The organism is Oceanobacillus sp. B139/18 (assembly GCF_055524595.1).
Genome location: NZ_JBVFXI010000002.1, coordinates 1 through 57,671, shown reverse-complemented (window position 1 = coordinate 57,671; position 57,671 = coordinate 1). Strand labels below are relative to the sequence as shown.

Sequence of the window (57,671 nt, the reverse complement as noted above, 5' to 3'; positions counted from 1 at the left end):
CTGCTGGCAGAACTGCCTGATTCGGGCGCCTCTGCTTTTTCCTCTGTTGTATCCTCTTGTGTTGCATCAAGGAACAGCTGCTGCACTTCATCCGGAGTAGATGCTTCTTTCAGTTTTGCTACAAAGACAGGTTCCATCAACAGTTTGGAAAGAGCAGCCAGTGTTTGTAAGTGCGTATCGTTTCCGCCTTCAGGGACAGCAATCATAAAGAAAAGGTGTGCAGGCTGTCCGTCTAAGGAATTATAATCTACTCCAATTTTACTTTTAGCAAATAGAACAGTAGGTTCGGTTACTGCTTTTGTCTTTGCATGCGGCATTGCAATACCGTCGCCTAACCCGGTAGAGGACTGTTCTTCACGAGCCAATATAGCTTCTTTAAAAGATGCCTGCTCTGTTAAAACATTATGCTTATAAAGGTTTGCAATCATTTCATCTATTGCTGCTTCTTTGGATGAAGCTTGAAGGTCTAAGAGCATGACGTCTTTTTTCAATAGGTCGGTGACATTCATCTCTTCGTTTTTATCTTCCGCTGCTTCATCTTCCGGAGCATCGTTTTCTTCGGTTGCTTCTGCAAAAAGCGCTTGTACTTCATCTGGAGTGCCTGCTTCTTTTAATTTACCTGTAAAATCCGGTTCCATTAAAAGACGGGATAGCGCTGCGATGGTTTGCAGATGCGTATCACTTCCATCATCAGGAACAGCAATCATAAAGAAGAGGTGTGCAGGCTGTCCATCTAAGGAATCATAATCGATTCCTGCTTCACTTTTAGCGAATAAGACAGTAGGTTCAGTTACAGCTGCTGTTTTCGCATGTGGCATGGCGATTCCGTCACCGAGGCCGGTGGAGGATTGGTCTTCGCGAGCCAGGATAGCTTCTTTAAATGATGCTTGTTCTGTTATAATGCCATTTTTATAAAGACTTGAAATCATTTCATCAATGACAGCTTCTTTCGATGTGCCTTGAAGGTTTAAAATCATAACATCTTTTTTTAATAAATCGGTTACCTGCATGTTTCTCATCCTTTCTATTTAAAAATTAAATGGTTTCTACTTGGATTTGGGAACGCAGCTTTTCAATGGCTTCTGCAGTAGCCAGGTCTTCTGAAAAAGCAGTAGCGCTGCCAGAAGCAACTGCTGTTTTAAATGATTCGGCCGGATCTCCCGATTTTAAGAAGGAGCTGATAAATCCTGCAACCATGGAGTCGCCGGCACCTACGGAGTTAATCAGCTTTCCTTTTGGTGCTTTTGCTTTATAGTTTCCCTGTTTCGTGATAAGTAATGCACCATCTCCACCCATGGAAATAATCACGTGTTTTGCCCCTCTTTCTAAGAGCTTTTTCCCGTAAGCGATGACTTCTTCATCTGTTTGCAGCTTCACATCAAATAATGCTTCCAGCTCATGAATATTCGGCTTCACTAATAACGGCTGGTAGCTCAAGGATGCTTCAAGGGCAGCACCTGTTGTATCAATCGCAAACGCAGCACCTTGATCGGTTGCTCTTTGGATTAATTGCTCATAGAAGTTGTCTGGAAGGGAGGGGGGCTTGCTTCCGGATAAAATTACCGTATCTCCATCCTTCACTTCTTCAAATTGCTTCAGGAACCTTGCCACTTCTTCATCCGATAAAGCAGGACCGCGTCCATTTATTTCGGTTTCCTGATCAGCTTTCAGCTTAATATTGATGCGGGTATCTTCCTGGATATTAACAAAGTTTGTCCGAACATCTAATTCATCTAAAGCATCTTCAATAAATTTTCCGGTAAAGCCTCCGACAAATCCAAGAGCAACAGCGTCTGCCCTGAGTGCCTTTAAAATTCGTGATACATTGATGCCTTTTCCGCCGGGGAGCTTATAATCATTATTCATATAACTCAGCCCGCCTAAATCCAATTTGTCGACCGGAACAATATAGTCAATCGATGGATTTAAAGTGATTGTATAGATCATCTAATCTACCTCCAAAATAGTTGTGTGATTTAAATAGGGTTGGTGAATCGTTGATATTTTATCCGTAATAAACGTTACATCCGAGAAATTACATATTTTTGCGAAACTGACTTTGTTCCATTTGCTGTCATCTGCAAGAAAATATGTGTCTGAAGCTCTTTCAATAGCAAGCTGTTTCATTGTTGCTTCCTCCGGATCCGGCGTGGTACAGCCATATGTCATATCAATGCTGTCTACGCCGAGAAAGGCTTTAGTGAATTGATAATTCATTAAAGAATGTTGACTTGGCGCGCCCACCATTGCTTTTGTGGAATGCTTTAATTTACCGCCTACGAGATAGGCTTCAATTTGTCTGTCTGCAAGCATCGAAGCATGGGCAATACCGTTTGTTACAACGGTAATCGACAAATTAGCAAGATGCGGTATCATCTCCAGTGTTGTCGTCCCTGCATCTAAATAAATCACATCATTCTCTTCTAAAAGGGAGGCAGCATGCCTTCCTATATTTTTCTTTTGTTGACTGTTTTTGACTGTTTTCTCCTGATAGGTCAATTCCGCTCCAAATGTAGCGTTCAATTTTGCTCCGCCGTGGATGCGGAGCAGGAGCCCTTTTTCTTCTAGATGAGCAAGATCCCTACGTATAGTGGACTCAGAGCAGTTAAGTCTCTCGATTAAATCTACAGACTTAACTACACCGCTTTCATTTAGACGATGTAAAATAAATTGATGGCGTTCATCTGTCAGCATTACTTTCACCTCTTAATGATAGAATATCATTAAATTCAGTCGGAAACAACCAAAAACGTTCATTTTCATCGAAAAGATAAACATTCAGAAAAAAATAATTATTGACGCAAAAAAGAAATGGGTTTATGATAAATAGCACTTTCTGTTTAGAATTAAATAACATTTCCCACTAATTTAAAGAAAAGGAATTTAAGTGAATTATTAGGAGGTACGAAAAGTGAAAGAGTCAACAAAGAAATACATAATTGATCGAATGTACAAAGCATCACAAGGATTGGCGAACGCCGTCTTAGTGACGCTTGGTATCGGATTGTTGATTGAAACAATCGGAACATTTACAGGGTGGGAAGGTTTTCTATTGATTGGTAATGCAGCTCAGCTGATGCTGGCGCCGGCGATTGGAGCTGGAATAGCCTATCAGCTTGGGGGAAATACATTAGTTATTTTTGGAGCGATGGCTTCCAGTACGGTTGGCGCGAATGCTTTATCTATGACGGCTGACGGAAGCTGGACGCTTATTACAGGACAGCCTATCAGCGCAGTACTGGCTGCTGTTATTGCTACCTGGGTCGGAAAGCGTGTAACAGGGAAAACATCGCTTGATATGATGGCAATTCCGTTTTGTTCTATTTTTGTAGGGGGAGTTGCAGGTGTTGGTTTAGCGGCCGTGACAACCCCATTACTTGAGAAAATCAGTGCAATCATCGCAAGCTCTACTACAGGGTCTCCGTTTATTTCAGCGATTGTTATTTCATTAATTTGGAGTATCTTTTTAATGTCGCCGGCATCTTCCGCGGCTATAGCCATTGCACTACAGCTTGATCCCGTATCAAGTGCTGCGGCATTGATTGGTTGCACAGCTCAATTTGTAGGGTTCACTGCCATGTCGGTCAAACAAAACAATTTAGGTGCAAATATTGCACAATTCTTCTTAACGCCGAAAGTGCAGGTCCCAAATATTGTGAAGAATCCGCGCTTAGTTATCGGACCGTTTGCATCATCGATTATCTGTGCACCCATTGCTATTTTAATATTTGATTTTGAAGTACCCTATGAGCTAGCCGGTTTAGGATTAAACTCGTTTATTGCGCCATTAAATATTTTAGCCAACCAAGGTGCGGGCGTTTTAGTCATGTATATTGTAGTTGGTGTGATTACGCCGGCAATTATTTCTGTAATGACTTACAAGGCACTGCAGATGAAAGGCTGGGCAAAAACAGGCGATCTGCACATGGAAGTTCAATAAAGCTATCCAGGTTATATTGGTTTGGAAATAAAATTCAGAAAAATAGTATATATTTGCATTTAATCATAAAAGGCGAGCATTTCCGAAAAATGCTCGCCTTTTGTATGGGGAAAAAACACTTTATCACGGAGAACCGTCCGTAAAACTCCCGCCTCAAAATAAAGCGTAAAAATAAATTTATTTAGGCGGGAGATAACGGACGCTAACTCCCTGAATCACTCAGCTAACACTCAGTGGGAGAATTAAGGAAGCAGACTAAGTTCGCGACGTCCTGGGGTTGCGATTACTCACCCCACCGAAAACATTTGTCGCAACATCTGCACTAGCACATCCTGGGACTGGGACTGCGATTACTCGTCCCATCGAAGTGCTTTTGCGATTACTCGCCCCATCGGAAACATTTGTGCGTCGAAAGACTCCCACTGAGTGAAGTTTCGTTTTATCAAATTGCTTTCAGTAATAAACGCTTGAGCAGCGGAGTGAAATGCTCTGGCAGGGCGCTCACATCTGGAACCATGATGCGTTCTTTCCCGTAAATATTTTGCATCATTGTATCATCGTTTTCTTCAATCTGACCGTTTGCGAGAAACATTCCAACTACATCAATCTGATGCTTGCGGGCATCGGCTACAGCCTGATACGTATCCACAATGCCATTCTGGTCATAGCCGGAAGCTGCCGGCTGTCCGTCGGAAAAAATCAGCAGAAATTTATTTTTCTCGCTGCGGGGAATTAATTTTTTAGTGACATGACGAATACTGAAGCCATCTCGATTGTCTTCTTGTGCTTCCAGCTGCATAATTTTAGCTCCTTGCTCTTTATACAAAGAATCCTCCACAGTCTGGATATATTGCAGATAATTCGGCTGGTAGCTGTCACTCGCTTTATTGGCATCCTCCCAGAAACCGATGATTTCATGCGGAATGCGCAGCTCTTTTAACACTTCATGAAACAGGGTCACACCGCGTTTTGTTTCTTCCATCTTGTTCTCCATCGAGGCAGAGCAATCAATCAATAGGGTGAAGACCGCATCGAATTCTTTTGATTCCTGTTCCTTTTTATAAAATACACGTGGAGAATCCTCTAAAAAGATAGGAAGCAGTTTTTTAGAGAGCCTGCCAAATAATAAATCTGTTCTCGGTGTATCCTGTTTATGCTCTAACGTTAATTGAATGGTTTTGGCAAGTTTTCTTTTAAAGGGATCAATTTCCTCTACAAACTGCCGGTATTGTAATTGTTCATCCTCTGTAGGAGTCTCTGCATACTCTGTAAACATCTGTGCATGTTCATTTTCTTTCCCAAAGCTTGATTCACTACTGTTTTCAGAAGTGTTTTCTTCTTTGGTCAGCGTTTCCTTATCGGAATAGTCATTTTGTTTACTCTGACCGGAAGTTCCTTGAATCGCAGCCATTGCTTGATCGCCGTCTTCTGTTTCCCGGGCACCGCCGCCAAGCATCGAGGTTTTTGTGCCTTGCTCCAACTCAAATTGCAGAAAGTTTTGCTTGCGGTCATCATTTTTATTTTCACGATGCCAGGTAGAGAAGGTTTCATCGAAGTATTCATTTTCTTCATTTGTTTCTTCCTGCTGGTCGTCATTCACTAACGGATCGGTACGTGTTAATTCATCAAACAGCGTATTTTTTTCATACGATTCGACATGCCCGATTGGCAGGATGAAGTATTCGTGAATTGAATCTGTATAGCCTGCTTGCTGCATTTTTCGCATGATTTGTTCGGTCAACGCCACATTATCACGTGTATGCTTTGTCTCAAAGACGCTGTACAGATGCCCTTTTATACTGTCGAGCATCTCCAGCTGTGCTTTCTCCACACGAGGAAACCCCGGGTCTGGCTGATTGGCAAAAAGCAATAAATAAATCATACAAAATATTTCATCGGTTGCATAGCTGCGTGTGACATTGGACTGCAGCTGGGTCGTGAAATAGTGATGGAAATACGCTCGCCTGTAAGAAAAGTTTCGCTTCGTGCCCGGACGTTCTTTCCGGATTGCGTCCTCTAAACGAATGTCTTCTAATAATGTCATCAGCTGAATTGCGAATTTGGGAAGAAGGGAATCTTCCCAATCCTTTTTGAATTGCTGCAGGATTTTTACATCGGTCTGATGCAGGGTGCCTAATGTGCGCAGGATGACATCTGATTTCGCGCCCGCTTCCTGCATTTCAGCCGGGAGACGGTCCCAAAAACGGCCAGCGGTTACTTTGTTTTCTGTTATATCAATAAAGGAACCAAAGCTGGACTCGAATTGCAATTGTTCATTCTTCGCCAAAACAGTCGTTAAATCCTGCAATTGCATAAATAAATGGGTGTCAACCTTTGTTTGGTGAAATCGGTACATATCAAAGTTACTCCTCTTTAATTAAAATAACGTGTCTGCCAAATTCCCCACAAACGCTTTCTCACGATCTTCTTCGAGCTTATCCACAATACTGCGTAAAATAGCGCGTTTAGGCGGAAGATAGGTTGAGAGGTCGCAAGCATCCAGCAGGGCGCGGATAGAAGCAGCATCCTCTGACAATTTTCCTTGACTTACCGCTGTGATCAAATCATTGGATAGTGTCACAAAACGCCCAATCAGCTGTTTGTCTGTCAGTTTGGTCGATTCAGTAATTAATTGTTCCAGCTGTTCTCCTTGAATATAAGGTACGTCAATGACAATGAAACGGTTTTTTAATGCTTCGTTTAAAGGAACTGTTCCAATATAGCCTTCGTTGATCGCCGCGATAACGCCAAACCCGTCTGCAGCAGTCACAATCTCGTTGGTGAAAGGGTTCGTAATCGTTCGGCGATAATCTAAAACACCATTAATCAACGGCAAGGTTTCCGGCTTAGCCATATTAATTTCATCAATATAAAGAAATGTTCCCTGCTTCATTGCATTGGTAACTGGCCCCGGAACAAATTCAATTGTCTGTTTTTCTTCTTCATAAGCAAGCGTTTTGAACCCCATCAAGCTTTCTGCATCTAAGTCAACGGAACAGTTTACACTGTACATCGGCCGCTGAAAAAGAGAGGAGAGGGTTTCCGCAAATTTTGTTTTCCCAGCGCCGGTCGGTCCTTTTAATAATATATTTTTACCCATACTTAATGCGACAATGGCATCAATCAATAAATCATCGCTTGGCGGGAGGTATCCGCCGGAACGAATCAATTCCTCGCGATCCGTTACTTCTTTTTTATTATTTTCAAGCAGCTCTTGGACTGCCTCAGGTAATTGAATAGCATTCATTATTGTTTCTCCTTTCGAAATCCATTGCTGTGATTCCGTTTTATCAATGTCTTTAAATAGATATAGGCTCCGTTCACAATTGTATTACTTGTTCTCGAAAAATACAAAGAATGCGCAGTCGTTGCGATATGGCTGAGCAATTGCTAAGATAATGATAAGAATATAGAGACAGGTACCATCGATGTTTATGAGAATGGTGTCGGATAGGAGGATATATGGCAAAAAGGACGATGGCAATTCATTTAAATCTGGAGGATACGTATGTAGAAGAAATAAAAAAGGCTGCTCCAGACTGGGAAATCCATACAGGCAAAGAACTTTCTGATGATATTCTGAAGCAAGCAGAAATCCTTGTTAATTGGCGCAAGGATAAAGAAAGTACCTATCTGGAAAGCAATCAGCTGAAATGGGTACAATCCTGGAGTGCAGGGGTCGATTCGTTAAACTTAGATAAAATTGTGGAAAAGAACATTCAATTAACAAGCGCAAACGGGGTGCACAGCTATCCGATTTCCGAAACAATTTTTGCGTATATTCTAGGATTTACACGGTTAATTCATACTTATGTCAGACAGCAGCAGGAAAAAGTATGGCACCACGCAAAACTTCGCGGGGAAATCCATAACAAGACAATGGCAGTGCTTGGCACAGGGAAAATAGGACAGGAAACAGCTAAAATAGCAAAAGCCTTTGGGATGAAGGTGCTTGGAGTCCGTCATTCAGGGAAAGCTGCAGAAAATGTGGATGAAATGTATCAGCCGCATCAATTAGATAAAGTACTTCCGCAAAGTGATTATGTAGTTGTTACTTTGCCATTAACAGAGGATACCCATCGTCTGATTGGCGCAGAGCAATTTAAACAGATGAAAAACGATGCTTTCTTTGTCAATATCGGACGAGGGTCAATTGTTGATGAGAAAGCGCTGATTGAGGCGTTAGAGAATAATGAAATTGCCGGTGCCGGGCTGGATGTATTTGAAAAGGAACCGTTAGAAGCATCTAATCCGCTTTGGGAGATGGAAAATGTTATTTTGACACCGCATACCGCAGGAGCAACGGAGTTTTATAATCAGCGTGTGATTGAAGATATTTTTATTCCGAATTTAAAGAACTATTTAGATGGGAAAGCGCCGTCGATTAATCTATACCAGCATGAACGTGGTTATTAATAAATAATTCAAAAAAAAGAATATGGATAATGGTAAGGATGTAAGAAATGAAAAAGCTGTTTATTCTGTTCGCGTCGCTGTTTGTTTTAACAGGATGCGAGCTGCTGGATTTTTTAGAAGACAATGAACCGGCAGAAGGAAGAGAATTAGTCACTGTGGAACGGGTCGTTGATGGTGATACTGTGATTGTTCATCTGGAAGATGGAACAAGAGAGCGGGTCCGCTTACTCTTGATTGATACCCCAGAAAGTGTGAAGCCTGATACGGAAGTACAGCCATTTGGCGAGGAAGCAAGTGATTTTGCCAAAGAACTGATGCCGGAAGGGGAAACGGTCGAGTTAGAAAGAGGAAATCCTGAAAGAGACGATTACGACCGGATGCTTGCCTATATCTGGGCAGATGGTGATAATGTTAACCAGTTATTAGTCGAAGAAGGGTATGCAAGGGTCGGCTTTGTGTATGAGCCGAATACAAAGTACTTAGAAGAGCTGGAGCAAGCGCAGGAAGAGGCAAAAGAACATGGAGAAAATATCTGGTCAATTCCCGGCTATGCAGAAAGCAGGTTTCACGAATATTAAAAAGCATGAAGGCTAAAAGCAGGCGATGTATCTTTTAAATGCATCGCCTGCTTTTTTTAGAGGTTTGCCCACGCTTCTCTGTCTATTCCATAGAGCAGCCATGGAGAATCTAATTCAAATGGATGAGCATTAGGCAGCTGGTCGATAATGGCTGCGGGAATATCAATCCATACATGGACTTTCTTATCTGGATGCTGTATTTGTAACGCATGCTGCGCTTTCGCAATAGTATTCCATAACCCTCTGCGCTGAAATAAATCTTTATATGGGTAAATAGCGTGAAGATACACCTCTTTTTTTATATTTTTCTTTGTAATTAATGGAGGATGGCCATTCTCTTGAAAGAATCGCCAGCTCTTTATTTGATCTTCTTGAAAAAGCTTAGGCGAGCTTGGAAAAGGATAATAGCATTCAAGCGGAAAAAACGTATTTTCATGAACATGGTATGTATTTAATAATTTCAGTTTTTCATCTGTCTGCGTTATTTCCCGCCAAGTTTCCTCTGCACCTGATATGCCATCCAATGTTTTTGCTGTACATCCATAAAATTCGGTCTGCTTTTCCAAATCGATACGGTTCAATACCTTTTGTGCCGGAGCGTTATGAGCTTGTGTGTTTGCACCTGCCCATTCCACGTCTTTGTTTTGGAATGCCTGATCCAGCACGTATTTAGTTATCCGATTGGAATACCCATTTCCTTGATAACGAATATCGCTTCTTAATCTGCCTAGCATGGCATAGGCGGATGCGAAAACAGAATAGCCGGCTGTGCTGACTAATTGATTATTATAAAAAAGTCCAAAAAGTACGTGGTTTCCAGTACATAAAATCTCAAAAATGCGTATAATATAATCATCTTCTATTTCTGTCTGCATATTTTCCATTAATATTTTATCGGATGGTAATAATTGTCGGATATAAGTATTCAAAAAATCACCTCATGTTCATTGTAGAAAGAAGTATCTGGTTTCGTCCAGCAATCTATTTTAAAAAAAGAGTTTAATTTCTTAATATTTAAAACGCTTACAAAAATAATGTCTTGAGACCAGAAACTTGAAAGAGTATAATGAAAGAAATGTAGATATTTAGGAGGGCTAACATGGCTACCATTCATAAAGGAGAAACAAAATTTTACGTTGGGGAGGATATCAAGGATCCGGAAGCAGAAATTACTTTTGTACAATCAGGATCGAACCGTTTAGTTATTGATCATACGTATGTGGCAAAAGAACTCCGAAGCCAGGGGATTGCTCAACAGCTGCTGGAGCAAGTTGTTCTATATGCACGAGAAAACGACAAATATATTATCCCTTTATGCCCGTTTGCAAAAAAACAAATGCAGAAAAATGAAGCGTATCATGACGTCCTTCAAAAGCAATTTATTTAAATGTATCTAACAATCAAAGAAACAGCAGCGTATTTATCAATAGATGAATCCATTGTGCGTACTTATGTTTTACAAGGGAAGATACGTGCGATTTATGATGGGGAAAACTATTTAATCAATAAAGAACAATTTACAACATATTTCGAACAGGTCGAGAAGTATAGGAAGGTCATTCAAGCATACTTAGATGAACCAATCCCAGAGGATATTGATGTGAAGGACGAGGATTAGCTTCTATTTCCAAGGGTGTATATAATGAAAAAGGTTTGTAAAAAATGAAATTCTATACGGTGTGTAAGAACAAAGGAGATTTAAGATGAAAAACAAAAAACGTCCCCGATCGAAAAAAGCTGCCCCTTTTTTGACTTACGAAGTGACGGAGCCGGGAGAACTATTTTCTTTTCTGAGAGGGGTTTTAGCGAACCGCAGCCGTAATTCCGTAAAGTCTATTTTAACCAGAGGACAGGTTTCTGTGAATGATCGCATTCAAACGCAGCATAATTACATGCTGGAAAAGGGACAGGTTGTTAAAATATTAAAGAATAAAGAAGCGGTGAAGCAGGAAGTCTTTATTGGCATGTCAATCGTTTATGAGGATGAAGATATTATTGTCATCGATAAAGAAGCAGGATTGCTTTCAATTGCGACGAAGGAAGAGAGAAGACAAACTGCTTTTCATCAGCTGATGGATTATGTAAAACAGGAGGATCCTGCCAACCGTATCTTTGTCGTCCATCGACTGGACAAGGAAACGTCTGGAGTAATGGTTTTTGCAAAAAGTGAAAAAGTGAAACGGAAACTCCAGGATAATTGGAAGGATATCGTGAAAGAAAGAACCTATGTTGTTTTAGTGGAAGGAAAGGTCGCCAAAGAAAAAGGGTATATCGTTTCCTGGTTAAAAGAAAGCCCGACACATAAAATGTATTCCAGCCGAGTTAAAAATGATGGGCAGCGGGCCGCGACGCGTTATCGGGTTATTCAATCCAATCAACAATTTTCATTGCTGGAGGTAGAGCTGGAAACGGGCAGAAAGAATCAAATCCGGGTCCATATGCAGGAGCTCGGCCATCCGGTAGTAGGCGATAAGAAATATGGCGGTGGAAATCGCCGTATACTTGGCCGGCTGGGTCTGCACGCAAAAGCGCTGGCACTTTACCATCCGAAAACAAATACACTGATGTTTTTCCGTTCAGATGTTCCTAAATCTTTCTATCATAAATCGAAATAGTAATCATAAAAGCCATTATCCAATTGTGCATGGATAATGGCTTTTTTTTCATATAGGAAGAAGAAATACAGCCCAATAAAAAGAATTCTTAAATCGGTGCCCTTTCCAATGTTCTCCCTCCGCGTCCCACAGTTGTTTCTGCCTGCTGTAAGGAACGGTAAATGGCTTCTTCAATCACTTCTGCAACACCCTGGAAAAATTGGTTCATGATTGGATGATCGTCTCGAATCATTGTCATAGGCTCAATTATCTGATTGGCATGATGCTCAATTTTTGCGGCTGTGGAAAAGGCGATAGCGATATCTCCGCTTCCATTATCTATCGTGCTCCCTGTTCTCCCCAGCCCAACTGCACAACGCTTGGCAAGCCGTTTAAGCTGGCGGTCGGAAAATGGAGCGTCTGTAGCAAGAATCATCATAATCGATCCGTCAGGTGTATCCGGATTTTCTGTAGAATTCACAGGAAATAAAGCCTGTTCACGTCTGCCAAAATTACTTACAACTAGTGTGCCAAGCGTATATTTTTTGTTTTCAGCAGAGATGATTCTGGAAGAAGTGCCAATGCCTCCTTTATATCCTAAACACTGCATGCCGGTTCCGGCACCCACTGCTCCTTCCAGACTGCTTTCGGATGTTGCGTTTTGAATAGCATTTCCAGCATGCTCCGGTTTGACAGCTTGTAAGCGGATGCTGTTCAAGTACCCGTCATTGCATTCCCCCACAACTAAATTGATTGTGCCTGCTGTATCACCGATTTCTTCTGTCTCCTCCAGCATATAAGCTAAGGTTCCCTGCATCACTGCTCCGACACTTAGGGTATTTGTCAGCATAATAGGGGCTTCTAAAACACCAAGCTCGTCTATCTGCATTAACCCTGTTGTTTTCCCAAATCCATTAATAACAGCATTTCCAGCGATAACTTTTTTTCTGAATATATTTCCGGTATGAGGCAATATAGCTGTAACTCCCGTGCAAATCGTATCTGTTTCATTCAGGTGCTCATACAGCGTCACGTGACCTACTTGCACGTCGGGGACATCTGTAATACAGTTTTTTGTTCCTTTTGGTAATGTCATACACTTCAAAACCTTTCATTTTTAAGTAAATTATAACAAACGGGATAACGTTTGTATGGCATAGACGGTATCGGAGAAATTAAGACAGAGGTGATTAAATGAGGAGAAATAAAAAAATTAACATGTTAATGATTAGTTTGCTTCTTTTTTTACTAACAATACACCCTGCATATGCAGAGGGAGTGCAGGAGGGAACAGAGATTGGGGATAAAGCGCCGGATTTCACGCTGGAAACACTAGACGGGGAAACCCTGCAATTGTCTGACTTTCAAGGCGAGCGGGTCATGATTAATTTCTGGGCAACCTGGTGTCCGCCTTGCAAGCAGGAAATGCCGGATATGGAGCGGTTTTATCAGGGGCATGATCCAATCATTCTTTCCGTAAACTTAACGGATGAAGAAATGAGTACGGAGAAAGTGGGGCAATTTATCCAAGAACTTGAACTGACCTTTCCTGTTTTATTAGATAAAGAAGGTGAAGTCAGTAATTTGTATCGAATTCAGCCGATTCCCGTGACGTATATGGTTGATGCAGAAGGAATCATTCAATTTAAATCGATTGGCGCTTTAAGTTATGAGCAGATGATGAAGCAGTTTGAGCAGATGAAGAAAGAATAATTCGTAAAGATTTAAAAACAAGCATGAAATCTTTATCTATAAGCGGAAATACTTGTTTTATCACGGAGGACTGTCCGTAAAACTCCCACGGAGTGAAGTTTCGTTTTATGGCATTATAATAGAGGCTGCGTTTGAACATCGATAAGGAACAGGATTTTTAATTAAACATGAATAAATGAACGTCTCCTTTACGAAAAGATAATGAATATAGATAGAAAAATGCCTGCGTATGCGATAAAATATACGTTAGGCGTTTTTTTTATAGATAGTAAAATCAAGAATACATAGATAACCTAAACTTTAAGGAGGCGTTAGAAATGAAATTACTGCTTGGACAATTTGTGATTATTCTCATTGTGTGGGTTGGCCTGCTTACATTTTTTCAAGAGATGAGTCAAGCCAGTCAGCTTATTTTCTACTTGGTTACTTCATGGTTATTATTACTTATCGTTCTAATGATTAAGACGTGGATTAAGGAAAAGAAAGAGTCTGATAAATCATAATCATATTTTTATGAAGGAAGTGATGCGTGATGTTACGTATTGAAAATATCAGCAAGTCTTATGGAGATAAAAATCTGTTTACAAATATCCATGCGGCCATCGGTGAATTGGAGCGAATCGGTTTGATTGGCGTGAATGGAACAGGGAAGTCAAGCTTTTTAAAAGTCATTGCAGGAATAGATGATCCGGATCAAGGTGAAATAAAACACGCAAAGGATTATCAGATTGAATATATTGCACAGGAAATGGATCTTTATGAGGAATTAACGGTGATTGAGCAGATTTACTATGGAGAATCAGAGCAAATGAGACTGATGCGTGCTTATGAACAAGCCCTGTTAAATTTGGAGAAGGAACCGGAGAACGAGTCGTTTCAGGGGAAGCTGTTACAGCTGCAGCAAAAAATGGATCAGGCAGAGGCATGGGAGGCTAATGCTAATGCAAAAACAATTTTAACGAAGCTTGGGATTACAGCTTTTGACAAGAAGGTTCATGAGTTATCTGGCGGACAACGGAAAAGGGTTGCTATTGCTAAAGCGCTGATTCAGCCTGCTGATCTGCTTATTTTAGATGAGCCTACCAACCATCTTGATCACGAAACGGTCGAATGGCTGGAGAAATATTTACAGAGCTATCGCGGCTCGATTTTATTAGTGACGCATGACCGTTACTTTCTGAACCGGGTAACTAATCGTATTTTTGAACTGGATAAAGGAAATCTCTATGTTTATGAAGGGAATTATGAACTGTTTTTAGAGAAAAAAGCAGAACGAGAAGCGCAGGAAATAAGTGATGAGCAAAAGCATCGCAATACATTAAAGCGAGAACTTGCCTGGCTGAAACGAGGGGCTAAGGCGAGGTCGACGAAGCAGCGTGCCCGGGTCGAACGGGCAGAGGAAATGAAGGAAAAGAAATTTGATACGAAAAAAGAAAATCTTGCTATTCAAGCGGGCTCGAAGCGGCTTGGAAATGACGTTATTGACCTGACGGAAATCTCAAAGGATTTTGGCCGGCAGACACTGATTCATGATTTCTCCTATCAGATTATTCCTGGGGACAGAATTGGTATTATAGGTCCTAATGGTACAGGTAAAACAACCTTGCTCAATATGATGGCAGAGCGTATTTCGCCTGATAAGGGAGAGGTAAAGATCGGCGAGACAGTGCGAATCGGTTATTATACCCAGGATGACGAAGATTTGGATGGAGATTTGCGTATTATCGAGTATATTAAAGAAGTAGCCGAAGTCATGCATACTGCAGATGGTCAGGTAATTACCGCAGAGCAGCTGCTGGAGCAATTTCTATTTCCAAGAGAACAGCAATGGTCTTATATACGCACGTTATCAGGCGGTGAGAAACGGCGCCTTTATTTACTCAAAGTATTGATGCATGAACCAAATGTTTTGTTTTTAGATGAACCGACAAATGATCTAGATACGCAAACGCTGGCTGTTTTAGAAGAATATCTGGAGTCGTTTCCAGGAGTCGTAGTTACCGTTTCGCATGATCGTTATTTCCTGGACCGTATTGTAGACAAGCTTTTTGTATTCAAAGGGGAAGGGGAGGTTTCTGTTTATTATGGAAACTACAGCGAATTCCTGGAAACCAACGCGATTCAAAAGCAGACAAAGGCTTCAGTTCCGAAAGAATCAAAAGCGGCTGTATCTGTAAAAACGAAAAAGAAATTATCTTACATGGAACAGCGTGAGTGGGAAACAATAGAGGATGAAATTACTCAGCTCGAATCACGATTGACCGAAATTGAACAGGAAATTGCGGAAGCTGGAAGTGATATTGGCAAGGTACAGCCTTTATTTACAGAACAGCAAGAGGTAGAAGATAAATTAGAAGAAAAGATGCAACGCTGGGAAGAATTATCATTATTGAAAGAAAGCTTTGAATCAGGAAAATGATTTGGTGAAATTAATTTTGAAGTTATACAAAAACTGGGTAGCATTCGGTTGTTTCGCGTGTTATACTTACGTTGGAAAATCACCAGATAGGTTAAAAAAGTCTAGTGTGAAGGCGCTGAACGCACCTGTAACTAGCTAAAGCTTCTTTTATTGCGCATAGCAATATTAGTCCCTGATCCTCAATTAAAACAATCTATCACTTCTCAAATTGAAAAGAAAAGTTTTTACATGTTTCATTTTTACGAGTATAAGGGAATATAGAGAAGAAGAGCGTACCTTATTTTGGAATTGATTAATCAAGGAGGTCATTAAATGAAGCTTTTTCAAGTAAGAAAAGGTCAGTTTGTATTTTATGAAAATGAATTGCATAAGGTATATTCTGTCAAACCAATGTTCAAAAAATCTGTTCACATGTATCGGTTAAAGGATATGAAACAAGTATTAACAACCGCAAAAGATATTAATTTTTACCGTCCTAAACATAATGATACATTTATTTTTTATGGTAAAAGATATACGATTGATCAATATGCAAAACCAAAAGCTGGTGATTATATTTTGATTGTGAAGCCTACTCCGGACTTTTTAGATCATTATTCATTAAATGAAATCGAGAAGGTAGAGCGGGTAGAAGACGGAAATGTAATTACAACACGCGATAATGGTGTTAAACATAGTGAATATGTTGTGATGGTTCCAGGGAAAGCCGAGGCAAGCCAAGAAATTGCTTATTTCGATAAATCCCTTGTTCCGGAAGAAAAACAGCTGCAGGATGAATCGATTTCTTATTTAGCAGAGAATGATGATGCATTACAGCCTGCTGTCGGGGATATTTATTTGGATATCCATAATAATACCCGGGCGATGATTGTAGCGATGACGGATGATGAGATTGTATTTGGTCACGGCGTCCGTGTGCATGTTGCAGAATTATTAGATGAAACAAGATATGAATTAGTTTATCAATTTGAAGATCATTAAAAACAAGCCGGCTGGATGTTATCAGCCGGCTTGTGTCATTTATTTGCTTTTTTCCATTGTTCCCTTGCTTTATATCCTAAAATATTAATAGCATCCTTAGAGCCTGAATAAATCGGGTTGTAGCCAAGCTCCAGGTCGGTTAAATCATCTACAGTGAGTTTTCCTTTAATTGCTGTGGCTAATACGGCCATGCGCTTATCCGCTCCCTTTGGCCCGATAACACTGCCTCCTAATAATTGTCCGGATTTCGGGTCAAATACAATCTTCATCCAGAGCTTTTCCGAACCGGGATAGTAGCCGGCATGAGAATAACCTTTGGACAGAACTGCTTCAAAAGGGATATCTAATTTATCCAACGCATCTTCATTTTGCCCGGTGATAGCAACCGTTAAATCAAAAACACGGAAAATAGATGAACCTAAAATCCCGTCACGCTGAATCTTTTCGCCGTTTAAATGGGATGCAATAACAAAAGCCTGACGATGCGCCGGCCATGCCAATGCTACATGTGCTGGCTTTTTTGTAATAAAATCAACTTCCTCGACAGCATCTCCCAGCGCATAAATAGCAGGGTCGCTGGTCTGCATGACATCATTCACTTTAATTGCCCCGGTTTCTCCTAATTCCAAGCCAGCATCTTTTGCCAGCTCAATATTTGGTGTAATACCGACAGCCATTAATGTCATATCTGCCTGAAGGCTTTTTCCGCTTTGAAGATGCAGGGTAGTGCCGTGATTGGAGTAACTTTCCAATTTATCATTCAGATAAAGATCTACCCCGTTCTCTGTTATATGTTCATCGACATGGCTTGCCATATCAGCATCTAACCTTGACATGACATGCTCGGAATGGTCGACAAGCGAGCATTGGAGTCCTCTTCTATGCAGATTCTCAAGCATTTCCAAGCCGACAAATCCGCCGCCGATAATGGCTGCTGTTTTTGGTTTTTTATCTGAAATAAATGCTTCTATCCGGTCCATATCCTCGATGATCCGCAATGTGAACGTATTGGATTCCATACCATCTAAATCCGGCATAACAGCCCGTGCTCCGGGAGAAAGAATCAATGTATCATAGTCCATCTCATAGGGTTTATTATTTTTTTCAAAGAAAATGGTTTTCTTTTCTCTTTCAATATGTGTAACCTCTGCATAGGTTTCAATAGAAAGCTGATATTTCTCTGCAAAATCATTTTCAGAATAAATCACCCGATCCCGGTCCGTAATTTCTCCTCCAATAAAATAGGGCATTCCGCAGTTAGCAAAGGATACATAACCAGATCGTTCAAGAATATGAATTTCAGAATTGGGGTCGTTTCTCCGTATTTGTGCTGCGACCGTAGCACCGCCGCCGACACCGCCGACAATAACAATTTTATTTACCATACTCAAATGGCTCCTTTCCAAATGGCTTCTTAAAATAGCATAGTATTAGTTCATTACTATATAGTTCCCGTTATTGTCCGATTTAAAAAGTGTTTATGCAATAAAAAAACAAGAACACCACTTAAAACATCGGTGTTCTTGCCAAGGAGATGTCTTAAAACATCGGTGTTCTTGCCAAGGAGATGTCCGCTCCGACAGTTTTCGATGGGGCGAGTAATCTTCAATGTTGTCAGGTTAATGCGACCGCTGCGACGGGTTATGGTTGGGTGAGTAATCTTAGGCCCCAGAAAGACACTACGCATTCCATGGGCCCCGAGCTCATCTCCTTTACAGAAGACTTGCTGATTGGCAAGCCGACAGGCGCAGACAGAAGCAAAGTCGCACTTATGCCCCGCGGGTAGAAAAAAAGAAGTTCACTTTTTTTTGCGGGGTCTTCACCTGTTGCTTTTCCCGCAGGAGTCGACAACATCCGCTCTCATCTAAGAATAACTATGTTTTATTTACTTTTTTATAAAGAAATAACACAAATTCTGGAGCGGCTGTATTCAGCATTTTTTTATATGCTTTCTTATTCTTTAAAAAAATCTCCCTGCAAAAGCAGAGAGATTTTATTCGCTTTATTAAAACAGCTCGAATATTCCAAGTGAATAAAGGAAAACAATCACGATTGTAATTGGGGCAACCCAACGTAATATCTGGTACCATACTTGGAACATTCCGTTGCCAAAAGGATTTCCTGCATGAAATTCTTGCTCGACTAATGCACGATTCATTTTAAATCCTACAAATAAGGCGATAAATAAACAGCCGACAGGAAGCATAATGTTGCTGACTAAGAAATCACTTGCGTCGAATGCTGTTTTTCCGAAAATGTGAAAATCAGCAAGGGCATTGGATGATAAAGCGGCTGGTATCCCAAAGATAAATACGGCCACTCCGGCAACCCAGGCAATTTGTTTCCGGGAAGCTTTTACTCTTTCATTCACTGAAGAGGTAATAATCTCCAGCATACTAAACGAAGAAGTTAAAATCGCAAATAAGAATAAGAACAAGAACAAGCTCAAGAATAATTCACCAAAAGGCATTTGCGAGAATGCTTCCGGAAGAACGATAAATAATAATCCAGGTCCTTCCGTCGGTTCAAGACCAAATGAGAATACAATTGGAAAGATCGCTAATCCGGCAAGTAAGGATACCAGAATGTTCATAACAGAAACAGAAGCTGCTGATTTTGTTAAGCTGACATTTTTAGCCAGATACGAGCTGTAGGTTACCATTACAGAGATTCCGATTGCCAGTGAAAAGAAGGCCTGTCCCAATGCATATAAAATATTTTCACCATTTAACTGGGAAAAATCAGGCTGCAGGAAGAAACGTACGCCTTCCATGGCACCTTCAAAGGTTAATGCACGAATCACGATAATAATGAAAAAAAGAAATAATAAAGGCATCAGTATTTTACTATATTTTTCAATACCATTCTGAATCCCATTAGAGATAACAAAGGAATTTAAAAATACGAAGAATGCAAGTCCTGCAATCGTAAGCAGCGGGTTTCCGGTAATAGTATCAAATAAAGCAGCATAATCACCGTTATCTGAGATAACCATACCTGGGATAGACATCAGACTGTAAATCAGTACCCAGCCCCCGACAACACTGTAAAAGGACATTAAAATAAAAGCCCCGGCAACGCCCCAATGCCCAATAAATGAAAAGATACTCCGTTTGAGGGTTAGTTTTTGATAAGCGCTGACAGCTTCCTTCTGGGCGCCGCGGCCAATAACAAATTCGGCAATAAGCAGCGGAAGGCCAATCAGAACAGTAAATAATATAAATATAAAGAAAAATGCTCCCCCGCCGTTCATCCCGGTCATGTAAGGGAATTTCCAGATAGCACCCAAACCGACTGCGGCACCGGCAGAGGATAAAATAAATCCAAGTCTTGTTGACCATTGTTCTGTCTGTTTTTCCATATTCGTAAAATCCTTCCTCTATAAAATCAATGTCCAGTATATCATAAAACGGAGCTTCCTTCAGTGGGGAGTTTTATTCTGGCATAAACATAACTTTATCGATTCCTTTGAGTACTGGGATATCCTTTAGAGCCTTTTAATAAAGGACAACCTTTCCTAAAGAATAAGAATGGTTATAGAAATAGCTGGATATAACCGCTCCAACAGGTTTTTTGGAGTGAGTAATCTTAGGCCGCGGAAATACACTTCGCTTCCCGCAGTGGACATCTTCTTAGCAAGAATACGGATGTTTAAAAAACTAAGTGATATTTTTGGTTTTCTTAGTCTTTCCAATATAAAGCAAGAAAAGCCCATTAATGAAGGAGAATAGATTTTTCTAAGCCGCTCATACTAATTCTAAGTATATCAATTAGTAACAACAAAAGGAGAGGACAGAAGTTGAACAATCCTTATATAAAGACCTCAATTGGCCTCTATTTAAACTTTTTCATGCTCGGCATGATTAATATTATTATTGCTTCTAATATGGGTAATTTATCTCGACTGTATGATGTGACTCCCTCTCAGGTCAGTTTTCTCGTTTCAGCTATCGGTATTGGGAAATTAGCGGCTTTATTTTTTGTGGGCAGGCTTTCTGACAAAATCGGCCGTAAGCCAATTATTATTGCGGCGAGTTTTTTGTATTTACTGTTTTTGCTCGGTATGCCGCTGACATCAAGCTATTATTTAGCATTTGCATTCGCGATTACTGCTGGGATTGCTAACTCGTTATTGGATTCTGGGACATACCCGGCGCTGATTGAATCATTTCCGAAAAAATCGAGCACAGCAACTGTTTTAGTTAAAGCTTTTGTCTCTATTGGAGCAACCGTTTTACCATTCTTGATTTCCTTTTTAGCAGCAAATGGCATATTTTGGGGATGGTCATTCTTTATCCTCGGTATTCTTTATGTCATTAGCGGCGTTTACTTGTTCTTTATGCCTTTCCCTGACGTAGAAAATGGCGATGCTTCAGAAGATGAGGAATCAGATAAAGAACAGGATAAGAAAGCATTAAAAGCCAAGCCATCCATGATGCGAGAAGGCCTTGCTATTATCTTAATTGGTTTTACTTCAACGGCATTATTTGTTGTTTGGCAAACATGGTTACCTGAACTTGGCGAACAGTTTATCGGCTTAAGTGAACATGATTCGGTTCAGCTGCTCAGCTATTTCAGCGTTGGTGCTCTGGTTTCAGTAATATTGCTTGCTGTAGTTCTGGATCGATTTATTAAGCCGATTACTGTTTTAATCGTTTATCCAATTATAGCTTTTATTGCAATGCTTTTACTGTTCTTTGTTGAGTCCTACCCGGTTGTTCTGGTCAGCACCTTCTTATTAGGATTATTTACCTCAGGACTTTTCCAGCTGGCGTTAAGTATCATGACTGATTTTTTCCGGAAAAACAAAGGAACAACAACAGCTTATGTAAATATTGCATCAAGTGCCGCTTTTATTTTGGTTCCAATCATTACCGGGTCACTTGTTGGTTATATTGGAATCAGCATGACCCTTGTGTTTGATATGGTGATTGCAGTACTGGGTATTCTGTTAGCACTTTATATCGCTTCCCGAAGAAAAAAGATTTTTTCTTAAGGGTAAGAATAAAATAGAGGAGATGGATAGGATGGCAGCAGATTTTGAAAAAAACTTAGAAAAAATAGATGGTTACACGAAATTGGTTGGGCTTCTCGCTACACCGATTGGGCACAGCTTATCTCCGCGTATGCACAACTTAGGCTATACGCTGAAAGATTTAAATTATGCATACCTTGCATTTGAAGTAGGCAACGATGAATTAGAGAAGGCTGTAGAAGGTATGAAAGCTATAGGAGCTATTGGGTTTAACATATCGATGCCAAACAAAATGGAAGTGATTCAATACTTGGACGAACTTGATGAAGGTGCGAAGCATGCCGGTGCTGTCAATACTGTTGTGAACGAAAACGGCAAGCTAAAAGGATATAACACAGACGGGCTTGGTTATGTGTCTAATTTGCTTGAACACGGCGTCGAACTTAAAGGACAAAAAGTCACATTAGTTGGTTCTGGCGGGGTTGCTACACCAATTGCCACGCAGCTTGTTCAATCAGGTATCCGGGAAATTAGTGTTTTCGCCCGTGATGATAAATTTTTCAGCAATGCAGAAAAAAACGTGAAATACATCAATGAAGAAATGCAAGAATACCAAGTAAAAGCAAATATTTTACCGCTTGAGGATAAAGAAGCATTTCGCCGCGAAGTTGCTGAAAGCCTCGTTCTTGCTAATGCTACAAGCCTTGGTATGAAGCCGCTTGATGATCTGAGCATTATCGACGATACGTTAGACGTGCTTCGTGATGATCTTGTTGTTACCGATGTAGTGTACAACCCGCAGCGCTCAAAGCTGCTCCAGCAAGCAGCAGAAGGTGGCAGTACAGCGATTAATGGCCTTGGCATGATGCTTTGGCAGGGGGCGCTTGCATTCGAAAAATTCACTGGTGAGGAAATGCCTCGTGAAAAAATAAAAAAAATCATGTTTTAATTGAAGCAACCTAAAAAAGCGTTTGATTGGCTGGATGCAGTTTGGTTTTAACCGGACTTTATCCAGCTAATTTTTTTAACGATGAAGATGAAGACTGTCTATTATCCGTCAAACATAAGTCAATGTAAGTATATATGTCAATTTCTGAAAATTATTTGAAATTAGTTGTAAACATATTGGCAGTTCCATTATACTAAAATTAGAAAGAGTAAATTATTTTGTGAGAAAGAAGAACGCAAGACCAAATTAATCTTTTTGAATCTTTCAAAGAGTCCGGGAAACGGTCAGCGTATTTCAAGCTATATGAATTTTATAATCATCTCAAATCAATTTGATGAATGAACTTACCTGAGAAATGTGATTGAATCATTTTTTAAAAGGGAGGAAATCAAAATGATAACGCTTACAAAAGAAGAGAGAAATTTAAAAAACTTTATTAACGGTGAATGGACAGAGGTAACAAATAAGGAAAAGGTCTATAATCCGGCAAATGGAGAAGTAATTGCAGAAGTTCCTAATTCCGGTGCAGAAGCAATTACACAGGCAGCAGAATCAGCACGTATTGCACAAAGGGAGTGGGCACTGGTACCTGCGCCGCAGCGTGCAGAACTATTGTATAAAGCAGGAACAATGATGAAGGAACGGAAGGAAAGGTTATCTCAGCTATTAACATTGGAAAACGGGAAAGTCATTGAAGAAGCACGGGGAGAGGTTCAAGAAGGAATCGATATGGCTTTTTATATGGCAGGAGAGGGAAGGCGTTTATTTGGGCAGACTACCCCTTCTGAATTAAAGGATAAATTTGCGATGAGCGAGAGATGCCCAGTCGGGGTGGTCGGGATTATCACGCCATGGAATTTCCCGATTGCAATTGCGACATGGAAATCGTTTCCAGCAATTGTTTCCGGGAATGCAGTTATCTGGAAGCCTTCCTCGGAAACCCCGCTTATGGCAAATGAATTAGCAAGGATTTTTGAGGAAGCAGGACTGCCAAAAGGAATTCTTCAAGTTGTCTATGGTTCTGGTGCTATCGTCGGGCAGGCAATGATTGAGCATGATGCAATCCGTGTTATTTCATTCACCGGCTCCAATGAAACAGGCAGAAAGGTAGCAACGGAATGCGGGAAACAATTGAAAAAGGTTTCCCTTGAAATGGGCGGGAAGAATGCTGTGATTGTAATGGAAGATGCAGATATTGATTTAGCCGTAGAAGGGATTCTCTGGAGCGCCTTTGGAACAAGCGGCCAGCGCTGTACCGCCTGCAGCCGCGTTATTGTCCATAAGGCTGTTCGAAAAACACTGGAAGAACGTTTATTAAAAGCGATGAAAAACCTGACGATAGGAGATGGACTTGATTCCAATAATAAGATTGGTCCAATCATTAATCAGACCGGCTTAGATAAAATCTTAAAATATATAGAAATTGGGAAAGAAGAAGGAGCAAAATTAGCTGCTGGCGGCAAACAGCTTACTGTAGAAAATTATGAGAAAGGCTTTTACTTTGAACCGACGCTATTTACTGACGTTTCGATAGATATGCGAATTGCACAGGAAGAAATTTTTGGGCCGGTTGTTTCACTCATTGAAGTAAATAATTTTGAAGAAGCCATTGCTGCAAATAATAAGGTGAAGTATGGCTTATCCAGTTCTATATTCACCAAGGATGTCAATCGAGTTTTTCAAGCGCAGCGTGATTTAGATACGGGGATTGTTTACGTCAATGCCGGAACAACAGGAGCGGAAATCCATTTACCTTTTGGAGGAACAAAGGGCACGGGGAATGGCCATCGTGATTCCGGTGTGCAGGCGCTTGATGTTTTTACAGAATGGAAGGCAGTCTATGTCGATTATAGCGGGAAGCTGCAGCGTGCCCAAATTGATACAGATGCATAGACTATCATGATAGGTTGCCTTGAAAAGCAGGAAGCGAAAAGGAGGAATTAGCATGAAAATAGGAGTGTTAGGAACCGGCCTCATGGGAAAAGAGGTTGCAAGAGATTTGGCAAATAGTGAGGGCATCAAAGAAATTGGTCTTGCAGATATCGATTTAGGGCGGGCTCAGGATATTTGTTATCAGCTTCAATCGCCTCTGATGACGGCCTATCAGGTAAATGCAAAAAATGAAGCGGAGCTCGCTGATTTTATGAGCCGTTTTGATGTAGTAGTGAATGCTTTATTTTATACCTTTAATGAGACGGTTGCGAAAACAGGCATCAAAGTGGGCACCTCGGTCGTAGATCTGGGAGGTCATATTGACCATATTACGGATAAAGTGCTGGAGCTGGAAGGAGAGGCGAGGGCTGCCGGTGTAACGATTATCCCTGATTTAGGTGTAGCCCCCGGTATGATCAATATATTATCCGGTTATGGTGCCAGCAAATTAGAAAAAGCAGCTTCCATTCAATTATTTGTAGGCGGGATTCCTGTCCAGCCGGAAGCTCCTTTAAAATATAATCATGTATTTTCTATGGAAGGTGTATTAGATCATTATACCGATCCATCAGAGATTATCCGGAATCATAAATTAATCACCGTGCCATCCTTATCTGAAATAGAGCCGATAGAATTTGCTGATTTTGGAGAGTTGGAGGCATTTCACACCTCAGGCGGAACGTCAACACTGACAAAGTCTTTTCCTTATTTAGAGACATTAGAATATAAAACAATACGTTATCCCGGGCATGCAGAAAAATTCAAGCTACTGGTCGATTTGAATTTAACCAGAAACAATTATGAGGTGGTTATCGATGGCGTAAAAGTCAGCCCCCGCAAGGTTTTGCTGAAGGTGCTTGCCCCCATTGTTGATTTAAAGGATAAAGAGGATGCTGTTTTATTACGTGCTGTGATTACAGGCTATAATAAGCGTGTAGAAACAATATTCACCTATGAAATGGTAACGTATAAAGATCAGGAGACAGGCGTGACGGCGATGGCACGGGCGACAGCAAACACCATATCTATTGCTGCACAGATGATTGCAGGAGGGGTTGTCACCAAAAAAGGTGTGTATCCGCCTGAAAAAATCATCCCGGGAAAAGCTTATATTAACGAAATGGCGAAAAGGGGAGTAATAATAAAAGAAAAAATATCGATGGAAACACACTCCACAGTTTCTTGACAAAGATAAACTAATACAGAAAACGATTTCATTAAAGAGCACGAGAAAAAGAACTCCCCTATTGGTATTTTAAAAAAAGGAAGAACCTTTGGTTGATTTTACTCAAAAGAGACGATTGTACTTTAAATATAAAAGATGGAGAGAGAAACTAAGTGAGCTCGTTGCTTCGTTTCTTTCTAACATTCTTTTAGACAGCTTTAAAAAGCCCTTTAAAACTCTAATTTTTAAAAGGAAAAGCTATTTTAATCATATACAGGGGTTATAAGTCCCCGTATATGATTATGATAGAGCAAAAATGAATTAAATATCGCAATTTATTCTATTTCTGGGTGCACCTCAGAGAAAAATAAATTCTATTTTGCTGCTTTTTGTAATTTATGAATCATTTTCAACGCCCGTCCAGTTCCAATAGCAACAGATTCTAACGGATTTGGAGCAATATGAACAGGAACGCTAAGCTCTTCTGCAAGCCACTCCTGCATTCCATTTAGTTGAGAACCGCCGCCTGTAAGAACAATCCCGTTATCAACGATGTCACCACTCAATTCTGGCGGGCATTCTTCTAATGTTGAACGAATCGTTTCTAAAATTTGTTCTAAAGATTCTTTTAAGGACGCATAAATTTCGGTAGAAGTAACTTCGATTGTTTTTGGAAGTCCAGTAACCATATCACGGCCGCGGATTTCCATTGTTTCTTCTTTATGATTTGGATGTGCATACCCAATTTCCATTTTGATATTTTCGGCAGTGCGCTCTCCGATTAAAATATTATATTGCTTCCGGATATGCTGAATAATTTCTTCATCCATTTTATCTCCTGCAGTACGTACAGAGTTACAGGATACAATACCTCCAAAGGAAATAATACCAACCTCTGAAGTACCGCCTCCGATATCCACGATCACATTTGCATAAGGCTCATCCACCGGTAAATCCGCACCGATTGCTGCAGCAACAGGCTCTTCAATTAAATGAACTTGTTTTGCGCCATAGCTTGATACCGCATTATGAATCGCTCTTCTTTCTACGCTTGTGCTGCCTGATGGGGTACATACAATGACATTCGGTTTACGCATAGACATCCCTAATGTTTTGCTTACCTTTTTAAGTAATTCCTTCAGTAATTGAGCAGTAACGTCATAATCTGCAATTACCCCATCCTTTAAAGGGCGGATCGGGATGATATTCTTCGGCGTCTTACCGACCATTTCCTTTGCTTCTGTTCCGACAGCCATTACTTGCTTTGTATTCACGTCAATTGCTACTACACAAGGTTCGTTTAAAACAACTCCCTTTGATTTTGAATACACCAGAATATTTGCAGTTCCTAAATCAATACCAATTTCAGCACTTGAAAACATATATAAAATCCTCCATTATAATTCCATTTTTATTTTTGATTCTAGACAGAAAAGATAAGCTACGGCACTTTTCCATATAAGTACGTGTTCAAAAAGACCAGTAAATAAGACCAAGAAGTTCCTTTTCCAACGCCTTATTTTTATTGGATTTCTAAATTTCCTCTGTAAGTGAATATTCAATAAACCTCAAAAAGAATGAAAAAACATTTCTTTATATCAGTCTGTTTCATATCCGTTTTTATACATTTCATACATATACATATCTAAATTTAAATGATTACATTTTTTGATTCTTTATAGTAATAATGTACAAATCACGACAAAATATCGTAACCAGCGCAGCGTGTATTTTAAATCGGCTGCTGCTATAGGTCTACTGGTTATCGATAAATAATAACAAAATTATTTCATTTTCTTAAAATACTATTCTATCAAATGATTGCTTTTTTGGGGGTATTGAACTCCCTTTATTATATAGAAAGAACTAGTTTTTAAAATAAAACATAAGCAAAATGAAATCAAGTAACATTTCTGTTACAAATGTGCTTATGATGTAACATTAGACCTGCTGTAGAAACTTGTCAATATTCATTTTATAGAAATGATTTCCTGTCAATTGAGTAATTTCCAAAGCAGGAGAATTATACTTCATTTAGAATAGTAGATTTGATAAGGTTTTACAAGTTTAGAAGCAAAAAAATAGAGTGGGAAAAAGAGCTCTGGTAAACCTTGCCTTGATTATTTCAAATATTACAGAAAACCCTGTGTTATGATGATTTCGCACAAAACAAAACAACAAAAAAAGGAGTGTATGTGCATGTTTAAGAAAGTAGGCATTGCTACTGCATTGTCAGCAACCGTATTATTTGGAGGAGCGTTCGTTTCAGATGTAGAAGCATCTGCAAATTCAGGGGCCTTTCCTCAAAATTCCGCACAGAACGATTATACTGTGAACGGGCAAGGTTGGGACACATTAAATACGAGCAATTTCGATTGCTTTAATACGATAAACGGAGAAGCAGCTCCAAATACAGAAGCTGAGGCGCCAGCTGAAAATCAGTCATCTGAAGAAGCAAATCAGGAAGAGGCTGGAAATCAGGAAGCAGCTCAGCAAAATCAAGAAAATAATCAAGCGGATGGAGAGGTAAGTCAATTTGAGCAAGAAGTAGTTGACTTAACTAACCAAGAAAGAGAAAAAGAAGGTCTTGCACCGCTTGAAATAGACACTGAGTTAAGTGAAGTCGCTCGCGCGAAATCACAAGATATGCAAGAAAATAACTACTTCGATCATAATAGCCCGAACTATGGTTCTCCATTTGATATGATGCAAAGCTTCGGTATTGATTACAATACTGCGGGTGAAAATATTGCTCAAGGACAGCAATCTCCAGAAGAAGTTGTAGATGCATGGATGAACAGCCAAGGACACCGTGAAAACATCATGAATGGTGATTTCACTCACATTGGAATTGGTCATGTAGAAGATGGCAACTATTGGACTCAAATGTTTATTGGAAAATAAACAGATTCTTTTAATAGAATAAGATAAATGAAAAACCTTCCGCGTGAATGACAATGCTTTTTATTGAAGAGCCATTCATACGGGAGGTTTTTTACATAAGATGCTGAATATATCCGCTCCAACGGGTTTCATGGGGTGAGTAATCGCAACCCCAGAAATACACTTCGCTTCCCGTAGCGGACATCTCTTCGGCAAGAACACCGATGTTTTAAAGACCAAGCGGTATTCTTGGTTTTTCTTACATAAGATGCTTCATGCTACAATAGTGAAAACCACAAAAATGCTGTAATGACAGAAGTTTTTGTGGTTTTTAGCTGCCGAAAAAAGGAGTGCTTTTTTATCATTTGGTTGATTGTTCCGGCCAAACTCTCTGTCAGGTAAGAAAATAAATGCATCATGGAAAAGATTGACGGCTAAAATGATGATTTACGGGGTATAGTTTTTATAAGAAGTTTTAGAATGAAGATAGTTTCAATTTATAGTAAAGGGGTGTCAAAATGGTACAAGGACATGTGAATTTAAATACAGAAAAAACGGAGCAATGGATTCAAGAATATGTAGATGGCTGGGTAGAGTTTTTTAAAAAACAGACAGACACTGGAAAAGTTGCTGATTATATACCAAAATTAGAAGAAGCAGATCCCAATTCTTTAGGCATTACGATTATTGGTAAGAAAGGAACAGAAATCCGCTCTGGTGATGTGGAGCATGAGTTTTCTATTCAAAGTATTTCTAAAGTTCTTAGCTTTATTACGGCATGTATGGACAGAGGAATAGCTTATGTCCTGCAAAGAGTGGATGTGGAACCGACAGGGGAAGCGTTTAACTCTATTATGCACTTAGAAGTTAAGGGACACCAGAGGCCATTTAATCCTCTGGTCAATTCAGGAGCAATTACTACCTCATCATTATTAAGCGGGAACACATCAGATGAAAAGCTGGAGCCATTATTTCAATTAATGGAAAAAATAATCGGCCGCCGTCCGGAAATTGATATTGATGTATATGTATCGGAACGTGATACTTCCATGCGAAATCGAGCCATTGGTTATTACTTATTAGAAGAAGGGTATTTAGAATCGGATTTAGGAGTAACCTTAGAAACATATTTTAAGCAATGCTCGATTAATGTTACGACAGATGATTTAGCCCGTATAGGCCTGGTTCTTTCGAATGATGGCATTCACCCTGAAACAGAAGAAATAATTATTCCCAGGAATATCGTACGTATTGCCAAATCTTTAATGTTGACATGCGGGATGTATGATGCTTCAGGGAAATTTGCTTCTTATGTCGGTATTCCTGCAAAGAGTGGTGTTTCAGGCGGGATTCTGGCAGTTGTCCCTCCAAGAGTGCGTGAAAATGAGTTGCCATTTTTAAGCGGCTGTGGTATTGGTGTATTTGGACCAGCTTTGGACAAGCAGGGAAATAGTGTTGCAGGAATTAAATTACTCCGTCATATTGCGAACAGCTGGGATTTGAGTTTGTTTTAACTAAATATTTTTCGACAAAAATGGAAACAGAATAACAACTTTCTGCAATTTAGTCTTTGCTTATCAGACTAAGTTGCTTATAATGGAGTTAATGTAGAATATCCCAGCCTTTTTTTAATATTTGGGGTATAGAATGGGAAGAGCTTTTTTAAAAGCAGTAGAGAAATAAGTAATGAGGTGTGTAGGTATTGGTGCGTGTATTATTTGTATGTTTAGGGAATATCTGCCGTTCCCCGATGGCGGAAGCGATATTTCGAGATTTTGTGGAGAGAGAGCAGCTGGAAAAGAAGATTCAGGTTGATTCTTGCGGAACCGGCGACTGGCACCTTGGGGAATCACCGCATTCCGGGACAAGGGAGATACTTGAGCAGCAGGGGATTTCCTGTGATGGAATGGAATCAAGATTGCTGACAGCAGATGATTATGAGCGATTTGATTATATGGTTGCGATGGATCAGAATAATTATAATTCACTTACAGAATCCAACAATCAGGAAAAGGCAGCTATCGTGAAATTAATGGAATTTGTGGAAGACATAGAAGAAGAGGATATCCCTGATCCATATTATACCGGGGATTTCGATCAGACATATCGATTAGTTTCAGAGGGCTGCCATGGGCTGCTTCAATTTTTAAAAGAAAAGCATCATTTAGATTAAAGGAGAGATACTAATGGGAAAACGTAAAATTATTTTAGGTGTTGTAGCAGGAGCGGTAGCAGGAGGTGCAGTAGCGTTATTGGATAAAGAAGCACGCAGTTATGCCTGCGGAAAAGTAAAAGAGGTAAAATCTGCTTCATCTTATTATATCAGCAATCCTTCTGAAGCAATTCAAGGTCTGCAAAGTACAGTGGACAAGGTGAACGAAGCTTTTGAAAGCGGGTCAGCCAATGCAATGAATGCTTTAGAGCAAGTAGAACAAACATTAGATAAAGTAACGAATAAATTTTCAAATAAAGAAATAGAATAGTATAGGATGTTCAAATTTGAAGGATTAAAGTGCGTGTTCAAAAATTCCAGCAACGCAGAAATTTGCCGTGGCATTTGTATTGGGATTTTTGGACATCCCCTTAAAGTGAAAGTTAAAAAAAGGAATGTTTATCTTTGGTAGCATCGGCCTTCTCCTTTTTTGAACAAGCCGTCTTCAAAGTGGGAAGGGGAGGTAGAAAAATATTCGAAATCTGCAGAGTGTGGGTAAATATTTTTGGAGGCATTATGGAGAAGTGGATGTGTTTGGACTAGCAGCTCAGCTTGCTTACTTCTTTATTTTGTCTTTATTCCCTTTTTTAATCTTCTTACTTAATTTGATTCCGTATTTGCCAATTGATATGGATTTAATTTTAGAAACAATTGGTGATTTTGCACCGGAACAGGTGATGGGGCTGATTACAACAAATCTGCAATCATTAACTGTTCAAAACAGCGGACTGCTTTCCATCAGTATTATTGGAACATTATGGGCAGCATCCAACGGGGTCAATGCAATTACAAGAGCATTTAATTACGCTTACGGGATAAAAACAGACCGGTCATTTATCGTTTCACGGCTTGTGGCGATGGTACTTACTATAGGGATGGTTTTAATTATTATTTTAGCCTTACTGCTTCCGGTTTTCGGAAAAATGATTGGCACGTATCTCTTTTCATGGATTGGTTTTACAGAATCTTTTTTAGCAGCATGGGGAACCTTGCGCTGGGTTGTGTCTTCTTTTATCTTCTTTATTGTACTGCTCTTTTTGTATAAGCTGGCACCTAACCGGAGTCTCAAATTTTCACAGGTTGTCTGGGGCACTGCATTTGCAACGCTTGCGTGGCAGCTGGTTTCCTGGGGATTTTCCTTTTATGTACATAACCTGGGGAATTTTTCTGCTACCTATGGCAGCTTAGGTACTATCATTATTTTATTGATTTGGTTTTATTTATTTGGAATCATTATTATTATTGGCGGTATTTTTAATGCAGCCCTTCTAAATTGGAAAAGAGATTAATAAAGAAACGGTGAGTCAGCTTGCCGTTTCTTTTTTTAGGATAGGAAAGCATAAAAATGCTGAATATAGGGCTCTAACGGGTTTCATGGGGTGAGTAATCTTCAATGTTGTCAGGTTAATGCGACCGCTGCGACGGGTTATGGTTGGGTGAGTAATCTTAGGCCCCAGAAAGACACTACGCATTCCATGGGCCCCGAGCTCATCTCCTTTACAGAAGACTTGCTGATTGGCAAGTCGTGAGGCGCAGACAGAAGCATAATCGCACTTATGCCCCGCGGAAAGCGACTTCCCGCAGCGGACATCTCCATGGCAAGAACACCGATGTTTTAAAGACCAAGTGGTATTCTTGGTTTTTAAAAGAATGAAATTAAAAAGCATGTGCCTCCGATTTATTTCTGTACTAATATAATAAATTGAAAAGCCTAAACAGGATACTAAAGTGTTTTCATACAAATCTTTCTTTGTTATACTGATTTTATGCAAAAAGTATAATACAGGGAGGGTTTCGAATGAGAAAGAACATATTTGTTTTTAGCTTTATTTTTCTAGCGACATTGTTGCTGGCTGCTTGCGGGTCTGCAGACCAGGAAGAGGGAACAGATGAACATTGGGAGAGCATACAGGAAAAAGGGGAAATTGTAGCAGGGACTTCTGGAACATTGATTGGTGCATCCTACTACGATGAAAATGATGAGTTGACAGGCTATACCGTAGAGATTATGAGAGAAATTGGGGAGCGCTTAGATTTAGAGGTATCATTTGAAATCATGGGAGCGGATGATTTAGCAACCGCAATCAATAGCGGCAGAATTGATGTAGGAGCAAATGATGCTACGATCACAGAAACCAATCAAGAAAAATTTGGATTTACGGATCCATATAAATATTCGTACATTGTCGCAGCAGTCAGAGAATCGGATAATTCAGGAATAGAAACATTGGAAGACTTAGAGGGTAAAAAAGCCGGCGGGGCAGCCTCGACTATCTACAGCCAAATTGCAGAACATTATGGAGCAGAAGTGGTAACCTATGGCAATGCTCCGAATGAAGCTTATCTAAGTGATATCAGTACAGCCAGAACGGATTTAGTATTAAACGATTATTATTTAACTAAATTTGGGGTAGCAGCATTTCCTGATTTTGATTTGCACTTGCACCCAACCTTAAAATTTAATCCGACGGAGCAGGCTCTTATGATGCCAAAAGAATCTACAACGCTTCAGGAGGAAATGAATGGTGCTTTAAATGATATGCGTGAAGACGGAACATTAAGTGAACTGGCCAAAGAATTTTACGAAGAAGATGCTTCACAAGAACCGGATGTAGAAGTCGAAATTGTAGAAGGTCTGGATTTTTAGAGGTTTAAAATGAATATAACCAATATTGATTTTGGCGGTTTTTTTGATGTTCAATTAGCTTGGGAGAGCCTGCCATTTGTTCTTGGCGGGCTGCCGATAACATTACTGATTTCCATCGGCAGTATGCTGATTGGACTTGTTTTGGGGCTGTTGTTAGCTTTGGCAAGAGGCTCTAAAAATATTTTCCTGAGATGGCCGGCCAGACTATATATATCCTTTATGCGGGGAACACCAATTATTGTTTTTTTATATATCCTCTATCTGGGTTTACCCTCTGCTGGAATTCAGCTTGTCGCTGTCCATGCGGCAATTATTGGATTAGGTCTGAATAGTGCCGCATATATTGCAGAAATCGACAGATCGGCATTAAATAGTGTGGAAAAAGGACAATGGGAGTCTTCACGGGCGTTGAATATGTCTTATTGGCTGACACTGCGTAAGATTATACTGCCCCAGGCTACACGAATTGCCATTCCGCCTTTAACAAACGTTTTTATGGATATTGTGAAGGCGACGTCTTTGACAGCAGTGATTACAGTGCCTGAGTTATTTCAAAAAGCGCAAATTGTCGCTGGAAGAGAATTTGATGCAATGACCATGTACGTGCTGGTGGCGCTTATTTATTGGCCGGTATGTATTTTAATCGGCATGCTGCAGGATCGTTTAGAGAAAAAATATAGTGTATTTGTAAAATAAGTGTATTGCATGAAATAACAGAATCTAACAAAAGGTAAAAAAGAGACATTCCGGTGTCTCTTTTTTTACATTGCTCCGCTTGCTTTATAATTTCCAAAAAGTCTCAAGGCTTCTCGTGTATAGTTTCCCTCCTTTCAGAAAAAATAAAACAAAAAGAAAGGAAGGTACGGGAATGAAAAAATGCAATCGTGCTTATTTTTTTACACTTCTTTTATGTTTAACCTGGCTTTTGATGCCGATCAGCAGCTTTGCTGAAGAAATAAAAGAAGGATTGAATATACCCAGCCATGTATTGGATATCTCAAAAGAAAACACATTTCCGAATTCAACAGAAGACCAGGAGATTATTGAACCAAGCAAGTTAACGAAAGAGTTGATCGAAGACGTCGGCATTCCAATCGAAAATCCGGAGCTGATTAAGATTTTGAATGAAAGCAGTATCAAACCATCTCCTATAGCAATTGGATATCGCGGTATGGTTTATCTGGGAAGGTGGCCAATCAATTATCAATCTGCGGAATCAAATATTAATTGGGAATACCAGCATATCAATAAAAATGAAATGAATAATGTCGGCGGTGAGAAAGCCCAGGAGATGAGCTATTATCAGCAGGAAGAAAAAGAAATAAATGGCGCCCTGACCAGTAAAATAAGTAATCCGGAACAAATAAAAACGATGATGCTGTTAAAAGCCAGCGAAAATACAAAGCTTCCTCTTTCGTATCAGGCCGTTATCGGTCATAATACAAAATTAACTAATTCGTATAATATCCCAATGGAAAAGTATGGAATACTGGATGCTTATGCGCCGGCCGTTAATGAGAAAGGGCAGGTGACATTCGGGGAAGTATATATTGAATTAAAAGGATCCAATAAAACCATTCAAATTAAGAATGTAACTAAGCAAGGAATAGGAGCTTGGATCCCTGTACAGGATTATTTATCTTTCTCCTTTAAAGTGAAATAAACGTCAAAGGATTGTCGAAAAGACAGTCCTTTTTACATATTCAGCAAAAATATATTGCAATTTAATCTTTATTGCTTTATTATGGTAAAGTATTAAAGAGAAATGTGATGATTATTGGGGGAAGAAAAATGGAATGGGTTGTTCTTTCAGCAGTCCTATTAATGACTGTTTTATGTTTATTAAAGGTTAATGTTATTTTATCTATTTTAATTTCAACAATTGCTGCCGGGTTAATGTCCGGGTTAGGATTTGCAGATTCTGTTGAATTGCTGGTAGCTGGTATGGGGAACTCTGCAAATACAGCATTAAGCTATATATTGTTAGGAGCTTTTGCAGTGGCTATCAGTTATACAGGGATTACAAAAATTTTAGTGAATTTTATTATTCGTGTATTAACAGGGAAGAAAACAATGATGCTCTTTGCATTAGCTGGTGTTGCGTGTTTATCACAAAATGCGGTGCCGGTTCATATCGCTTTTATTCCTATATTGATTCCTCCCCTGTTAAAAGTATTTGATCAAATGCGGATGGATCGCCGGGCTGTAGCATTGGCTCTGACATTTGGTTTGAAAGCACCTTATGTGATGATTCCGGCCGGTTTTGGTTTACTTTTCCAAAGATTGATTTTGGATGGCCTAAACTCCAATGGGGGAGAAATTACTTTATATGAAGTAACCTTATCTATGCTTATTCCCGGTTCTGGAATGATTGTTGGACTTTTAATCGGTATTCTATTTACTTATAGAAAAGATAAAGCATCTAAAGATTCAATGAAGGAAGAAAAAATAAAAACAGAAGATCTGGTCGAAGAAATCACTTTCGGCAAACAGCATGTAATGACGATTATTGCTATTATATCGGCACTTATCGTTCAAATTATAACGCAAGATTTGATTCTGGGAGCATTGACGGGGATTATTGCTATGTTCGTTCTGGTAGCATTGCCATTTAAAAAACTGGATTCTGTGATGGCAGGAGGAATCTCCATGATGGGGATGATTTCTTTTATCATTTTTGCAGCTGCCGGTTTTGCAAATGTTTTACAGGAAACAGGAGCTGTATCGGAATTAGTGGAGGTATCTGTTTCTGCATTAGGAAATAATAAGCCGTTAATTGCATTTGTTCTGTTACTGCTGGGTCTGGTTATTACGATTGGTATCGGGACATCATTCGGAACAATCCCGATTGTTGCTGCTCTATTTGTTCCTATCTGTTTGGCAACTGGCTTTTCGCCTTTAGCAACAGCAGCTTTAGTCGGTACAGCCGGAGCATTGGGAGATGCCGGTTCGCCAGCTTCAGACAGTACGCTTGGACCAACTTCCGGACTCAATGCGGACGGAAAACATGACCATATTTGGGATACATGCGTGCCAACCTTCATCCATTATAATATTCCCTTATTTATTTTCGGATGGATTGCTGCAATGGTTCTTTAAAAAGTGAATAAAATGAAGTTATAAAGGAAAAGGTAAGAGAAAAAAGTAGGTGAACTTGAAATGAAAAGAACAATCACTTTGCTGCTTTCACTTGCCTTTTTCTTATGCGTATTTCCAATGAATACCGGCTACGCATACGGATGGGGATATCAAAAGAACTCCAATCATACACCGCCTCAAATTGGCTCTTATCAGGAGGTATTGGATAAATACAATGCTTTTTATGTGGACGATTCCGGTGATAAAAACCTTTATCTGACATTTGATAATGGCTATGAGCAAGGGTTTACGCCGGAAATATTAGATGTATTAAAGCAGGAAGAGGTTCCTGCCGCTTTTTTTGTGACAGGGCATTATGTAGAGAGTGAGCCTGAACTGGTCAAAAGGATGGTCGATGAAGGACATATTATTGGCAACCATTCCTATCACCATCCGGACTTTACCGTGATGGATAAGGAAGCCATTAACAAAGAACTGCAGGATTTAGAGCAGGCCGTTGCAGAGGTCAGTGATCAGGATGAATTAATTTATGTCAGGCCGCCCCGGGGAACCTTTAGTACAGATACATTAAAATGGTCAACAGAGCTAGGGCTTGTCCATGTATTTTGGTCATTAGCCTTTAAAGATTGGGAAACCAACTCACAAAAAGGTGCAGATTATGCTTACGATGAAATTATGAAGCAGATACATCCAGGAGCCATTATCTTACTTCACGCAGTTTCCAGTGATAATGCAACCGCTTTGGAAAAAGTCATTCAGGATTTAAAGAAAGAAGGGTACCAATTTAAAAGTTTAGACGATTTATGGCTAAGCAAGCAATTGCCAAAACAGTTTCCTTATTAAGTTGAACTGTCCTTATATAGAAGAAACGGATGAAAGTCAGAAGAAACAATTCTGATAAACCGTTACGCTTCTAAAAGGACAGTTTTTTTGATATACTTCAAAAACAAATCATCCTTATGGAAAAGAAAAAGTCTTCTTTTTATAAGAAATTTGTGTGTGTTGACCTCTTTGGCCAAAAATCAGACGAATATATAAGCTGTTAAATCTCTTGCGGGCTAAGGGGTTAGCCTATATGTAAACTAGCATAAAAGATAAAGGTCAAAAAAAAGTAAAAAAATTTGACTAAAACACTTGAAAGTCAAAGAAGGTCAGAGTATAATGTAAATATAGTCAAAGATAGTCAAAGTCAAAACAACGAATAAATAGGCTATCTGACTAAGTTATAAGGAGGAATGAGAAATGAAATGTCAAAACTGTGGACAAAATGAGGCAACGATTAATGCACAAATGCAAATGAATGGACAGCGTATGGAAGTGCATCTTTGCCATGAATGTTTACAAGAAATACAAGGAAATATGATGAACAGCGACTTTTTCTCTAATTCTCCATTTGGCAATATGGATCAATCATTTGCCAACAACTTTTTCCAAGGAAATCAGCAAAGTGGTGCAAACGCACGCACGAGAACACAACAAAAATCAAACAATGGAAATGGCTTGATTGATCAGTTAGCAAAAAATATTACTGATCAAGCACGAGCAGGAAAGATTGATCCTGTCATTGGCAGAGATAAAGAAATTAAACGAGTTATCGAAACAATAAATAGAAGAAATAAAAACAATCCGGTATTAATCGGTGAACCAGGTGTTGGTAAAACAGCGATAGCAGAGGGACTGGCTGTAAATATTGTAGAAGGAAATGTTCCTGCTAAATTAATGAACAAGGAAATCTACTTGCTGGATGTCGCTTCTTTAGTCGCAAACACTGGTATCCGCGGTCAATTTGAAGAGCGGATGAATAAATTGATTGCTGAGCTGCAAGAGCGTAACGACGTGATTGTATTTATCGATGAAATCCATTTGCTTGTTGGAGCAGGTACTGCAGAAAGCTCACAAATGGATGCAGGCAATATCTTGAAGCCAGCTCTTGCACGCGGTGACCTGCAAGTAATTGGCGCAACAACATTGAAAGAATATCGCCAGATTGAAAAGGATGCGGCGCTGGAAAGACGTCTGCAGCCGATTATCGTAAAAGAACCATCCTTAGAGGATGCAGTGAAAATATTAAAAGGTATCAAGGACCGTTATGAAAAATTCCATGAAGTCCGCTATTCTGATGAAGTCGTTGAAGCATTTGTCGGTTTATCCAACCGGTATATCCAAGACCGCTTCCTGCCGGATAAAGCAATTGACTTAATGGATGAGGTCGGTTCCAGATTAAATCTTGCTAACGCTCAGAAAGATTCTGATTCCTTGCAAGAGCGCTTAGATGAAGTAGTGAAACAAAAACAGGAAGCAGCCGAAAAAGAAGAATATGAGCGTGCTGCAAATCTCCGTTATCAAGAAATCCAATTACAAAAACAATTGGAAAAAGTTGAAGACGGCGAGAAAACACTGGATGTAGACGTTTCTGATATTCAATTAATTGTAGAAGAAAAAACAGGTATACCTGTAACGAAAATGCAAAAAGATGAAAAAGAAAAAATGAAAAACTTAGCTGACGATCTTCGTTCCAAAGTTATCGGACAGGAAGAAGCAGTAGAGAAAGTTGCGAAATCCATCCGCCGCAGCCGTGCCGGATTAAAAGCAAAAGAGCGTCCAATCGGTTCCTTCCTATTTGTCGGTCCTACCGGTGTTGGTAAGACAGAGTTGACGAAGGTACTGGCTGAGCAAATGTTTGGTACGAGAGATGCGCTGGTTCGTCTGGATATGAGTGAGTATATGGAAAAACACGCGGTGTCTAAAATTATCGGTTCACCGCCAGGATATGTCGGTCATGAAGAAGCTGGACAGCTGACCGAACGCATCCGCAGAAACCCATATTCTATTCTGTTGCTGGACGAAATTGAAAAAGCACATCCAGATGTGCAAAATACGTTCCTGCAAATCATGGAGGACGGTCATTTAACCGATTCTCACGGCAGAAGAGTAAGCTTTAAGGATACGGTTATCATTATGACAAGTAATGCTGGAACTGGTGAGAAAAAAGTAAGTGTCGGGTTTAATGCGAAAACACATGAATCTGTTGCGACAATGGAAAACTTAAGCACCTATTTCAAACCTGAATTCTTGAACCGTTTCGATGCGATTGTAAACTTCAATGAATTAAAAGAAAAAGATTTACTGCAAATTGTAGACCTTATGCTGCATGATTTAGAAGCAACCATGAAGGAAAATAAAATTACCATCACTATCTCTGATGCAGCAAAAGAACGTCTTGTTCAATTAGGATATGATGCACGCTTTGGCGCACGTCCATTACGTCGTGTTATCCAGGATAAAGTAGAGGATCAATTAACAGATTTGATTCTTGAAGGAGAAGATATAACAGACATTCATGTGGATGTTGAAGACGAAGAAATTGTTGTTTCCAATGCATCTTAATATAAGGTGAAATGGTATTAGGCATATCAAATAAAATAAAGCATAAAATAGATCAGCTGACTCATTGATTGCGTTAGCTGGTCTTTTTTTATGTATAACTCACTTTCCCACCTAAGAATACATATATATCTTGCTATTTCAGGGTGAACATGTTCTCCAGTAGCATGCTTGCTTTTGGCTACATATCCGGCCATTTTGGAATTGTTGATTGTGCATAGCTCCGCTCCGACCAACCACTCCGCTTTCCATAGGCACGGCTTCAGCTAACTTGAAAAGAAGACCGCTTTTCAAGTGAATCTTCAGCTCGCCCTGTTCCCATAGGAGTCTCCGTGGTTGGCCTCCGCTTAGTTAGGATTCTACAGCGAATATAAGAAATAACATCCTGTTGATTTGGATGAAATAGTATCTCTATCACTTGATGACACGATCATTACGTTATTTCAAATGGTTGGTTTAGCAGTTCGAATGATGACAGCATGAATAATTAACATCAAGAATAGCTTTCATGCACAAAAAGTAATCATTGCTGAACATTTTACCATGCACCATAAAAAATCTCTTCCATCTGAACTGTCTGAACAATCTTTTGTTTGTTCAGCTATTTCACGTATAGAACACCTTACTGGCGGAGGCGGACCGTTTTGACTCCTGAGGGATCAGCACCATCTGAAGATCCACTTTTGCCAAGCGATCTTCTTGGCAAAAGTTAGCTGAAGAGCGTGCCCCTAGGAAAGCAAAACGGTCCGCCGCAGCGGTATTTTACACTACACCTCTTATTACTTTATTAAGGGAGTTGCCAAAGAAAAAATCAACTCCTATTTCTACGGAAAGGAAGTTAACTTTTTAAGATGCGAAAGTTGAGTGTATAATATTTCGAGAAAAATTAACCTCCTGCTTTAAAGCTGACGATCCCGCTGTATAAAAGAATTAAAATGTGTAAGAAAGTAAGGTTTTTTTGTGCAATATATGGTATAAAAAGAATAAGGACCAGTTTTTGAAAATCAAAGCAATAGAATCGTTTATCACCAGATAGCATCTGTATAAAAAGCAAAAAGATGTTTTCAAACTCGCTTTAACCGCAATGGAAGTTTTTCTAATATTATGTATACGATAAAAACGGATGGAGATGAAAGCGTGAAGATTTGTATCATTGATGATGAACCATTGGCGTTGCAGTATTTGGATTTTCTCTTAAATAAAATAGCAGGAGTACAGGTTACCGGTAAATTTAACAATGCGACAGAGTTAATAAATCATGTTCAAACGGAGGATGTAGATGCCGTATTGATGGATATTCATATGCCTGATATACAAGGAATCGATTTAGCTGAACAGCTGTTAAATATCAAGCCCGTTCTAAATATTGCTTTTGTCACAGCCTATAATGAGTATGCAGTCAGAGCATTTGAACTGAATGCGTTAGATTATATTTTGAAGCCGGTACAGTTAGAAAGGCTGCAATTGACCATTGAACGCATCAAAGAGAAGGATGAAATATTACATAAAACCCCGCTAAAGGCAGCGTATCATATCAAAAACCTGGGTGCAGTTCGATTTTATAAGGAAGAGAGCCCGATAGAAGTAAAGTGGAGAACGTCGAAAGCAAAGGAGCTATTTTTTTATTTTCTTCAAAACCATAGAAATACCATTCGAAAGGAAGAATTGATAGATTTCATGTGGGCGCACCTCTCCTGGGAAAAGGCCAATTCACAATTGTATTCCACCGTGTATCAAATAAGAAAGGTAATTCAGCAAATGGGATTCCCGATTAAGATAGTCAGTCAGGAGGAATCTTATGAAATAACTTTAGGAGAAGAAGTGGTTATTCAATCTATTGGCTGGAAACAAGCAGCATGGAGAGCCTTGCAGGAGAATGATATATCAGTTAAAGCACATATGAAATTATTAGAAACATATCAAGGGGATTATCTGCAAGGGATAGAATCGGATTGGATTTTGGAAGAAAGAAAGGAGATAAGGAACATTTGGCTGCAGATCGTAGATAATCTGATAAAGGATACTCTTCAAAATAAGTCTCCTTCATCTCGTAATATTTCTCAAATAAGTGCACTGGTAAGCTTTGACGAAGAAGCTCGAATATTAGTAAATGAAAAACTATAGCATTAGAAAATGGAACTGGAAGAGTGGAGAAGAATGAAAAAAAATGCGATTCAGCTGACAGTTATTTTGCTTGTTTTTATGCTTTGTTTATCTGCTTTCCGTTTGATTTGGACGGGGCTTTTTCAAGAGGAGGTACAGCCCGATATTCAAAATGGGATGCTTGATATCCAAACTTGGGATCCGGGAGAGGAAGAAACACTGGTTTTAGATGGAGAGTGGGAGTTTTACCCTTCCCGCTTTATTATGGAGGAGAGCTCGGTGCAGGGGGAATCAGATATTATAGAAGTCCCCAGAGGATGGAATGATATACTAGGTTCTTCCTATGGATATGGCAGCTACCGACTGCAAATAAAAGTGGATCGTGATGCAGAACAAAATTATGGATTATACATACCAAGTATTCGCAGTTCATCGGAGATCTATGTTAACGGAAGGAAACTGGCATCATCGGGGGAGATAGCTGCAGAAGAAGAACAATATACTGCAAAAAATTTACCGCAGAGAGTCGTTTTTACAGCAGATGAAGAAGGTATTATCGATATCGTTATTCAAGCAGCCAACTATAAAGATATCAGAAGCAGCGGTATTATTCGTTCTGTGAGATTTGGGACAGAGCAGGCTATCTCAAGCGGAACGCAGCTGTCCAGTTATTTTCAAATCAGCATCATTGTTATCTTTTTAATTCATGCAGTATATACCTTCATTTTATATCTGATAAGAAATCGAGATAAGTATCTATTGTATTTTTCTATGTTGATGTTCTGCATGATTATGACATCTCTTTTAAGTAATGGAGATAAACTGATTCACCAGTTTTTCAATATACCTTATGATTTCGATTTTCGCATAGCGAATACCTTGCTTCTGCTGGGGTGTTATGCTTTGCTGCAATGTACCAATCATCTGGAGCTGCCATATTGGAAAAGGATATTTCCTTTTTATAAATGGAGTATATTTACCATGATGGGAATAACCTTATTTTTATCCATACCGCAGATTCTATTTTTATTTCCTGTTTATTATCTATTTGCTTTTATAGTTATTATCGTTACATTTTGCTCTATAGTCCGGCTGTATAGACAGAATCCTGCAACGAATATGTTCCTTGTACTTAGTTTTTTTGCTGTCGTTCATCATTATATATGGGATTTAACATGGAGGGAACAAAGTGTTTATTTAACGTTTTATCCATTTGATCTGATTGTTGCGGTCGTATGCTATATCATTGTCTGGTTTAAAGGGTATTTTCAAATGCATGAAGAAACAAAAGAATTGGCGTCCAGCTTACAGCGGATGAATCAAGAAAAAGATCAATTTCTGGCGAATACTTCTCATGAGTTCCGCAATCCTTTAAATAGTATCATGCTGCTTTCTAAGGCTGTCATGGATAGGGAAAAAGCAGTATTGTCAACGCGGAGTGTAAGTGAACTTCATACGGTATTGAACGTCGGAAAGCGAATGAACCTTTTATTAACAGATTTGCTGGAAGCGAGGAATTTAAATCGTACGAAACCGCGGTTGAACAAGCAGGCAGTTGCCCTGGAGCCTATTGCAACCGGCGTCCTGGACTTATTACAGCTTTCATCAGATATGAAGCAGCTGCAAATGGTCAATAAGATACCTAAGGAATTTCCAGCAGTTTATGCGGACGAAAATCGCGTAACGCAGATTTTATTTAATTTAGCAGGAAACGCTGTTAAATATACGAGTCAGGGAGAAGTCATTATATCCGCAGCAAAAAAAGAAAAGTATGCGGAAATCCATGTGACGGATACAGGTATTGGAATCAATGAAGAAATGCGAAAACGGTTGTTTCTTCCTTATGAACAGGATAATGCAACAAGTGGAATGCAGGAGGGCGGATTCGGGCTGGGATTAAGTATTACGAAACAGCTGGTTGAGCTTCATGGAGGAAGTATTTGGGTCTCCTCGAAAGAAGGGGAGGGAACAACTTTTACGTTTACTTTAGAATTAGCCTCTCCGCAATCAGCTGTACAGCTATCTAATCAGACGAAACAAACGGATGTCAAGTATCCGGAAAAGGCAGATGCTGAATTAACACGATTACATGACGGTCAGACTCCGGCAGTTTTACTGGTTGATGATAACCCGGCGAGTTTATTAGCATTAAACTCCATTTTATCAGAAGATGCATACGATACGATGACGGTGACCAGTGCGAAGCAAGCGCTCGAAGAACTGAAGAAGCGGGACTGGGACTTAGTCATTTCCGATATTATGATGCCGGAAATATCAGGCTATAAATTTACCGGCATGATTAGAGAACGTTATACCCTGACAGAACTCCCTGTCCTGCTGCTGACCGGAGGAAATACTGATATTCAGGCGGCCTTCTTGGCCGGAGCAAATGATTATATTACCAAACCTGTGGAGCCAGTCGAGCTGAAAGCCCGGATGGACTCTTTAATCACAATGAAGCGTGTTGCTGAGCAGCAATTACAATTAGAAACCGCATGGCTGCAGGCTCAGATACAGCCGCATTTCTTGTTTAATACACTGAATTCGATTATGGCCTTGAGTGAGTGGGATGTAGAGGCAATGCGCAAGCTTCTCGATGAACTCAGCAATTTCTTGAGAAGTAAATTTCGGTTTCAGCAAATGAAGGATCTGATACCTTTAGAAGAAGAATTAAACATTGTTCGTTCTTATCTATTTATTGAGCAAGTCCGTTTTGGAGAAGCTTTGCAGGTAAAATGGAAGCTGGATGAACAGGAGGGAGTCAATGTACCTTTTCTATCCATCCAGCCATTAGTGGAGAATGCGGTTCAGCACGGAATTAGAAACAGACAGGGAAAAGGAACGGTGACCATAAGCTTTCAAAAAGATCCTGCCCGCTCCAAAGCAGTGATTACCGTAACAGATGACGGGGCAGGAATAGATGAAGCAGACATTCCTAACATTTTAAAAGGAGAATCGGATAGCGAATCAGGAGTAGGTGTATTAAACGTAGAAAAAAGATTGCATCAGCATTACGGGAAAGGATTAACCATTATCAGTTCTTTGAATAAGGGAACGAGCGTATCCTTTGAAATAGATATATAATATATTCAGTGTGGGGTATTCTGCCGCCTTCATTGAAATAGAAGTACCTGATAAGTAAGGTAATAGTAAAAAAGAGCTTCATTCGTCCGGAAAGAAAAGTATTCCTGTCGGATGAAGCTTTATTTACTCATCCTATCGTATGTTCGGATTTTGAAAAGTGGAAACAGCAATAAATAATTATTTATTCCATTTAATACCGGTATAAAACTTCTATAAAAAGCAAATTTATATCGCGTAATAGGATATTATTGAAATAACAGAAAATTTCATAATCATATTTTGAAAGCTGAAGCAGGGGAAAGACAACTGGAAGTATGGATGATAACGCAGGCGTTTGTATAGAATTTGTATAGAAAAAAATCAGATAGCTACTATTTATCATCATGTATCCTTGAATATATATATGCTAGAAATACTAAAAGATAAATAATCAGGGGGAGATTCTATGCTTCAAATTGCTATTATTGATGACGAACCTTTGGCATTACAATATTTGGATTTACTGTTGCGTAAAATAGAAGGAGTGCATGTTTCAGGGAAATATATGAATCCAGAAGACTTGATTCAACATATTCAGACTGAACAAATAGACGCTGTATTTATAGATATACATATGCCTGCTATGAAAGGCACAGACTTAGCGGAACAGCTATTAAACATCAATCCTTCCTTACATATTGGTTTTGTTACGGCATATGATAATTATGCGATTAAAGCTTTTGAACTAAATGCAGTAGACTACATATTAAAGCCTGTAAAACAGGAACGTTTAGCTATAACTGTACAGCGGATAATTGAAAGAAAGATGACAGATCAGGATAAAGCAGTTGAAAACCGGACGACCGTCCTTAGGGATTTAGGAGCTTTGCAAATATACCAAGGGAATAAGCGGATTGATATAAAATGGAGAACGTCCAAAGCAAAAGAATTATTTGCTTATTTTATTCATCATCATGAAGATACTATCCGGAAAAGTGAATTGATTGATTTGCTGTGGAGTAACCTTCCCTGGGAGAAAGCGAATGCTCAGTTGTATACAACGGTATATCAGATTAGAAAGGTCATGCAGCAAATAGACGCACCTATTAAAATTATCAGTCAAAAAGAATTTTATCAAATTGATATCGATTATGATGTACAGATTCAGTCGCGAGAATTTAAGCTTGCAGCGTATGATTTATTAAAAAAAGAGAACATAAATACCGAGCAGTACTTCAAAGTACTGGACGCGTATCAAGACGAGTATTTAGCCGGCCTTGATTACCTTTGGGCTGTTAGCGAGAGAAAAATACTGAGAGATTTATGGCTGGAGCTTATCATTCGATTGTCAGCATATCTGCATCGTTATGAGAAATCGTCCTCCTACAATATTTCAAAATTAAAAGGTTTAACCGATTTTGATGCGGAAGCGGCAGAGATTGTAAAAGAAAAATCATGGATTTAGAGATATCCATGAAAAAGAGTTGATATAAATGAAGCGGGATACTATCCGATCGGGAATTTTTGTGATTCTCTGTATAATCAGTTTGTCAGTTTTGCGTCTAATTTGGGCAGGGTTATTTCAAGAAAATATAACTCCCGATATTCAAGAAGGAAAGCTTGATTTAAGCTCATGGGAAGTAGAAGAAGGGCAATCGATGCTGTTGGACGGGGAGTGGGAGTTTTATCCCTCGCATTTTTTGATGCAGGATGATGTCTTCTCTGCTGAAGTGCCGGAAACAATTCAAGTGCCCCACGGCTGGAAGAATAATCTGGGCTCTCCTTTTGGTTATGGGACTTATAGGCTGCAGGTAAGGGTACAGCCGGAGGATGACCGGAATTTTAAATTATACATACCAAACATCCGTACATCATCGGAAATCTATGTGAATGGACAGATAGTAGCGGAGACGGGTCGGTTGGCGGAAACAGAAGCTGCGTATGTTGCGGATATTATGCCTAAAACAGTGACTTTTTCAGCGGATGAAAATGGAAATATAGATCTTGTCATTCAGGCTGCCAATTTTATCGACAGCAGAGATGGCGGTATTTATCTCTCGCTTCGGTTTGGGACAGATGAAACGATTACGAGAGAAGTACAGCTCACAAACTATTCACAAGTTGTCATTGCAGCTATTCTGTTCATGCATACGGTATACACCTTGATTATTTATTTTATTGGGGGAAGAGATAGAAAAGTACTTTCTTTCTCGTTGCTGGCCTTTAGTTTATTTTCAGGTTTTTTGTTTTATACTGGTGAAAAATTGCTGCAGCAATTTTTTAATTTGAATTATGAATTAGAATTTTGGATGATCCATACGGTGTATTTAATCATTTTTTATGCATTGGTTCAATGTACCGATCATCAAAAGCTGCCTTATTGGAATAAAATCTTTCCATTTTTTCAATGGGGGATGGCAGTATTAGCTGTGGTCACTATCTTTTTGCCTATGCCGCAAATTTTAGCGCTTCGCCCCATATATAATATATTTGCTTTTTTTACTGTAGTTGTTACCAGCACTTCGATTATTCTGATGTTTAAGAATAATCCAAAGGCGAAAAATCTTATGCTCCTTGGGTTTATTGCAATTTCCAACCATGGGATATGGAATTATATATGGTCAGGAAAAAGTATTTATTTGACTTTTTATCCGTTTGATATGTTAATGGCAGTAACCTGCTATACGATTGTCTGGTTTCAGAGATATTTTCAAAAGCATAAGGAGACAAAAGATTTAGCGGAGAGATTGAAAAAAGTGAATGAGGAAAAAGATCAATTTCTGGCAAATACATCTCATGAATTCCGTAATCCTTTAAATAGTATATTATTGCTTTCCAAGGCGGTGCGGGACAGGGAAGAAACAAATTTGTCCAAACAGAGCATGACGGAATTGAATACCGTCTTGAACGTAGGGCAGCAAATGAATCTGCTGCTGGCAGATTTATTGGAAACTAGAAACTTACAGGTTAATAAACCAAGTTTAAATCGACAGGTGATTGCATTGAATCCGATTATCACAGGGATTATTGATGCATTGCGTTTTTCATCCGATTTAAAGAATGTGCCCATCGTCAATCTGATTTCTAAAGACTTTCCTCCGGTATATGCAGATGAAAATAGGGTGAAACAAATTTTGTTTAATCTGATAGGAAATGCTATTAAATTTACCCATCAAGGTTCAATCACAGTTTCTGCTTCTATCAAAGAATATGACGCAGAAATTCAAGTAACAGATACAGGCATCGGAATCAGCGAGGAGATTCAAAAGCGCATTTTTCAGCCTTATGAACAGGGGCACCCGGAAAATAAAATGTCAGAAGGCGGTTTTGGATTAGGATTAAATATTACGAAACAGTTAGTAGAACTTCATGGCGGGAAAATCCAAGTTTCTTCTAAAAAAGGAGAAAAGACAACCTTTACATTCACGTTAGCACTGGCAAGGAAAGAAGCGGCAGCATTGGCCTTTGAAAGCACAGTAGAAAAGCCGGTGCCGAAAGAAGATAAGAAACAAACAGTACAGCCAAACAAAAAGAATGCTCAGATGCCATCTGTCCTGGTTGTCGATGATAATCCGTCAAGTTTGTTGGCTTTAAAGGCGATTATTCCCGATGATGCATATCAGCCGGTATTTGTTTCCTGCGCTAAACAGGCTGTGGAAAAAATGAAAAAGCGGGAGTGGGATCTCGTTATTTCAGATGTAATGATGCCGGAAATATCAGGATATGAGCTTACCAGAATAATTCGGGAACGCTTTTCTCTGACAGAATTGCCTGTCCTGCTGCTTACCGGAGGAACAACGGATATACAGGCAGCTTTTTTAGCCGGGGCAAATGATTATATCACCAAGCCTGTCGAACCGGTTGAACTGAAAGCACGTATGGATTCTTTGGTAACATTGAAGCGTGTTGCCGAGAAGCAGGTACAGATGGAGACCTCTTGGCTGCAGGCACAGATACAGCCGCATTTTTTATTTAATACATTGAATTCTATTATGGCGTTAAGCGAATTAGACGTAGAAGGAATGAGAAGACTCCTGAACGAATTAAGTAATTTATTGAGAAGTAAATTTCAATTTCAGCATATGAAAGAGCTGGTCCCCTTGAAGGAAGAATTAAATATCGTCCGCTCCTATTTGTATATTGAACAGGTACGCTTTGGCGAAGCTTTACAGGTGAAGTGGGATCTGGAAGATGAAGAGGAGATCTATGTTCCATTCCTTTCCATCCAGCCATTAGTGGAAAATGCGGTACAGCATGGTATTCGAAACAAACAGGGCAAAGGAACCGTCACCATCAGATGTATAAAAAATATCTCCCGAAACAAAGCAACGATTACGGTGGAGGATGATGGGGCAGGTATAGAAGAAGCGGAAATGCAAACCATTTTAAACAGAGAATCTGACAGTAAATCAAGTGTTGGGATTTTTAATGTGGATAAACGATTGCATCAGCATTTTGGGAAGGGGCTGCAGATAGTAAGCTTGAGGGAGCAAGGATTGAAAGTATTTTTTGAGGTGGACTTGCCTCCAACAGAATAAGATGTACATTCATGGAACCTTCCTTTTATTAAGTGTTTTATCTGCTTAATAGAAGGAAGGTATCTTTAGTTAGTTTCATACAGATATTGGTATATTTCTGGATTATCAGGCTGTATAGAATTTGTATATATACATACTATTTTCTGGGTATACTCCGTAAGTTATGATAAAAATGACTACAAAAGCTCATTTCTAATATAACGGGATAAATTGAAATTTTACTTCATGAATACTAGAAAAATGGTACGGATTAGAGGATGAGTGTGCAGTCAAATGAAACTTTAAAATGTTTCTGTCAGTTGAATAAGTTTAAGGTCAGAGCGTTTTTGTGAATAGCAATCATCTATTCATCTATTAGAACACGTTCTTTTATGCTTTTCAGCAGAATAGAAATCATTTTAAAGATACAGAGATATTAGGAGGTGTCGGTTTTCCGTATTCCAGCAGTGATTAAAAACTAAATAAAAAAGGAGGACTGGAATAATTGAAGAGAAGAGCAAAAAGAGCCAGTATATTTATGATTTTTCTTCTTGTTATGCAGTCCGTTGTAACAGGTATTGCACCTATACAAATGGCGTATGCAGAAGAAAACAAAAATGATACGTTCTTTGATTTTGAAAGCATTTCTGAAGGATCTTTTTCCGAGGAAGATGATGGTTGGCTTCTACATATAGACTGGTCGCTTGCAGACTATGATTTAGAAGATGTAAACCAGCCTGTAGATTTTAATTCTCCTGTAGCATTAATCGAACAGGAGGGCACAATATCTTCGGAAGGGGAAGAGGTGGAAATTGCCTCCTTTGAAACAACAGAAGATATAATTCGTGTCACGTTTAATGAATCGGCACTGGAGCATTCAGAAGCTGAGGGTACATTGAAGCTGCAATTGCCTTTAGAAGAGGAAGAAGAAGTTGTTGAAGGAGAAGAGACCACTGAGGAAGCTGTAGAAGAGGGGTCAACGGAAGAAGGGACCGGAGAAGCTGTAGAGGAAGAAGTGGCTGAAGAAGAAGGGACCGAGGAAGCTGTAGAGGAAGAAGCGGCTGAAGAAGAAGGAACCGAGGAAGCTGTAGAGGAAGAAGCGGCTGAAGAAGAAGGAACCGAAGAAGCTGTAGAGGAAGAAGAGGCTGAAGAAGAAGGGACCGAGGAAGCCGTAGAGGAAGAAGCGGCTGAAGAAGAAAATATTGCGCCTTCTGCTGCATCTGAGGTTGGACCTCAGGCTGAGTTAGGGAATATCTTTACCTTTGAGTGGTTTAGACTAGATGGTGAAAATGTTGAAGACGGTCATGAAGTTGATTTTGATGGAACTTATGAGGTTCAATATAGCTGGGAAACAGATGAAACCATTCAAGCTGGAGATACAGCATCTATGCCATTGCCAGATGTATTTCTACATTGGGTAAATACGCCAGATCAACCTATAATGGTAGAAGGTACCCAAGTAGGAACATTTACCATTAATGATGGTGAATTGATTTTTACATTCGATGAGAACATTGAGGATCAAAGTGTTCAAAATGGATACGTAGGTTTCCAATTAAATTTTGACCGAGAAATATTCACTGAGGAATGGGAGCAAGAGATTGATTTTGATGGCGATGGTGAAAGAGATTTAACTGTTCAAGTTACACCGACAGAAGTTAATACAGATTTAGATAAATCCGGTCATACGGATAGCCCTGTCAATGCAAAAGAAGTTTATTGGACAGTTAATATTGTGAATGGTGCTGACGAGGCAATAGAGAATGGAATGCTGGCCGATGTTATTCCAAACGGTCTTGGCGAAGCACGTGATTTTGAAGTTAGAGAAATCACTATCGATGTGGATGGTAATGAAATCGTAGGAAATCCAATTGACGATTTTAACGCCCCAACTCTTACTGGCGATGGGTTTGAAATGACATTCGATTCTATCGATGGAAGAAGCGGGTATCAGGTCAATTATACAACGTCAATTGAAGATATTAATGTAGCACAGTTCACCAATGATGCGACATTTGTAAGTGATAATATTGACTTGGAAGCACAAGCAACCGTTTCTGGAGGTGAAAGAAGTAATCCGATCCAGAAAGAAGGAAATCGAGTTGATTCAGAATCGGGTGACCAGATTGAATGGACCATTATCGTTAATGAAAATGGTATGTCTATTGATGATGCCAGGGTTGAGGATCAATTACCAGACGGTTTAAAAATTGTTCCAGGATCTATTAATATCTCTTTAAATGGTGGAGATTCTGGTATCGAAGCTGATGACTTCCCAATCGAATTAGGTCAAGTAAGCCCAGATCAAACATATACAATCACTTACCTGACTGAAATTAATTGGTCAGAAGTTAATGAGGGTGAATACCAAGAGAATAATGGGTTCACAAATACAGCCATTCTTTTTGATGGTGATGAAGAATTGAACGATGATGACGCAACAGTTCAGTTCGATAGAGGCCCGATTCTTGAGAAAGTAGAAGCGGGCAACATTGATTATGAAAATCGTACAGTTACTTGGAAAGTTACTGTAAACAAAGCAAAACATCTATTGGGCGATGTTACCGTAACAGACCAATTACCAGAGGGATTAACATTAACAAACATTACAATTACAGGTGAAAATGGTAATGAATTCCCTGGAGCGACTCATGATGAAGAAGATGGCTTATTAACAATTGATTTGCCAGATGTTGGTACGGAAACAATTACAATTGAATATACGACTAGTATTGATAATTTCAATAATGCGGATGCATTTACAAACACTGTAGGTATGGAAGGTGACGGTGTTGGTGAAGGTGGCGAAGATAGAGATGCTACAATCCGTCCACATGCAAATACGTATCAAAAGAGTTTTGATGGAATTAACTATAATGAGAAAACAATTAATTGGCGTTTAAATGTCGATCCTACGAGAGAAGACATCAATGAAGGTTTTACCATTACTGATACCTTCACAAATGATGGGCTAATCTTATTGCCAGGGACAGTTGAAATTACTCTTGGTAATGAAAATCTTGTTTCAGGAGAAGATTATACACTTGCTCCAATTGAGGGTGGATACCAAAATGGCTTTACAATTGTATTCAATCGGGAAATAGAAAAAGCAGAATTAGTAGTGAACTATACTACTTCTTATGACGAGCAATTTGTGGATGAAGACGGAAATTCATTGATTCCTCATTCTAATGAAGATGAAGCTGGTCTTTATAGAAACCACGCACATTTTGAAGGAACAACGGAAAATAATCGTGAAATTAACGAAGAAGACGATGCTAGCCAACGTGTAATAGAAAATGCTTGGAATAGTGGCTTTAAAGAAGGGAATCTTGTTGATTCAGATAGTTGGTCCGATGCATCTGATAGAAGAATCGCTTGGCAAGTGTACTTTAACTATCATCAGCATAATCTTGGGGAAAATGTTTCAGTTACTGATACATTAGGTTATGACGGAGAAATCATTGAAGACAGTATCACAGTATCTGTTTATGAAGTAGATGCAGGTGGTAATACAACAATTACTGATACTGAATTAACTCTTAATGATGATTATACTGTAGAAGTTGAGGGTAATGAACTTACTGTTAACTTTAATGGTGAAGTAACTGAAAGATATGTCATTCAGTTTGAAACAAGAGTTCCAGACATTTCAGAAGAAAATTATGTAAACCATGCGGAAGTAACAACTGAAGAAGTAGAATATCCTTATTCTTCATCTGTGCATTATGACAGATGGGATAACGTGTTGAATAAAGAAGTTCTGCCTGATGTAAGCGAAGTTTATATTGGTGAAGAACTTGAATGGAAAATCACTGCTAATGAAAGCCTTTCAAGAATAAGTGATGCAACACTTACAGATACAATTAGTGCTGGTCTGTCATTTGTAGAAGACAGCTTGACTATTGTTACAAGTAGTGGTGAAGAGATTGGTTATACGCTTGAAACAGAAACTACTGAAGATGGCCAAACAATTTTAAATATCTCTTTTGATGAGGATTTAACGGAAGCTCTAACAATCACTTATACCACTATCGTTATTGCCGAAAATGGGCAAACTGTTAATAATACAGTAGACCTTAAGGGGAAAGAAATTGAGACAGTAACGAGAGAAACAAACGAAATCTCAGCAAGACAATTTTCATGGGTTGGTGGAGAATTCCGAATAGATCGTGGAGCTATCCAACTTTCTAAAGTTGATTCAGCTACTGAAGAAGTAATCAAATCTTCAGGAGCAACTTTTGAATTATATCGAGTTGTAAATGAAGAGAGAGTATTAATGGGCGAATTTACTACTGAGAATGGTATTTTAGAAGTAGGAAACTTATTCTTAGGGACCTATATCTTGGTAGAAATTGAATCACCAAATGGCTACGTGTTATCCGATAAAGAAATCGAAATTAATGTAGATGAGCCATATGGTGAAAATGAAATCGTTCATGAGGTTAATTTCGAAAACACCAAGGAAAAAATTAATGTAACAGGCACGAAAGAATGGCAAGGCGGCGAAAATCATCGCCCGGAATCCATTGAACTGCAATTATCCAGAGATGGAGAAGCAGTTGGAAATCCGGTAACCTTGGAAGACGGTGAAACAGAATATACATGGACGGACTTGGATAAAACTGATATCGAGGGTAATGAGTATAACTATACGGTCGATGAAGTAACTGTCCCAGAAAACTATGAAAAATCTGTTTCCGAAGATGGATTAACGATTACAAATGAATTCGTATCTCCAACTACTGAAATTCCAGTGGAGAAAGCTTGGGAGGATGCGAACAACCAGGATGGCAATCGTCCTGAATCCGTTGAAGTTGCATTATTTGCAAATGGTGAGGAGACTGATACGGAAAATATCACGCTAAGCAATGAAAATGAATGGCAAGGATCATTTACAGATTTACCGGAGCTGGATAATAGCGGAGATAAGATTACTTATACCGTTGTAGAAATAGACGTACCAGAGCAGTATGAGAGTGATATTGCCGGAGATGCAGAAAACGGATTTGTTATCACAAACAGCTATACACCAGGTACGGTAGATATCCCGGTAGAAAAAGTATGGGAAGATGCAAATAACCAGGATGGCGCCCGCCCAGACGGCATTACAGTACGTCTGTTTGCAGATGGCGAAGCAACACAGCGCTTCATCATTTTGAATGAAACTAATAATTGGGAATTTACGTTTGCCGGTTTAGATGAATACCAAAATGGAGAGCGGATTAACTATACTGTTGCAGAATCAAATGTGCCGGCTGGATACGAAAGTACTGTTAGTGGAAGTACTGAAAATGGCTATACCATCACAAACAGTTACTCGCCGGAAATGACGGATATTACAGTAGAAAAAGCATGGGAAGATGCCAATAACCAAGATGGAGCACGACCGGAAAGCATTACGGTTCATCTTTATGATGATCGTTCTAACGTTGTAGCAACGGAAGAAATAACAGCTGATGACGATGGAATTTGGTCACATGTTTTTGAGAACTTACCAAAATATCGTGATGGCGTAGAAATTGCGTACAGCGTGGCAGAGGATACAGTAGAAGATTATTCCACTTCTATTTCCAATAATGGTAATGGAACATTTACTGTAACGAATGAACATACGCCAGAGCAGACTTCTGTTACCGTCAATAAATTCTGGAATGATAAAAATGATCAAGACGGTCAGCGTCCAGACAGCATTCGCGTCCAATTGCTTGCAGACGGAGAAGCCTTAGGAAATGAGGTGCTCATTACAGCAGCAGATAATTGGTCCTACACATGGTCTGGTTTAGATGCGAATCGCGATGGCGGAAAACCGATTGATTATACAGTGAAGGAAGTCGATGTTCCAGCAGGATATGAGTCAGATATAAATGACGAAAATCACGGAGCAATTTCGATTACCAACAGCTATGAGCCGGAATTAATTGATATTCCAGTTTCAAAAGTATGGGATGACGGCAATAACCAAGATGGAAACAGACCAGAGAGTATTACGCTTCATGTCATCAATGGAAAGTCTGAAATTGTCCAGACAGCAGAAGTAACTGCAGATGAAAATGGCGAATGGTCTCATGTGTTTGAAGGATTACCGAAATATGATAATGGGAAAGCAATCCAATACCGTATTACAGAAGATGCCATCGAAGGCTACGGGGCAACTGCTGTAAAACAAGCAGATGGATTTGTCATTACCAACAGCTACACGCCAGAACAAACATCCTTGACTGTTACGAAAGGATGGGATGACGGCAATAACCAAGATGGCGTCCGACCAGAACATGTAACCGTTCAATTATTCGCTGATGGAGAACCTGTTAACAAACCTGTTCGCTTATCATCAGAAAATGATTGGAAGCATACTTGGACAGAATTAGATGTTTACCAAGACGGCGGTCAGGAAATCAACTATACGGCAGAAGAAACAAATGTCCCAGAAGGTTATGAGGAGCCAACTGTAGAAAAAGTTAATGGAAACGTGTTGATTACAAACAACCGTACACCAGATACAGTTGAAATTCCTGTTACCAAAGTATGGGATGATGCAGAGAATCAGGATGGGGTCCGCCCAGACAGCGTGACTGTAAATGTCATCAATGATGCATCGGAAATTGTTGGAACAGCTGAATTGAATGAAGAAAACGGTTGGACCCATACGTTTGAAGATTTGCCGAAAAATCGTAATGGAGAAGAAATTGGATATCGTGTGACGGAAGATTCCGTTGCGGAGTATTCAACCGAACTGGAAACCGGTGATGACGGCAGTGTGACTGTCACTAATGCTTACACGCCAGAACAAACATCGGTTACTGTTTCAAAAGGATGGAACGACAATGATAACCAAGACGGCATTCGCCCTGAACAGATTGAGGTTCAATTATATGCAGGGGAAAATGAAGTTGGCGATACGGTTATTCTGTCTGCAGAAAATGACTGGATGCATACATGGTCTGAACTGGATGCATACCAAAATGGCGGTGAAGAAATTAACTACACCGTAGAAGAAGTATCTGTGCCAGAAGGCTATGAAGTCTCTGTCAATGATGCCGACCATGGAAATATCCTGTTAACCAACCATCATGAACCGGCACAAACCAGTGTTCATGTTTCTAAAGCATGGGAGGATGCGGAAAACCAGGATGGCATTCGTCCGGCATCCATTACAGTGAATTTACTAGCTGATGGGGAAGAAATAGATTTCATCGAATTGAATGAATTAAATAACTGGCAATCAGATTTTACGGGCTTGGATAAATTTAAAAACGGCGAATTAATCGAGTATACGGTGGAAGAAGCAGCCGTTGACGGTTATGAGGCAGAAACAACTGGAAATGCGGAGGACGGCTACGTCATTACGAATACGCATAAGCCAGAGTTGATTGATTTAGAAGGAACGAAAATCTGGGATGACAATGATTATGTTGAACAACGCCCAGATTCCATCACTGTTAGTTTGTTAGCAGATGGAGAAGAAGTGGATTCAGCAGAAATCACTGCGGACACGGGTTGGACATTTGAGTTTACAAATATGCCTAAATTTGCAGCTGGAGCAGAGATTACCTATACAGTGGAAGAAGCAGCTGTTAACGGGTATGTAACGGATAATGTAGAAGGAAATGCGGCAGATGGATTCACTATCACTAATCGCCCGGCAAAAGTAAGTGTAGGGGATTATGTATGGATTGATGTGAACAAAGACGGCCTGCAAGACGAAACGGATATTCCGCTCCCAGGAGTCGTCTTAACGATTGAAGATAAAGACGGAAATCCAGTAACAGACGTCTACGGAAATCCAGTAGGACCAGTAACCACAGATGAAAATGGATATTATATCTTTGAAAATCTGCCAATCGATAAAACGTACATTGTACGAATTGATCGTGAAGCATCCGCAGAAGCCTTGGAAGGATATGTCCCAACCTTGGAAGAAGTGGGCAATGATAATTCAATTGACTCATCTATATGGTTTGCAATATCTCGACATTTAACAGAAGACGGAGAACATGATCCAACATTAGACTTTGGTTTTGTGAAAGCAGAATCAGAAGAGCCGACAGATCCTGAAACACCAGGAGAGCCGGGAGAAGAACCGACAGATCCTGAAACA

40 protein-coding genes (1 of these 40 running past the window's edge) are annotated in these 57,671 nt (G+C 39.5%); 30 read left to right on the top strand and 10 right to left on the bottom strand.

What is annotated here, in order from left to right:
- The 3 genes in view from ACZSMY_RS07670 to ACZSMY_RS07660 are tightly spaced (at most 25 nt apart) and all read right to left on the bottom strand, a layout consistent with a single transcriptional unit that may run on beyond the window.
- On the bottom strand, nt 1-1,010 hold the beginning of the coding sequence (locus tag ACZSMY_RS07670; protein ID WP_439957454.1) for a PTS fructose transporter subunit IIABC. It extends 1,375 nt beyond the left edge of the window; only the first 1,010 of its 2,385 coding nucleotides appear in the window; its start codon is at nt 1,008-1,010; its stop codon lies beyond the left edge, outside the window.
- 25 nt (nt 1,011-1,035) lie between these two features.
- The gene (gene pfkB / locus ACZSMY_RS07665) at nt 1,036-1,947 is read right to left on the bottom strand and encodes a 1-phosphofructokinase (RefSeq protein WP_042533354.1); all 912 of its coding nucleotides are present in this window, start codon (nt 1,945-1,947) and stop codon (nt 1,036-1,038) included.
- Nucleotides 1,948-2,694, bottom strand: coding sequence for a DeoR/GlpR family DNA-binding transcription regulator (locus tag ACZSMY_RS07660; RefSeq protein WP_042533356.1), 747 nt, complete (start codon nt 2,692-2,694; stop codon nt 1,948-1,950).
- A gap of 217 nt (nt 2,695-2,911) precedes the next feature.
- Here ACZSMY_RS07660 and ACZSMY_RS07655 point away from each other — a divergent pair, with 217 nt between their 5' ends.
- Nucleotides 2,912-3,940, top strand: coding sequence for a PTS sugar transporter subunit IIC (locus tag ACZSMY_RS07655; protein WP_193065114.1), 1,029 nt, complete (start codon nt 2,912-2,914; stop codon nt 3,938-3,940).
- Between the two features lie 442 nt (nt 3,941-4,382).
- Here the strand turns inward: ACZSMY_RS07655 and ACZSMY_RS07650 are convergent, their stop codons facing one another.
- Both ACZSMY_RS07650 and ACZSMY_RS07645 read right to left on the bottom strand, forming a co-directional pair.
- Complete coding sequence (locus tag ACZSMY_RS07650; protein WP_341172847.1) at nt 4,383-6,296, bottom strand: vWA domain-containing protein; 1,914 nt, start codon at nt 6,294-6,296, stop codon at nt 4,383-4,385.
- A 21-nt stretch (nt 6,297-6,317) separates the two neighbouring features.
- Nucleotides 6,318-7,187 carry an ATP-binding protein gene (locus tag ACZSMY_RS07645; protein WP_175297044.1) on the bottom strand — a complete coding sequence of 290 codons (870 nt, stop codon included), beginning with the start codon at nt 7,185-7,187 and terminating at the stop codon, nt 6,318-6,320.
- A 215-nt stretch (nt 7,188-7,402) separates the two neighbouring features.
- On the opposite strand from ACZSMY_RS07645, the gene ACZSMY_RS07640 reads away from it, so the two are divergent.
- Together ACZSMY_RS07640 and ACZSMY_RS07635 are read left to right on the top strand one after the other, a co-directional pair.
- Nucleotides 7,403-8,356: a D-2-hydroxyacid dehydrogenase gene (locus ACZSMY_RS07640; protein WP_042533361.1), complete on the top strand. Its 954-nt coding sequence runs from the start codon at nt 7,403-7,405 to the stop codon at nt 8,354-8,356.
- Between the two features lie 47 nt (nt 8,357-8,403).
- Nucleotides 8,404-8,934 (top strand): thermonuclease family protein, encoded by a 531-nt coding sequence (locus tag ACZSMY_RS07635; RefSeq protein WP_052485027.1) that lies wholly within the window; start codon nt 8,404-8,406, stop codon nt 8,932-8,934.
- Nucleotides 8,935-8,990: 56 nt separating this feature from the next.
- Here ACZSMY_RS07635 and ACZSMY_RS07630 read toward each other — a convergent pair whose 3' ends face one another.
- The gene (locus tag ACZSMY_RS07630; protein WP_042533363.1) at nt 8,991-9,863 is read right to left on the bottom strand and encodes a GNAT family N-acetyltransferase; all 873 of its coding nucleotides are present in this window, start codon (nt 9,861-9,863) and stop codon (nt 8,991-8,993) included.
- Between the two features lie 170 nt (nt 9,864-10,033).
- Between ACZSMY_RS07630 and ACZSMY_RS07625 the strand changes: the two genes are divergently transcribed.
- From ACZSMY_RS07625 to ACZSMY_RS07615, 3 genes are all read left to right on the top strand, one after another.
- Entirely contained in the window at nt 10,034-10,321 is a 288-nt protein-coding gene (locus ACZSMY_RS07625) for a GNAT family N-acetyltransferase (RefSeq protein ID WP_042533365.1), read from the top strand.
- The gene (locus ACZSMY_RS07620; RefSeq protein ID WP_042533367.1) at nt 10,322-10,552 is read left to right on the top strand and encodes an excisionase family DNA-binding protein; all 231 of its coding nucleotides are present in this window, start codon (nt 10,322-10,324) and stop codon (nt 10,550-10,552) included.
- A gap of 85 nt (nt 10,553-10,637) precedes the next feature.
- A complete protein-coding gene (locus tag ACZSMY_RS07615) occupies nt 10,638-11,549 on the top strand; it encodes an RluA family pseudouridine synthase (RefSeq protein WP_042533369.1) in 912 nt (303 codons plus the stop codon).
- Between the two features lie 88 nt (nt 11,550-11,637).
- Here the strand turns inward: ACZSMY_RS07615 and ACZSMY_RS07610 are convergent, their stop codons facing one another.
- Nucleotides 11,638-12,624 carry a P1 family peptidase gene (locus tag ACZSMY_RS07610; RefSeq protein ID WP_332094484.1) on the bottom strand — a complete coding sequence of 329 codons (987 nt, stop codon included), beginning with the start codon at nt 12,622-12,624 and terminating at the stop codon, nt 11,638-11,640.
- 98 nt (nt 12,625-12,722) lie between these two features.
- On the opposite strand from ACZSMY_RS07610, the gene ACZSMY_RS07605 reads away from it, so the two are divergent.
- From ACZSMY_RS07605 to ACZSMY_RS07590, 4 genes are all read left to right on the top strand, one after another.
- Entirely contained in the window at nt 12,723-13,241 is a 519-nt protein-coding gene (locus ACZSMY_RS07605) for a TlpA family protein disulfide reductase (RefSeq protein ID WP_332094483.1), read from the top strand.
- 317 nt (nt 13,242-13,558) lie between these two features.
- Nucleotides 13,559-13,744 (top strand): hypothetical protein, encoded by a 186-nt coding sequence (locus tag ACZSMY_RS07600; protein ID WP_042533375.1) that lies wholly within the window; start codon nt 13,559-13,561, stop codon nt 13,742-13,744.
- A 29-nt stretch (nt 13,745-13,773) separates the two neighbouring features.
- Nucleotides 13,774-15,660, top strand: coding sequence for an ABC-F family ATP-binding cassette domain-containing protein (locus ACZSMY_RS07595; protein WP_465147640.1), 1,887 nt, complete (start codon nt 13,774-13,776; stop codon nt 15,658-15,660).
- Nucleotides 15,661-15,972: 312 nt separating this feature from the next.
- On the top strand, nt 15,973-16,641 hold the full coding sequence (locus ACZSMY_RS07590) for a hypothetical protein (protein ID WP_042533379.1): 669 nt from the start codon (nt 15,973-15,975) through the stop codon (nt 16,639-16,641).
- A gap of 35 nt (nt 16,642-16,676) precedes the next feature.
- Here ACZSMY_RS07590 and ACZSMY_RS07585 read toward each other — a convergent pair whose 3' ends face one another.
- Both ACZSMY_RS07585 and ACZSMY_RS07580 read right to left on the bottom strand, forming a co-directional pair.
- The gene (locus ACZSMY_RS07585; RefSeq protein WP_256706035.1) at nt 16,677-18,026 is read right to left on the bottom strand and encodes a CoA-disulfide reductase; all 1,350 of its coding nucleotides are present in this window, start codon (nt 18,024-18,026) and stop codon (nt 16,677-16,679) included.
- A 620-nt stretch (nt 18,027-18,646) separates the two neighbouring features.
- Nucleotides 18,647-20,002 (bottom strand): sodium-dependent transporter, encoded by a 1,356-nt coding sequence (locus ACZSMY_RS07580; RefSeq protein WP_042533383.1) that lies wholly within the window; start codon nt 20,000-20,002, stop codon nt 18,647-18,649.
- 438 nt (nt 20,003-20,440) lie between these two features.
- Between ACZSMY_RS07580 and ACZSMY_RS07575 the strand changes: the two genes are divergently transcribed.
- The 4 genes from ACZSMY_RS07575 to ACZSMY_RS07560 all read left to right on the top strand — a co-directional run bounded on the left by ACZSMY_RS07575 (nt 20,441) and on the right by ACZSMY_RS07560 (nt 25,683).
- Nucleotides 20,441-21,637: an MFS transporter gene (locus ACZSMY_RS07575; RefSeq protein WP_256706036.1), complete on the top strand. Its 1,197-nt coding sequence runs from the start codon at nt 20,441-20,443 to the stop codon at nt 21,635-21,637.
- Between the two features lie 31 nt (nt 21,638-21,668).
- Nucleotides 21,669-22,565 (top strand): shikimate dehydrogenase, encoded by an 897-nt coding sequence (locus ACZSMY_RS07570; RefSeq protein WP_042533387.1) that lies wholly within the window; start codon nt 21,669-21,671, stop codon nt 22,563-22,565.
- Between the two features lie 393 nt (nt 22,566-22,958).
- Nucleotides 22,959-24,458 carry an aldehyde dehydrogenase family protein gene (locus tag ACZSMY_RS07565; RefSeq protein WP_042533389.1) on the top strand — a complete coding sequence of 500 codons (1,500 nt, stop codon included), beginning with the start codon at nt 22,959-22,961 and terminating at the stop codon, nt 24,456-24,458.
- Between the two features lie 52 nt (nt 24,459-24,510).
- The gene (locus tag ACZSMY_RS07560; RefSeq protein WP_465147639.1) at nt 24,511-25,683 is read left to right on the top strand and encodes a saccharopine dehydrogenase family protein; all 1,173 of its coding nucleotides are present in this window, start codon (nt 24,511-24,513) and stop codon (nt 25,681-25,683) included.
- 353 nt (nt 25,684-26,036) lie between these two features.
- Here the strand turns inward: ACZSMY_RS07560 and mreBH are convergent, their stop codons facing one another.
- On the bottom strand, nt 26,037-27,044 hold the full coding sequence (gene mreBH, locus ACZSMY_RS07555) for a rod-share determining protein MreBH (protein WP_042533393.1): 1,008 nt from the start codon (nt 27,042-27,044) through the stop codon (nt 26,037-26,039).
- An 817-nt stretch (nt 27,045-27,861) separates the two neighbouring features.
- On the opposite strand from mreBH, the gene ACZSMY_RS07550 reads away from it, so the two are divergent.
- From ACZSMY_RS07550 to ACZSMY_RS07475, 16 genes are all read left to right on the top strand, one after another.
- Entirely contained in the window at nt 27,862-28,566 is a 705-nt protein-coding gene (locus ACZSMY_RS07550) for a CAP domain-containing protein (RefSeq protein WP_042533395.1), read from the top strand.
- Nucleotides 28,567-29,063: 497 nt separating this feature from the next.
- Entirely contained in the window at nt 29,064-30,059 is a 996-nt protein-coding gene (locus ACZSMY_RS07545; RefSeq protein WP_042533397.1) for a glutaminase, read from the top strand.
- A gap of 191 nt (nt 30,060-30,250) precedes the next feature.
- A complete protein-coding gene (locus tag ACZSMY_RS07540; protein WP_306432744.1) occupies nt 30,251-30,718 on the top strand; it encodes a low molecular weight protein-tyrosine-phosphatase in 468 nt (155 codons plus the stop codon).
- 13 nt (nt 30,719-30,731) lie between these two features.
- Nucleotides 30,732-31,028: a hypothetical protein gene (locus tag ACZSMY_RS07535; protein ID WP_042533401.1), complete on the top strand. Its 297-nt coding sequence runs from the start codon at nt 30,732-30,734 to the stop codon at nt 31,026-31,028.
- Nucleotides 31,029-31,230: 202 nt separating this feature from the next.
- A complete protein-coding gene (locus ACZSMY_RS07530; protein WP_042533403.1) occupies nt 31,231-32,046 on the top strand; it encodes a YihY/virulence factor BrkB family protein in 816 nt (271 codons plus the stop codon).
- Nucleotides 32,047-32,555: 509 nt separating this feature from the next.
- On the top strand, nt 32,556-33,404 hold the full coding sequence (locus tag ACZSMY_RS07525; protein WP_042533405.1) for a transporter substrate-binding domain-containing protein: 849 nt from the start codon (nt 32,556-32,558) through the stop codon (nt 33,402-33,404).
- 9 nt (nt 33,405-33,413) lie between these two features.
- Nucleotides 33,414-34,100, top strand: a complete 687-nt coding sequence (locus ACZSMY_RS07520) for an amino acid ABC transporter permease (protein WP_042533407.1) — start codon at nt 33,414-33,416, stop codon at nt 34,098-34,100.
- Nucleotides 34,101-34,272: 172 nt separating this feature from the next.
- Nucleotides 34,273-35,067 (top strand): YfkD family protein, encoded by a 795-nt coding sequence (locus ACZSMY_RS07515; protein ID WP_465147638.1) that lies wholly within the window; start codon nt 34,273-34,275, stop codon nt 35,065-35,067.
- Between the two features lie 128 nt (nt 35,068-35,195).
- Nucleotides 35,196-36,503 carry a Na+/H+ antiporter family protein gene (locus tag ACZSMY_RS07510; RefSeq protein WP_042536167.1) on the top strand — a complete coding sequence of 436 codons (1,308 nt, stop codon included), beginning with the start codon at nt 35,196-35,198 and terminating at the stop codon, nt 36,501-36,503.
- Nucleotides 36,504-36,563: 60 nt separating this feature from the next.
- A complete protein-coding gene (pdaA, locus tag ACZSMY_RS07505; RefSeq protein WP_193065377.1) occupies nt 36,564-37,346 on the top strand; it encodes a delta-lactam-biosynthetic de-N-acetylase in 783 nt (260 codons plus the stop codon).
- A 399-nt stretch (nt 37,347-37,745) separates the two neighbouring features.
- Nucleotides 37,746-39,890, top strand: a complete 2,145-nt coding sequence (locus ACZSMY_RS07500) for an ATP-dependent Clp protease ATP-binding subunit (RefSeq protein WP_465147637.1) — start codon at nt 37,746-37,748, stop codon at nt 39,888-39,890.
- 1,134 nt (nt 39,891-41,024) lie between these two features.
- Complete coding sequence (locus tag ACZSMY_RS07495; RefSeq protein ID WP_341172851.1) at nt 41,025-42,011, top strand: response regulator; 987 nt, start codon at nt 41,025-41,027, stop codon at nt 42,009-42,011.
- 33 nt (nt 42,012-42,044) lie between these two features.
- The gene (locus tag ACZSMY_RS07490; RefSeq protein WP_465147636.1) at nt 42,045-45,074 is read left to right on the top strand and encodes an ATP-binding protein; all 3,030 of its coding nucleotides are present in this window, start codon (nt 42,045-42,047) and stop codon (nt 45,072-45,074) included.
- Nucleotides 45,075-45,519: 445 nt separating this feature from the next.
- Nucleotides 45,520-46,518 carry a response regulator gene (locus ACZSMY_RS07485; protein WP_052485029.1) on the top strand — a complete coding sequence of 333 codons (999 nt, stop codon included), beginning with the start codon at nt 45,520-45,522 and terminating at the stop codon, nt 46,516-46,518.
- Nucleotides 46,519-46,546: 28 nt separating this feature from the next.
- Nucleotides 46,547-49,591 (top strand): hybrid sensor histidine kinase/response regulator, encoded by a 3,045-nt coding sequence (locus ACZSMY_RS07480; protein ID WP_341172854.1) that lies wholly within the window; start codon nt 46,547-46,549, stop codon nt 49,589-49,591.
- A gap of 484 nt (nt 49,592-50,075) precedes the next feature.
- The coding region (locus ACZSMY_RS07475) for a Cna B-type domain-containing protein (RefSeq protein ID WP_465147635.1) at nt 50,076-57,671 on the top strand (7,596 nt) is incomplete at its 3' end.

Coding starts and splice junctions, on each gene's coding strand:
- ACZSMY_RS07515 (WP_465147638.1), top strand. CDS start 34,273: ATGAAAAAATGCAATCGTGCTTATTTTTTTACACTTCTTTTATGTTTA.
- ACZSMY_RS07560 (WP_465147639.1), top strand. CDS start 24,511: ATGAAAATAGGAGTGTTAGGAACCGGCCTCATGGGAAAAGAGGTTGCA.
- ACZSMY_RS07550 (WP_042533395.1), top strand. CDS start 27,862: ATGTTTAAGAAAGTAGGCATTGCTACTGCATTGTCAGCAACCGTATTA.
- pdaA (WP_193065377.1), top strand. CDS start 36,564: ATGAAAAGAACAATCACTTTGCTGCTTTCACTTGCCTTTTTCTTATGC.
- ACZSMY_RS07645 (WP_175297044.1), bottom strand. CDS start 7,187: ATGAATGCTATTCAATTACCTGAGGCAGTCCAAGAGCTGCTTGAAAAT.
- ACZSMY_RS07620 (WP_042533367.1), top strand. CDS start 10,322: ATGTATCTAACAATCAAAGAAACAGCAGCGTATTTATCAATAGATGAA.
- ACZSMY_RS07660 (WP_042533356.1), bottom strand. CDS start 2,694: ATGCTGACAGATGAACGCCATCAATTTATTTTACATCGTCTAAATGAA.
- ACZSMY_RS07480 (WP_341172854.1), top strand. CDS start 46,547: ATGAAGCGGGATACTATCCGATCGGGAATTTTTGTGATTCTCTGTATA.
- ACZSMY_RS07500 (WP_465147637.1), top strand. CDS start 37,746: ATGAAATGTCAAAACTGTGGACAAAATGAGGCAACGATTAATGCACAA.
- ACZSMY_RS07610 (WP_332094484.1), bottom strand. CDS start 12,624: ATGACATTACCAAAAGGAACAAAAAACTGTATTACAGATGTCCCCGAC.
- ACZSMY_RS07535 (WP_042533401.1), top strand. CDS start 30,732: ATGGGAAAACGTAAAATTATTTTAGGTGTTGTAGCAGGAGCGGTAGCA.
- ACZSMY_RS07605 (WP_332094483.1), top strand. CDS start 12,723: ATGAGGAGAAATAAAAAAATTAACATGTTAATGATTAGTTTGCTTCTT.
- ACZSMY_RS07600 (WP_042533375.1), top strand. CDS start 13,559: ATGAAATTACTGCTTGGACAATTTGTGATTATTCTCATTGTGTGGGTT.
- ACZSMY_RS07595 (WP_465147640.1), top strand. CDS start 13,774: ATGTTACGTATTGAAAATATCAGCAAGTCTTATGGAGATAAAAATCTG.
- mreBH (WP_042533393.1), bottom strand. CDS start 27,044: ATGTTTTCAAGTGCTGAAATTGGTATTGATTTAGGAACTGCAAATATT.
- ACZSMY_RS07490 (WP_465147636.1), top strand. CDS start 42,045: ATGAAAAAAAATGCGATTCAGCTGACAGTTATTTTGCTTGTTTTTATG.
- ACZSMY_RS07570 (WP_042533387.1), top strand. CDS start 21,669: ATGGCAGCAGATTTTGAAAAAAACTTAGAAAAAATAGATGGTTACACG.
- ACZSMY_RS07580 (WP_042533383.1), bottom strand. CDS start 20,002: ATGGAAAAACAGACAGAACAATGGTCAACAAGACTTGGATTTATTTTA.
- ACZSMY_RS07640 (WP_042533361.1), top strand. CDS start 7,403: ATGGCAAAAAGGACGATGGCAATTCATTTAAATCTGGAGGATACGTAT.
- ACZSMY_RS07525 (WP_042533405.1), top strand. CDS start 32,556: ATGAGAAAGAACATATTTGTTTTTAGCTTTATTTTTCTAGCGACATTG.
- ACZSMY_RS07485 (WP_052485029.1), top strand. CDS start 45,520: ATGCTTCAAATTGCTATTATTGATGACGAACCTTTGGCATTACAATAT.
- ACZSMY_RS07565 (WP_042533389.1), top strand. CDS start 22,959: ATGATAACGCTTACAAAAGAAGAGAGAAATTTAAAAAACTTTATTAAC.
- ACZSMY_RS07510 (WP_042536167.1), top strand. CDS start 35,196: ATGGAATGGGTTGTTCTTTCAGCAGTCCTATTAATGACTGTTTTATGT.
- pfkB (WP_042533354.1), bottom strand. CDS start 1,947: ATGATCTATACAATCACTTTAAATCCATCGATTGACTATATTGTTCCG.
- ACZSMY_RS07650 (WP_341172847.1), bottom strand. CDS start 6,296: ATGTACCGATTTCACCAAACAAAGGTTGACACCCATTTATTTATGCAA.
- ACZSMY_RS07635 (WP_052485027.1), top strand. CDS start 8,404: ATGAAAAAGCTGTTTATTCTGTTCGCGTCGCTGTTTGTTTTAACAGGA.
- ACZSMY_RS07520 (WP_042533407.1), top strand. CDS start 33,414: ATGAATATAACCAATATTGATTTTGGCGGTTTTTTTGATGTTCAATTA.
- ACZSMY_RS07590 (WP_042533379.1), top strand. CDS start 15,973: ATGAAGCTTTTTCAAGTAAGAAAAGGTCAGTTTGTATTTTATGAAAAT.
- ACZSMY_RS07625 (WP_042533365.1), top strand. CDS start 10,034: ATGGCTACCATTCATAAAGGAGAAACAAAATTTTACGTTGGGGAGGAT.
- ACZSMY_RS07545 (WP_042533397.1), top strand. CDS start 29,064: ATGGTACAAGGACATGTGAATTTAAATACAGAAAAAACGGAGCAATGG.
- ACZSMY_RS07585 (WP_256706035.1), bottom strand. CDS start 18,026: ATGGTAAATAAAATTGTTATTGTCGGCGGTGTCGGCGGCGGTGCTACG.
- ACZSMY_RS07615 (WP_042533369.1), top strand. CDS start 10,638: ATGAAAAACAAAAAACGTCCCCGATCGAAAAAAGCTGCCCCTTTTTTG.